This window comes from Microbacterium sp. SCPM-O-B-15248 (M128), from assembly GCF_058214835.1.
This window is the reverse complement of record NZ_JBYQLI010000002.1, coordinates 451199-508869: the sequence shown is the minus strand read 5'-3', so window position 1 is coordinate 508869 and position 57671 is coordinate 451199. Positions and strand designations below refer to the sequence as shown.

49 protein-coding genes and 1 tRNA gene (2 of these 50 running past the window's edge) are annotated in these 57671 nt (G+C 69.5%); 34 read left to right on the top strand and 16 right to left on the bottom strand.

Annotation, left to right across the window (positions count from 1 at the left end):
- The 4 genes from AC3E6M_RS05095 to AC3E6M_RS05080 form a co-directional block, all read left to right on the top strand.
- Positions 1-1761 carry the final stretch of a TniB family NTP-binding protein gene (locus AC3E6M_RS05095; RefSeq protein WP_490529230.1) on the top strand. 3306 nt of this gene lie to the left of the window's left edge, so 1761 of the gene's 5067 nt are visible here — the last part of the coding sequence; the start codon falls outside the window, past its left edge; its stop codon occupies positions 1759-1761.
- Between the two features lie 172 nt (positions 1762-1933).
- The gene (locus tag AC3E6M_RS05090; RefSeq protein ID WP_490529229.1) at positions 1934-2794 is read left to right on the top strand and encodes a hypothetical protein; all 861 of its coding nucleotides are present in this window, start codon (positions 1934-1936) and stop codon (positions 2792-2794) included.
- A gap of 85 nt (positions 2795-2879) precedes the next feature.
- On the top strand, positions 2880-4166 hold the full coding sequence (locus tag AC3E6M_RS05085; protein ID WP_490529228.1) for an AlbA family DNA-binding domain-containing protein: 1287 nt from the start codon (positions 2880-2882) through the stop codon (positions 4164-4166).
- Positions 4167-4271: 105 nt separating this feature from the next.
- Positions 4272-5093 carry a hypothetical protein gene (locus AC3E6M_RS05080; protein ID WP_490529227.1) on the top strand — a complete coding sequence of 274 codons (822 nt, stop codon included), beginning with the start codon at positions 4272-4274 and terminating at the stop codon, positions 5091-5093.
- A 557-nt stretch (positions 5094-5650) separates the two neighbouring features.
- On the opposite strand, the gene AC3E6M_RS05075 is transcribed toward AC3E6M_RS05080, so the two are convergent.
- Entirely contained in the window at positions 5651-9754 is a 4104-nt protein-coding gene (locus AC3E6M_RS05075) for an AAA domain-containing protein (protein WP_490529226.1), read from the bottom strand.
- Between the two features lie 174 nt (positions 9755-9928).
- Between AC3E6M_RS05075 and AC3E6M_RS05070 the strand changes: the two genes are divergently transcribed.
- The gene (locus AC3E6M_RS05070; RefSeq protein WP_490529225.1) at positions 9929-10054 is read left to right on the top strand and encodes a hypothetical protein; all 126 of its coding nucleotides are present in this window, start codon (positions 9929-9931) and stop codon (positions 10052-10054) included.
- Between the two features lie 340 nt (positions 10055-10394).
- Here AC3E6M_RS05070 and AC3E6M_RS05065 read toward each other — a convergent pair whose 3' ends face one another.
- Positions 10395-10970 (bottom strand): TetR/AcrR family transcriptional regulator, encoded by a 576-nt coding sequence (locus tag AC3E6M_RS05065; protein ID WP_490529265.1) that lies wholly within the window; start codon positions 10968-10970, stop codon positions 10395-10397.
- Positions 10971-11081: 111 nt separating this feature from the next.
- On the opposite strand from AC3E6M_RS05065, the gene AC3E6M_RS05060 reads away from it, so the two are divergent.
- The 3 genes from AC3E6M_RS05060 to AC3E6M_RS05050 all read left to right on the top strand — a co-directional run bounded on the left by AC3E6M_RS05060 (position 11082) and on the right by AC3E6M_RS05050 (position 17374).
- Positions 11082-13598: an MMPL family transporter gene (locus AC3E6M_RS05060; RefSeq protein WP_490529224.1), complete on the top strand. Its 2517-nt coding sequence runs from the start codon at positions 11082-11084 to the stop codon at positions 13596-13598.
- Between the two features lie 177 nt (positions 13599-13775).
- A complete protein-coding gene (locus AC3E6M_RS05055; protein WP_490529223.1) occupies positions 13776-16883 on the top strand; it encodes an alpha/beta hydrolase in 3108 nt (1035 codons plus the stop codon).
- Between the two features lie 77 nt (positions 16884-16960).
- Entirely contained in the window at positions 16961-17374 is a 414-nt protein-coding gene (locus AC3E6M_RS05050) for a hypothetical protein (RefSeq protein ID WP_490529222.1), read from the top strand.
- A 34-nt stretch (positions 17375-17408) separates the two neighbouring features.
- Here the strand turns inward: AC3E6M_RS05050 and AC3E6M_RS05045 are convergent, their stop codons facing one another.
- From AC3E6M_RS05045 to AC3E6M_RS05035, 3 genes are read right to left on the bottom strand one after another with little or no spacing between them, the layout of a single operon-like run.
- Positions 17409-18182 (bottom strand): ABC transporter ATP-binding protein, encoded by a 774-nt coding sequence (locus AC3E6M_RS05045; protein WP_138174302.1) that lies wholly within the window; start codon positions 18180-18182, stop codon positions 17409-17411.
- Positions 18179-19189: a FecCD family ABC transporter permease gene (locus AC3E6M_RS05040; protein ID WP_138174350.1), complete on the bottom strand. Its 1011-nt coding sequence runs from the start codon at positions 19187-19189 to the stop codon at positions 18179-18181. Before AC3E6M_RS05040 ends, AC3E6M_RS05045 begins: the two co-directional genes overlap by 4 nt.
- A gap of 38 nt (positions 19190-19227) precedes the next feature.
- Positions 19228-20274 (bottom strand): ABC transporter substrate-binding protein, encoded by a 1047-nt coding sequence (locus AC3E6M_RS05035; protein ID WP_490529221.1) that lies wholly within the window; start codon positions 20272-20274, stop codon positions 19228-19230.
- A 188-nt stretch (positions 20275-20462) separates the two neighbouring features.
- Between AC3E6M_RS05035 and AC3E6M_RS05030 the strand changes: the two genes are divergently transcribed.
- Genes AC3E6M_RS05030 through AC3E6M_RS05015 form a run of 4 tightly spaced genes read left to right on the top strand, consistent with a single transcriptional unit; the run spans position 20463 to position 24594 of the window.
- On the top strand, positions 20463-21248 hold the full coding sequence (locus tag AC3E6M_RS05030) for a DeoR/GlpR family DNA-binding transcription regulator (protein WP_171024250.1): 786 nt from the start codon (positions 20463-20465) through the stop codon (positions 21246-21248).
- Positions 21245-22210, top strand: a complete 966-nt coding sequence (locus tag AC3E6M_RS05025; RefSeq protein ID WP_490529219.1) for a 1-phosphofructokinase family hexose kinase — start codon at positions 21245-21247, stop codon at positions 22208-22210. The genes AC3E6M_RS05030 and AC3E6M_RS05025 overlap by 4 nt, the downstream gene beginning before the upstream one ends.
- Positions 22211-22230: 20 nt before the next feature.
- The gene (locus AC3E6M_RS05020) at positions 22231-24297 is read left to right on the top strand and encodes a PTS fructose transporter subunit IIABC (protein WP_490529218.1); all 2067 of its coding nucleotides are present in this window, start codon (positions 22231-22233) and stop codon (positions 24295-24297) included.
- Positions 24298-24324: 27 nt separating this feature from the next.
- On the top strand, positions 24325-24594 hold the full coding sequence (locus AC3E6M_RS05015; RefSeq protein ID WP_055954014.1) for an HPr family phosphocarrier protein: 270 nt from the start codon (positions 24325-24327) through the stop codon (positions 24592-24594).
- A 145-nt stretch (positions 24595-24739) separates the two neighbouring features.
- On the opposite strand, the gene AC3E6M_RS05010 is transcribed toward AC3E6M_RS05015, so the two are convergent.
- Positions 24740-25378, bottom strand: coding sequence for an MBL fold metallo-hydrolase (locus AC3E6M_RS05010; RefSeq protein WP_138174310.1), 639 nt, complete (start codon positions 25376-25378; stop codon positions 24740-24742).
- A gap of 206 nt (positions 25379-25584) precedes the next feature.
- Here AC3E6M_RS05010 and AC3E6M_RS05005 point away from each other — a divergent pair.
- Positions 25585-25660: transfer RNA gene (locus AC3E6M_RS05005), tRNA-Glu, on the top strand.
- Between the two features lie 118 nt (positions 25661-25778).
- Here AC3E6M_RS05005 and AC3E6M_RS05000 read toward each other — a convergent pair.
- Together AC3E6M_RS05000 and AC3E6M_RS04995 are read right to left on the bottom strand one after the other, a co-directional pair.
- Positions 25779-26834 carry a DUF4349 domain-containing protein gene (locus tag AC3E6M_RS05000; protein ID WP_138174312.1) on the bottom strand — a complete coding sequence of 352 codons (1056 nt, stop codon included), beginning with the start codon at positions 26832-26834 and terminating at the stop codon, positions 25779-25781.
- Positions 26831-27385 carry an RNA polymerase sigma factor gene (locus AC3E6M_RS04995; RefSeq protein ID WP_490529217.1) on the bottom strand — a complete coding sequence of 185 codons (555 nt, stop codon included), beginning with the start codon at positions 27383-27385 and terminating at the stop codon, positions 26831-26833. The genes AC3E6M_RS05000 and AC3E6M_RS04995 overlap by 4 nt, the downstream gene beginning before the upstream one ends.
- 154 nt (positions 27386-27539) lie before the next feature.
- Here AC3E6M_RS04995 and AC3E6M_RS04990 point away from each other — a divergent pair, with 154 nt between their 5' ends.
- The gene (locus tag AC3E6M_RS04990) at positions 27540-28604 is read left to right on the top strand and encodes a TerC family protein (protein ID WP_138174316.1); all 1065 of its coding nucleotides are present in this window, start codon (positions 27540-27542) and stop codon (positions 28602-28604) included.
- 30 nt (positions 28605-28634) lie between these two features.
- On the opposite strand, the gene AC3E6M_RS04985 is transcribed toward AC3E6M_RS04990, so the two are convergent.
- Positions 28635-29948, bottom strand: coding sequence for an LLM class flavin-dependent oxidoreductase (locus tag AC3E6M_RS04985; protein WP_138174318.1), 1314 nt, complete (start codon positions 29946-29948; stop codon positions 28635-28637).
- Entirely contained in the window at positions 29945-31270 is a 1326-nt protein-coding gene (locus AC3E6M_RS04980) for an O-acetylhomoserine aminocarboxypropyltransferase/cysteine synthase family protein (protein ID WP_490529216.1), read from the bottom strand. The genes AC3E6M_RS04985 and AC3E6M_RS04980 overlap by 4 nt, the downstream gene beginning before the upstream one ends.
- Before the next feature lie 233 nt (positions 31271-31503).
- Here AC3E6M_RS04980 and leuC point away from each other — a divergent pair, with 233 nt between their 5' ends.
- The 6 genes from leuC to AC3E6M_RS04950 all read left to right on the top strand — a co-directional run bounded on the left by leuC (position 31504) and on the right by AC3E6M_RS04950 (position 37875).
- Positions 31504-32985, top strand: a complete 1482-nt coding sequence (gene leuC, locus AC3E6M_RS04975) for a 3-isopropylmalate dehydratase large subunit (RefSeq protein WP_138174322.1) — start codon at positions 31504-31506, stop codon at positions 32983-32985.
- Position 32986: 1 nt separating this feature from the next.
- Entirely contained in the window at positions 32987-33583 is a 597-nt protein-coding gene (gene leuD, locus AC3E6M_RS04970; RefSeq protein WP_138174324.1) for a 3-isopropylmalate dehydratase small subunit, read from the top strand.
- Between the two features lie 63 nt (positions 33584-33646).
- A complete protein-coding gene (murA, locus tag AC3E6M_RS04965) occupies positions 33647-35020 on the top strand; it encodes a UDP-N-acetylglucosamine 1-carboxyvinyltransferase (RefSeq protein WP_230006109.1) in 1374 nt (457 codons plus the stop codon).
- Positions 35021-35023: 3 nt separating this feature from the next.
- Positions 35024-35764 carry a lysophospholipid acyltransferase family protein gene (locus tag AC3E6M_RS04960; RefSeq protein ID WP_138174328.1) on the top strand — a complete coding sequence of 247 codons (741 nt, stop codon included), beginning with the start codon at positions 35024-35026 and terminating at the stop codon, positions 35762-35764.
- A complete protein-coding gene (locus AC3E6M_RS04955) occupies positions 35754-36890 on the top strand; it encodes an NAD(P)H-dependent glycerol-3-phosphate dehydrogenase (protein ID WP_138174330.1) in 1137 nt (378 codons plus the stop codon). The genes AC3E6M_RS04960 and AC3E6M_RS04955 overlap by 11 nt, the downstream gene beginning before the upstream one ends.
- Entirely contained in the window at positions 36790-37875 is a 1086-nt protein-coding gene (locus AC3E6M_RS04950) for a D-alanine--D-alanine ligase family protein (protein ID WP_138174332.1), read from the top strand. Before AC3E6M_RS04955 ends, AC3E6M_RS04950 begins: the two co-directional genes overlap by 101 nt.
- A 15-nt stretch (positions 37876-37890) precedes the next feature.
- Here the strand turns inward: AC3E6M_RS04950 and AC3E6M_RS04945 are convergent, their stop codons facing one another.
- A complete protein-coding gene (locus AC3E6M_RS04945; protein ID WP_138174334.1) occupies positions 37891-38397 on the bottom strand; it encodes a DUF3515 family protein in 507 nt (168 codons plus the stop codon).
- Between the two features lie 25 nt (positions 38398-38422).
- Between AC3E6M_RS04945 and thiL the strand changes: the two genes are divergently transcribed.
- Positions 38423-39415, top strand: a complete 993-nt coding sequence (gene thiL, locus AC3E6M_RS04940; RefSeq protein WP_138174336.1) for a thiamine-phosphate kinase — start codon at positions 38423-38425, stop codon at positions 39413-39415.
- A 13-nt stretch (positions 39416-39428) separates the two neighbouring features.
- Here thiL and AC3E6M_RS04935 read toward each other — a convergent pair whose 3' ends face one another.
- On the bottom strand, positions 39429-39992 hold the full coding sequence (locus tag AC3E6M_RS04935; RefSeq protein WP_138174338.1) for an RsmD family RNA methyltransferase: 564 nt from the start codon (positions 39990-39992) through the stop codon (positions 39429-39431).
- Between the two features lie 49 nt (positions 39993-40041).
- Between AC3E6M_RS04935 and AC3E6M_RS04930 the strand changes: the two genes are divergently transcribed.
- The 6 genes from AC3E6M_RS04930 (at position 40042) to mutM (ending at position 45144) form a co-directional block, all read left to right on the top strand.
- The gene (locus AC3E6M_RS04930) at positions 40042-42204 is read left to right on the top strand and encodes an ATP-dependent DNA helicase RecG (RefSeq protein ID WP_490529215.1); all 2163 of its coding nucleotides are present in this window, start codon (positions 40042-40044) and stop codon (positions 42202-42204) included.
- Between the two features lie 16 nt (positions 42205-42220).
- Positions 42221-42718: a pantetheine-phosphate adenylyltransferase gene (gene coaD / locus AC3E6M_RS04925; protein WP_138174342.1), complete on the top strand. Its 498-nt coding sequence runs from the start codon at positions 42221-42223 to the stop codon at positions 42716-42718.
- A 145-nt stretch (positions 42719-42863) separates the two neighbouring features.
- The gene (locus tag AC3E6M_RS04920) at positions 42864-43358 is read left to right on the top strand and encodes a YceD family protein (RefSeq protein ID WP_138174354.1); all 495 of its coding nucleotides are present in this window, start codon (positions 42864-42866) and stop codon (positions 43356-43358) included.
- A 2-nt stretch (positions 43359-43360) separates the two neighbouring features.
- Positions 43361-43570: a 50S ribosomal protein L32 gene (gene rpmF / locus AC3E6M_RS04915; protein ID WP_490529214.1), complete on the top strand. Its 210-nt coding sequence runs from the start codon at positions 43361-43363 to the stop codon at positions 43568-43570.
- A 10-nt stretch (positions 43571-43580) separates the two neighbouring features.
- A complete protein-coding gene (rnc, locus tag AC3E6M_RS04910) occupies positions 43581-44261 on the top strand; it encodes a ribonuclease III (protein ID WP_138174344.1) in 681 nt (226 codons plus the stop codon).
- Positions 44254-45144, top strand: coding sequence for a bifunctional DNA-formamidopyrimidine glycosylase/DNA-(apurinic or apyrimidinic site) lyase (gene mutM, locus AC3E6M_RS04905; RefSeq protein ID WP_138174346.1), 891 nt, complete (start codon positions 44254-44256; stop codon positions 45142-45144). The genes rnc and mutM overlap by 8 nt, the downstream gene beginning before the upstream one ends.
- A 97-nt stretch (positions 45145-45241) precedes the next feature.
- On the opposite strand, the gene AC3E6M_RS04900 is transcribed toward mutM, so the two are convergent.
- A complete protein-coding gene (locus tag AC3E6M_RS04900; RefSeq protein WP_490529213.1) occupies positions 45242-46330 on the bottom strand; it encodes a GNAT family N-acetyltransferase in 1089 nt (362 codons plus the stop codon).
- A gap of 65 nt (positions 46331-46395) precedes the next feature.
- Positions 46396-46677: a hypothetical protein gene (locus AC3E6M_RS04895; RefSeq protein WP_490529212.1), complete on the bottom strand. Its 282-nt coding sequence runs from the start codon at positions 46675-46677 to the stop codon at positions 46396-46398.
- Between the two features lie 462 nt (positions 46678-47139).
- On the opposite strand from AC3E6M_RS04895, the gene smc reads away from it, so the two are divergent.
- The 7 genes from smc (at position 47140) to AC3E6M_RS04860 (ending at position 56210) form a co-directional block, all read left to right on the top strand.
- Positions 47140-50667 (top strand): chromosome segregation protein SMC, encoded by a 3528-nt coding sequence (gene smc, locus AC3E6M_RS04890; protein ID WP_490529211.1) that lies wholly within the window; start codon positions 47140-47142, stop codon positions 50665-50667.
- 4 nt (positions 50668-50671) lie between these two features.
- The gene (gene ftsY / locus AC3E6M_RS04885) at positions 50672-51544 is read left to right on the top strand and encodes a signal recognition particle-docking protein FtsY (RefSeq protein ID WP_138172420.1); all 873 of its coding nucleotides are present in this window, start codon (positions 50672-50674) and stop codon (positions 51542-51544) included.
- Between the two features lie 71 nt (positions 51545-51615).
- A complete protein-coding gene (locus AC3E6M_RS04880) occupies positions 51616-52116 on the top strand; it encodes a DUF2004 domain-containing protein (protein WP_138172419.1) in 501 nt (166 codons plus the stop codon).
- A gap of 150 nt (positions 52117-52266) precedes the next feature.
- Positions 52267-53310, top strand: a complete 1044-nt coding sequence (locus tag AC3E6M_RS04875) for an iron-siderophore ABC transporter substrate-binding protein (RefSeq protein ID WP_490529210.1) — start codon at positions 52267-52269, stop codon at positions 53308-53310.
- A complete protein-coding gene (locus tag AC3E6M_RS04870; protein WP_490529209.1) occupies positions 53270-54343 on the top strand; it encodes a FecCD family ABC transporter permease in 1074 nt (357 codons plus the stop codon). The genes AC3E6M_RS04875 and AC3E6M_RS04870 overlap by 41 nt, the downstream gene beginning before the upstream one ends.
- Before the next feature lie 5 nt (positions 54344-54348).
- The gene (locus AC3E6M_RS04865; RefSeq protein WP_490529263.1) at positions 54349-55371 is read left to right on the top strand and encodes a FecCD family ABC transporter permease; all 1023 of its coding nucleotides are present in this window, start codon (positions 54349-54351) and stop codon (positions 55369-55371) included.
- Positions 55368-56210 carry an ABC transporter ATP-binding protein gene (locus AC3E6M_RS04860; protein ID WP_490529208.1) on the top strand — a complete coding sequence of 281 codons (843 nt, stop codon included), beginning with the start codon at positions 55368-55370 and terminating at the stop codon, positions 56208-56210. Before AC3E6M_RS04865 ends, AC3E6M_RS04860 begins: the two co-directional genes overlap by 4 nt.
- Before the next feature lie 54 nt (positions 56211-56264).
- Here the strand turns inward: AC3E6M_RS04860 and lipA are convergent, their stop codons facing one another.
- Together lipA and lipB are read right to left on the bottom strand one after the other, a co-directional pair.
- Complete coding sequence (lipA, locus tag AC3E6M_RS04855; RefSeq protein WP_138172415.1) at positions 56265-57299, bottom strand: lipoyl synthase; 1035 nt, start codon at positions 57297-57299, stop codon at positions 56265-56267.
- Positions 57296-57671, bottom strand: the 3' portion of a protein-coding gene (gene lipB, locus AC3E6M_RS04850) for a lipoyl(octanoyl) transferase LipB (RefSeq protein ID WP_490529262.1). The gene runs 299 nt beyond the window's last position; the window shows 376 of its 675 coding nt (coding positions 300-675); its start codon lies beyond the right edge, outside the window; the stop codon is at positions 57296-57298. The genes lipA and lipB overlap by 4 nt, the downstream gene beginning before the upstream one ends.

Sequence of the window (57671 nt, the reverse complement as noted above, 5' to 3'; positions counted from 1 at the left end):
CCCCGCGCGGCCAAGCTCGACGCGATAGCGACACTCCTGCAGCAACGCGCTAGGGACCAGCTCGGGCTCGCGGCCGATCAAGAACCCGATCCCGACGCCCTCAAGTACCTTGCGTCTGTCGCTGGGTGGGCCTCGAGTCTGCGCCGAGACTCGTTCCGTTTGACACAAACTGAAGAGGGGGTGCTGATCGAGGGCACAATCCCAGAGGATACTGCTGCGATCCTGGAATCAGGGGAGGCGGAACAGGCGCTCGTCTCGCAGGCGTACCGCCTCGTGAACCGGTACGACTACGGTCGACACTCGTTGGCAGGGCCCCCGCCCACCGAGCAGAGCGAATTACGGACTGACGTCGAGATCGCGAAGCAACTTCTTGGAATGGGAAGCTTTGACTCTCGAACACCATTTCAGGCCTGCGCTGCGGTCGCGTGCTCGGTGATCGAACTCCACTTCATCAACCAGGACCCGACTGAATTCGAGGACCTCGTTTGGGCCACGAAATTGCTTCTCGAGATCGCGGCGCTCTACGACGGCCAGCCGGCAAATGACGCCTACGAATTTTCCTACTTTGTCCACGACCCAGATCTCGCCGCCAGCCGCTCCGTCGCACTCCTTCTGCTGCCCGCCGCAACCGAACTCGTCAGCGCGCTGAACCCCGAAGAAGACCCGTCATACGAGGACGTAACGGCCGCCAACCGCTGGGCAGCCACTCACGCATCGCTCGACGATCGAATGGCCTGGTCGCAGTCGCTCGACATCGTCTGGGCCGCCCCAGCAATCGAGCTGCCGGGTGAGGGGTCATCGCACGTGCTTCTCCTCGCTCTGATCGAAGACTCGATCAGAGGATGCCTGATAGGCGACTGGGATGACGAACTCCAACATCGCCAGCCCGCTTCCCTTGACGGCCCGCTGGTTGAAGCGTTGGCCGTCGCTGATCCTGCGGATATCGTCGCCGAGCGCCTGCTACCCGGAATTCGTGCGCTTCAGCTTCTTTCGACGCGCACTGGGGAGCTGGCTGAGCAGGCAGGAGCGCTGCAGCGCGCCCTCATCGATGCGTACACCGCCGTTCGGCAACAAGAGGAACACGCGCCCCGGCACAGCTCTACCGACATGCTCACTATCGCCCGCGCTCTGCTTGTCCTCCACGATCATGGGCAGCCCGAGCCCATCCTTCGTCAACTGGAGGCTGTGATCGACCGCAACGACCTTCTCGACGAGTTCATGGATGCCGTCAGCGCCGTGGGCGAGGAAAACTCTCGCCTCGGACGCGCCGCGATCTCAGTCTGGCCGACTCTGATGGACCACGCGATGAACCTCATGGACATCGGCCACCTTCCCGTCGGCGACGGGTTCTTGGCAGCACGCGGAATCGCTTCTCTAATCCCCAACCCGACCTACGCCAACAACTACCTCGTGAGGGAGCTCGACGCCGGCCCGGTCGGGTGGATCAACTTCGACGTTGTCGTCCCTCACATCTCGCGCTGGGTGACGTTCGCTGCCGGGCATCGCGAGAGCGTGGATCAACTTGTGACGCTACTGCGGCTGGGCCGCATCGAGCAGCAAGTCGAACTTGGGCTGCCGTGGATCGAGGCGCTGGTCAAAGCCGATCCTCCTGCGATCGCAGGACACTCCTACCTGCTGCCCGGATGGCTCAGCGACATTCGCTCAGCAGCAACGACGACACCGCCCAAGGCAGTGTGGCAGCGCGTCGTGGACCAGCTCCTGGTTGCCGGGGAGGAGCGCGTTGCCGCACTCGCTGACTAGCGAGATCTAGTGCACACGTAGGCGCTCTCATGGCAACGCACGGTGGTGGATGACGGGGAAGCGTTGATGGCAGTAGTGGGGCGCGCGTAACACGGCGCTTGTCGGACGACCAAGAAGGTTACAGCGCCGAGGGCGGGCGCCGGCTCGCGGCGAGGCAGGAACGGATCACGTCATGACATCAGTAGTCGCCTGGGAACGTCAGGTCGGACAGCTATCGGAAATGGTGGTGGCGAGCGACAGTCGCCTTAGCGGCGGTGAACGCTGGGACGCGTGCGCGAAGATATTCGATATCGGTCGCGACGATGCGGTCCTTGCCTTCGCGGGCGACACCTGGCGAGCGTTACCGCTGGTCTTTCAGGCGGTCGCCACCACGCGTTCGTATAACGGTTCAGTTCTTCGAACCCTCGATCTTCCCCAATTCGCAAGACATCTGGAGAGCGTCCTCAACGCAGTGCTCGAAAGAGCCGAAGGCCCGGCGTCCCGCGAGGCACCTGACTGTGAGTTTCTGCTCGCTGGCTGGTCTTGGAGGCTCAACGGCTTCCGCATCTATCGATATACGTTCGATTACGAGCATTGGCGCTTCACTGGCAACGGCACGCCGGGTCGACTTCCTCCGTCGCTTCGCGGGCCGGGGCGTGGAACTCGATTCGCCACGATCGGCGACGGGGGCAGGAGGCTGCAGGGAGCGTTAGCTCGGGGGTACAACGAAGGATCGATCTCCGGAGCGATTGACTATCATCCCCTCGAATACCTATACCGCCAAACTCAGGATCCATCTACAAGCGAGGAGTCGGTGGGCGGAGCGGTACAGGTCTCCAAGATCTACCGCTCAATCAGGGTCGAGCACTTTGCGGTACGCACCGCAGATGGCCTCTCCGTTTCGGGACGACCGGTCTTGCCCTACGAGCATCTTGATCTCCGGGCCATACAGCGGCGTGACGCTACCGGCGAGTGGTTCACAGAAGCCAGCGCTCCGCAGATCCCAGCGGCACGCGCAGCGTTCGAAGAACTAGAGGCCATATCTGAGAGCTAGGTGCTGAATCCAAGCGTCGAAGCCGCCGATTATCCTGGGATGAGGTAGCACCGAGAGAGGCGCATCGTCTCGCGGAAGGAGGCGCATGCTCGACGACGAACAGCTCGCAGCAATCATCACCGTTGGGTATGAGCAGCGTGGCGTCGAGTTCAAGAGCGCTGGGGACCGTACCGACCGGGCATTCCTCGCGAACGTCGCACGAGCGGTCCTCGCGCTTGCGAATCAGCGAGACGGCGGCCACCTCATCATCGGGCTAAGTGAGGCCGGCGTCGACGCTGCCGAGACAGGCCTCAGCGACGGGCAGCTGGATCAGTGGCTGGCCTTCGATGACGTGACGGATCAGATCAATGCGTATGCGGATCCGCCAGTACGAATCCAACTGGGTCGCGGCCAGCTGCCCAACGGCCGCCGTGTGGTGATCATCGAGGTGGCTGAGTTCTCCGAGATCCCAATCCTCAGTAAGAAGGATTACCCACAGCGAATTACCGCCCGCCAGCTCTACACGAGGTCCATGGCCAAGCCGGAGAGCTCCGCGTCGATGACGCAGAACGAGCTTCGGGAGGTGATCAGCCTCGCCACCGAGAAGCAGCTCGCCCGCTTCTTGGAGACTGCCCAACGCGCCGGAATCGAACTCGATCAGGCGGCCGCGGCCGCGGCTCCCGACTACTTTGCGGATCAGCTGGAACGTGCTCGGGAGAATAGCTTCCATCTGGACGCGGCCTTGCCGCAGCTGATCACGACAATCCGGCCCGAGACCTTCGATCCTCGGCGTGTCCCGTTCGCCGATCTGCTGCAGGCAATTCACAGTGCTACCGTCCGCTGGCGCGGCTGGCCATTCCCGTGGGTGCAGTACCCGACGACTGGGCGGGACTGGGTAGGCGAAGTGGTCACGGACATGCACCCGGAGTCATGGCAGTTCTTCGAAAGCGGTCAGTTTTTCGACATCCGCGCCATCGGCGAGTTCGGCCCCGACGCTGACGGTTTCCTTGACGATCGGCAGCCGATCGACGGCTACCTCCCGATCTGGCTCCCGCTACTCCACTTCACGGAGGCGATCGAATTCGCGGGACGAATCCAGCGGTTACAGTTCGCCAGCGAGCGAGTCACTGTCCACCTGGCGCTCCAGAACATCCGAAATTTCGTGCTGGTCGCGGCGCACAACCGTCGCTCCGGCCTTCACGGTACCTATGCCTATAACGACGATGTCTGGGACTACGAGATTCTTCTGACCCCGGAGGCTGGGTTGACGAGCCCGCGAGAACTCGCGGTGGACGCCGCCCTGGACCTCCTGCAGCGATTCAATTGGCGAGGCGTGACCCGCGAACTCTTGCAGGGCATTCAGGTCGAAGTGTTCGGGCCAGAGCAGCCATAGCCGACATGAAAATGCTCCGCCCGGGCCGAGGCGCACAGTCCAAGACCGGAACCACCGCCGACGTTACCAGCGCCACCATCGTCGCAGACCAGAGGGAATTAGATCGTGAACAAGGAGCGGTCGAACGAAAAAGACGCGAAGCGGATCATCGAGCACGTGTTGCGCGTCGATCTGGAGCACGCCGACTTCACCGGTGGTGTTGACTACAAGTCTGCGGATGGGGAAGTTGCGGTCGAAGTCACGCGCGTCACTGATGGCGGCAAGAAGTCAGCCCGTAGCGCACTGAGGGCCTCGCGGTCAGCAGCCATGCCAGACGTGGTGCTGGACAACTGCTGGCTCGTGTTTCTCCCCGACACCCAGGGCGGAATGCGGACAATTTTGCAAGACTTGCCCCCGCTCTTCGCACAGCTCGAGTACGCAAACGTCCTGGTCTTCGACAGCCAGACTGCCGCGGTCCACGTCATCGAGAATGGGCCGTTGGCTGACATCTATCGGTGCCTCCTGTCCGCGGGCGTCGAGCGAGCATCCGGAAGTCCCCACTCGAGCGATCCGCCTCACGTCCACCGTGTGATCCCGCTCCTCGGCAGCGGGGGGTCGTCTAGCGGAAGCGATCAAGCAGTCGAACAGCTCGACGCCGCTCTCGCAGAGAAGTCCGACAACATCACCAAGCTCGCGGCGTCCGGTGCCCGCCAGCGTCACCTCTTCGTATGGCTCGACGACGACACGCGGTTTGATATCTCGCGCCCACTCAGCCGGAGCGCCCCCGAGTGGGCAGATGAGGGATTTGGCGAGCCCACCCGCGCGCCAGATCTCAGCTCGGAGGTGACCCACCTCTGGGTAGTACACGAACGATCGCGTCTCGGATGGCTCTGGGACGGCGACCGCTGGCACGAGCTCCAGAATCTCCCGGAACGGAACGCTTCCTAGCCGAGTCCTCGACGGGCGTCCGGCCGGAGGCAGGGACCAAACCGGGACCACACCCATGCAAACCATGCAACGCAGGACGTGAAAACGGTCACCTTGCGGAGCAGAGATCCCGACAAATCAACGGAGCCGGCCGATCCAAGTACCTGGGGGTCAAGTGCGGCGTCGTCGCCAGTCCGTGACGGGCAGATGGCGGCGTTTCGCGTCGGTGACGTGAAGTGCGCTCTGGCAGCGTCCCGTTGTGGCAACACGGAGCAGGGAGTCACCGTCAGCCTCGCGACGCGACCTGTCGTGCGGTGAGCGCGTGGCGAAGAAAAGTTCCGGCGTGAAGGCTTACGTCGGCGTCACTGATCTCTATTGGTTTCAAGACCTCCTTACGACCGGCGCCGCGCACGACCGGCGCCGCGCACGACTGACCGCCGTGCCGCCGCGGGCCTTCGACAGATGCGCACGTCATACCAGTCTGCGATGCGTCGACTATCGACGGCGGACCTCTGCATCAAGCCGGCGACGTCGAGCCGGTTGTCTTTGGCCGTCTGGGGTCCGCTCGGGGCGCCCGCCTATGCGAGCTCCTGGGCGCGGCTCAAAGCGGACTGAATCCGCGCCCCTCGTCGCGTGTAGCCAAGCTCGGCCATGAGCAAGCGTTGCTCTTCCTCCTGGGACCGAAGCACGTCGTCAGAACGTACGTACCGTACAAGGTCGATCAGCGTTGACATCGAGTAGTCGGTGATCTGCTCTTGACGAACGAAGTTCGGACGAGGTCGCTTTCGCTCAGTGGTGCCCTCGCCCCAATCTTGCGTTGATGGGTCGGCGATAACCGGCTCGGCAGCGAGATGCTCTCCGCGTCTGAGGGCCTCCTCAAACGCGGAGACCGCTCGTCTAACCTCGCCGTCAGCGTCGTTGAACCAGTCGGTGCTCCAGATGCGGTGGAACGTCCAGCCGCGTCGTTCGAGGAGCTCTTGGCGAAGGCGATCGCGCTCACGGGCGATGTGCCCGGAGTGATAGGCGGCGCCGTCAGCCTCGATAGCCAGCACGTGGCGACCCGGGAAGTCCGGGTGACGAGCTGCGAAGTCCAGACGATATCCACCAACCCCGACCTGGGCGTCGAGCGACAGGCCGGCGTCTTCGAGGCGTCGCTTGATGTCGATCTCGAACGGGTTGAGCGCTATGGCCCGCGGGGTTCCGTCGGTGAGGTCGCGTCCACCAGACCCCATGAATCGTACGAAGTTGTACAGCAGGCGGTAGCCCGCGGAAGAGTGTCCATCTGGTGGTATGTCGTCCTTCGAGAAGCTGGTCACGAGTGTCATGCGCTTCTTGGCGCGCGAGATGGCCACGTTCAGGCGTCGCTCACCTCCCTCGCGAAGCAGCGGCCCCCAGAAGTAGCGGAGTTTGCCGTCGGCATTCTTCCCGTAGCCCACCGTTAGGAAGATGGCATCGCGTTCATCGCCCTGCACTCTTTCGATTGCCTTGACGAACCAGGGCTCGTCCGCGTGTGCGGTGAGCGCGCGTTCGAACTCCGGGTCTGCTTGTGCCGCGAGCTCAAGGGCTCGTTCGATTCGCGTCTCATGCTTGATGCCGAAGGCGATGATGCCGACGCTTTCCTCCGGGTGCGCCTTGACCTGCTCTTTCACGAGCTCCACGACGCGCTGCACCTCGAGCTCGGGACTATTGGTGCCACCAGCGATGCCAGGGCTGTAGGGCACGACTTCGTGGTGGATCGATTCCAGCGTGTCCGGTGCCGGGAATGTTGTGAGACTGCCGCTGTAGACGTGCTCGTTGGAGACAGCGATGAGTCTCTCGTCGTACGACCGGTAGTGCCACTGGAGGCTTTGGCTCTGACCCGCCAACAGTCGGTCAGCCGCGAACAGAATGCTCTCCGCGTCCCGGGTATACGACGACCGTGCTCGTGCGGGCTGCGCCGATTGTTGCTCACTGGATTCCGTCTCCAGCGCAACGGCTTCCTCCGGTTCTTCCTCCTCGTCTTCGAGAACCTTCGAGAAGAACTCGGTGGGTGGCAGCTGACGAGAGTCCCCGGCCACGATCATTTGGCGCCCACGGATAAGAGCTGGGATGGCATCGGCCGGCTTGACCTGGCTGGCCTCGTCGAAGATGACGACGTCGAAACACTGCGCCGCAGGCAGGATCCGTGACACCTGTAGCGGGCTCATTGCCCACACCGGCTTCGCCGCGAGCAGTGCCTCGGGGGCCTCTTCGAAGAGACGGCGTACGGGCCGGAAGTTTCTCTTGCGCGTCACTTCCATCTTCAGCGCGCTGTGCTGGTCGGGGTGGGCGTCGAACGCCTGTTTGAGGTACATCGCTGCCTGGCGACGCACCCGCGCCGCGTTGGCATCGAGATGGCTTGAGTCGAGCCGCTGGAACGCTTCCGCCGCGGCCGTGAGCTCGCTCCCACGAATGCCCGCGATCGCGGGGCTCGCGAGTTCCGCGGGCTCGAGTACCGACCGGATCACCACCCAGCGAAGAACATCGCTCGGGCTGGACTGCATTGTGTTCCCGGCTCCGAAGTGAGCCCGCAGCATGTCCACCACTGGGCCGACGCTCCGCGAACGAAGTTCCTGTTCCAGGCCATACGCACGCACCATTTGGGACGGTCGGACGTCGGCTAGGAGCTCATCGAGTGTGGCGGCAAGATCAGTGAAGGTCGCACCATCGAGTGAGGTGCCTTGCGTTGCTTGGATCAGCGCCGCGGTGCTTCCGCGCGCGGAAGCGAGCAGAGCGGCGGCTTGTTCGGCCGATTCATACGGGAGCGGGTGCTGTCCCGTTGCCCATGCTCCGCGCACGGCCTTCGCTTTAAGGAGAAGTTCCAAGCGCTGCTCCGCGGCAATGCCTGCGAGCAAATGGGTCGCGGCCTTCTTGCCTTCTCGGCGACGTCCCCAAGTCATGCCAGTCATCTCGCGGCGGTGCCGCTTCGACATCGCCGCGATCATGCCGTCCAGGTCGGTCTCGGAGAGAAGGTGCGGAGAGGCCTGGGACACGAGGAGCGCGTCGCGGTGGAGCTGGGTCAACGGATCGGCATCGAAAAGACCGCGCGGGGCGCTGTGCCCGCTCGCATTTGCCTGTTGAGTGAAGTGATGCTCGAGCGCCGGAAGAGTTGTCCAACGCAGGTCGAGAGCCAGCTGGCGTAGCCTCTCGGCCTCCGCACCGCTGGTCATAGCGCCAGGACGCCATCCTGTCATCGTCGTCCACGTCGGAGACAAGGCGCCGAGCCGGTGCAACTCGTCAAGAGCAGTCTCAAGGGTGCCGAGCGTTGTCTTATCCCACGCCTTGAAGATGTTGGGGTTGAGGCGAAGGGTCGGGCGGGCGTCGGGCGAGAAGCCAAGCGATCCCACGCGCAACTCGTGGATGCTGACCCCCCACGCATGGTCGGGACGGAACAGCGCATCGTTGTGCCCGACGAGACGTGCCCGCGACGCACCGAGCTGAGCGTGAAGCTGAACCGTGTCCGGAGCACCGATCTGCTGCTGTCGATCCAGGACGGTGCGCAGCTGCTCGGCAATGAATCGCCGCGAACCGTCGGCTGCGAACAGATCGAGCAAGAGGTGTGACAGGTCGGCACCGTCCAGCCGATCGAGCACAGCTGTGATGGCCGCACGTTTCTGCGCCACGAAGAGAACGTGCTTACCGCTTGCCACCAACGCCGCGATGACGTTCGCGATGGTCTGGCTCTTGCCAGTTCCCGGAGGCCCCTGCACCACCATGTTCCGACCAGCAAGCGCCGCATTGACCACGTAGGACTGGCTGGCGTCAGCGTCGAGTACCAAGAACTCCGAATCAACTGGGGTGTAGTCCGGATCAGACTCCTGCACACTGACGTCGGACGCGGCAGCACGAACGCGCGCCGCTGCCGCGGCGTCTCCGGCCAACGCCGCAGCCAAATCGGAGCCCTCCAACGCCGCCACGTTGGCGACGTCATTCACCATCGGCTGCTTCTGATACGAGAACGTTCCGATCACCAGATCTGGCTTCGTGAGGAATGCAGCCACGTCATGGCAGTCCCGGCCAAGCTCATCGAGCACATTCTCAAGCGTCGAGCGCGCGGCGGAGAGATCTGTGGCTGTCTCGAGGTCCTCAGCGGCATCGAGGATGGCCTGCTCGTCGATCCGGTCGCGGCCGAAGTTCAGGACATGGAGCAAGACCACGTTGACTTGGAAGTCGTCGCCAAGCTGCAACTGCCATTCGTCGGAGATCCCACGGCGCCGAGTGATCTCCACTGGTCGCAGCAAGACGGGAGCGTTTGGCGCGGGACCACGACGCACGCGTGCCGTCGAGCCATCGCCTGTCTCCGCAGCCTCTGCATCAGCAAGCGCGCGGTTGTTGTCCGGATCCCATGTAGCGAAGCCCAGCGCAAGGTATGTAACCGAGACGCCGTATTCCTCCGTCGCCTCGCGCTCCTTGCGGTGCAACGCTGCGGCGGCCTTCGTCGCTCGTTCGAGATCTACCCCGGCCGCGAATAGATCGCGGAGGGAGACGGAGCTCCCTCGTAGAAGCTTGGCCACAGCGGTCTCGGATGCTGTAGAGAGGTCCAGGGTCGTACTGGTGGCCTTGAAATGCAGCAGCCGGTTCGTACCGCTGACGTCGATCAGCGCGCTCTTCCATTCCTGAGACGCGCGAGAGAGATCTGCGGAACGAACCGCACCGTCGCTCACTCGGAGCCTCCAAAGGAACTGCGCATGCGTACGATTTTGCCAGGGGGAGTGGACGCCGCTTCGGACCTTATGTGCGCATGTCGACGTGTGTGCATCAGCGTGCGCACGAGCGGAAGGCGCCGACGATGTCGGACGTCGCTCGGCCTTGCCGAGACGGGGTGACGAGATCCCGGCGTGGACCGGCGTATCGACAAGCAGGCGAAAATCGCGCTGCTGCGCGAGTACGACCTCACCAGAGACTCGAGACCGCTCGCTGAGTTCGTGCCGGTCCGGCGCCTCGATGACGCCGAGAACGGGTGACCGGATTGGTGACCAGAAACCCTCAGATTGGCCGGCATCGGCCGGTGCTTGCCGGTAGTGTCGCGGTCATGAGAACCGCGGAAACATGCGGATTCTCGCCGGATCGGCGCCCTGGCGTCACCTGGTCCGAGCCCGTCAGTTGTTCTTGGTTCGAGTCCAGGTACCCCAGCAAGTAAGACCCTCGGTTCTCGAGGGTCTTTTTTGTTTGCGGTGCCCTGGTCGAGGAGGCCACCGCTCCGCGGGAGATCAGTGGGGTCGGCAGGCGCCACTGCGGCGGGGCGCAGGGGGATCCGATGCGCGGTCGGGTCACTCGCCTGGGGGACACCCGACCACAGTCCGGTCAGGACTGCGGGCCGAGAACGGCGTCGAGCAGCCGCTCGGCGTCGCCGGGCTCGATGGGGGCGCGGCTCAGCGCCCGCAGCAGCACTGCGCCGATGAGCGCCTCGGTGATCTGCTCGACGGGCGCGCCCTCGGGCAGGTTGGGTGTCGTTCCGATCGCCCGCTCGAGACGCCCCGAGATCGATTCCGATCCCGCCAGGCTGTCGCGTAGCCGTCGTCCGATTTCGGCATGCTCCGCGGCCGCCGCGATCAGCGATCGCAGGATCATCTCGCCCTGAGGAGACTCGAGGAGCGCGAAGACCTCGGCGAGCCAGTCGGTCAGGTCGCGGCGGATGTCGCCGGTATCGGGGAGCACGAGTCGGCCGTCCAGCAGCTTGCCTTCCAGCAGGCACTCGGCGATGACGGCGCCCTTCGAGGGCCACCAGCGGTAGATGGTCTGCTTGCCGACACCGGCCCGGCTGGCGATGCCCTCCATCGTCAGATGGTCGTAACCGCGTTCCGAGAGGAGAGCGGCCGCCGCGTCGAGGATCGCGTGGCGTGCGGCTTCACTGCGGACGGGGCCGCTGCGGGGAAGCATTCTGATCACTCCTGAGACTAGACGAGACGTTCCGTGTTAGCTTAACGGAGCCGATCGATGCGGAGGAGGCCCCATCGATGGGGCACGCCTCCGCGAATCCGAAGGAGAGTCGTGGCCGAACTGTTGCATCGCCTGGGGTCGTTTGCCGCTCGACGGGCGTGGACCGTGATCGTGAGTTGGGTCGCGATCCTCGGCATCGCTGTCGGCGGCTTCCTCGTGGGGTTTGCCGGTCTGAGTTCCAGCTTCGACATCCCCGGGACGGCCTCGGGCGACGTCATCGCCGAGCTCGAGGAACAGCTGCCCGACTTCAGTGGCGCCTCGGGCACCGTCGTCTTCCACACCGAGAACGGCGCCGCGTTCACCGAGGACCAGCGCAGCGACATCACCGAGCTCGCCGAATCTGCCCGCGACCTTCCCGATGTGTCCGGCGTGATCGATCCCTTCGCGACCGCCCAACAGCTGGCCGACCGCCGACAGCAGATCGAGGACGGACGGACGCAACTCGCGGATGCGCGGGCGCAGGCGGAGTCGGGAGCCGAACAGCTGGATGCCGGGCAGGCGCAGCTGGATGCCGGCCAGGCGCAGCTCGACGCGACGCGCTCCCAGCTCGAGGCGCAGGGACTGCCGGCCACGGCGCTCGACGCCCAGCAGAGCCAGCTCGATGCGCAGCAGGCGGTCATCGACGACCAGCGTCAACAGCTCGCGGAGGGCCTCGCCACGATCGAGGCGAACGAAGCCGAGCTCGAACAGGGGGCCGAACTGCTGTCGTTCGCGGACGGCATCCGCGTCGTCTCGGAGGATGGCGCTACCGCGATCGTCAACGTGCGGTTCTCCGAGCCGCGCCTGGAGCTCGCGCAAACGTCGAAGGACGCCGTGGTCGAGCACTTCGAGGCCGAGCCGATCGAGGGCGTCGAGGTCGCCTTCTCCACCGACATCTCGCAGGGCGTTCCCGAGATCCTCGGTGTCGGTGAGGCAGTCGGTGTGGCCGTGGCCGCCATCGTCCTCATCGTGGTGCTGGGCTCGATTCTCGCCGCCGCGTTCCCGATCGTGACCGCGCTGGTCGGTGTCGCGATCGGGGCCCTGGCGACGCTGTCGTTCTCGGGTGTCGTCCAGATGGCCTCCGTGACCCCGATCCTCGGCGTGATGCTCGGGCTCGCCGTCGGCATCGACTACTCGCTCTTCATCATCTATCGGCACCGGCGGCAGCTGCTCGACGGTGCCGATCTCCACGAGTCGATCGGACTGGCCAACGGCACCGCCGGCAACGCGGTCGTGTTCGCGGGCGCCACGGTCATCGTCGCGCTCCTGGCGCTCAACATCACGGGCGTTCCCTTCCTGGGAGTCATGGGAACGGCGGGCGCGGTCAGCGTCGCGGTCGCCGTGTTGATCGCCGTCTCGCTCACGCCCGCGCTGCTGGGGCTCGCGAAGCACCGCATTCTGAGCAAGCGCGCCATAGCGCGTGCCCGCGCCGCCGAACCGGATGCCGGGGCCCAGCGATCGCGCTCCGTCCGTCCGATGTCGACCCTGCGCGCCGTGCTCACCGTCGTCATCGCCACCGCCGCGCTGCTCGCTGTGGCGATCCCGTCGCTGTCGATGCGCCTCGGCCTGCCCGACGGCGGGTCGGAGGCCACCGACTCGTCCGGCTATCGGGCCTACACCCTGACGGCAGAGTCCTTCGGCGCCGGGGCGAACGGGCCGCTGCTCGTGACGGCGTCGCTGCCGGCCGGGCTCGACGACGATGCCGCACTCGATGCCCAGCTGAGCGTTGCGCGCGTGCTCGTCGCTCAGGAGGACGTCGTCGCGGTCGCGCCCGTGGCGCTCTCAGACGACAACCGGCTCACCGCGTTCCAGGTGATCCCCGCCGAGGGTCCGAGCAGCGCCTCGACAGAGGAACTCGTGCGCGACCTGCGTGATCTCCCGCCCGTCGACGGCGATATCGTCCTCGGCGTCGCCGGGCAGGCGGCCATCAACATCGATATCTCAGAGGGGCTCGCGGATGTGCTCCCGCTCTACCTCCTCGTCGTCGTCGGCCTGTCGTTCTTGATCATGGTCATGGTGTTCCGGTCGCTCCTGGTCCCGCTGATCGCGACCGCCGGATTCGTGCTCTCGCTCTTCGCCACGTACGGGGCGGTGACTGCCGTGTTCCAGTGGGGATGGTTCGGGGAACTCTTCGGCGTGCACAACCCGGGCCCGATCCTGAGCTTCCTGCCGGTCATCCTCGTCGGCATCCTGTTCGGCCTCGCGATGGACTACCAGCTCTTCCTCGCCTCCGGGATGCGTGAGGCCTGGGCGCACGGCGCGCCGGCTCGGCTCGCCGTCGTGCAGGGGTTCCGCGCCGGTCGCACGGTCGTGATCGCCGCGGCGCTCATCATGGTCGCGGTCTTCTCGGGCTTCATCACCTCCGAGTCGGTCATCATCAAGTCGATCGGCCTCGGACTCGCGCTCGGGGTGCTCTTCGATGCCTTCGTCGTGCGGATGCTGCTGATGCCCGCGCTCATGCACCTGCTCGGCGGCGCGGCGTGGTGGCTGCCGCGCTGGCTCGATCCCATCGTGCCGAACGTCGATGTCGAAGGCGCGGCGCTCGAGCGCCGGCATCCGGTCCATCACGTCGACGTCCAGGGGGAGTGAGCCCGCGAGGGCAGCGCGCGTAGCCGGAGTCGTGGTGAGGGCGACCCCAGAGCGTCGGTGACGGTCGGAAATACTCGCGCTCCCTCGCTCCGGTCTGCTTGAATGCGGGGATCACGTGACCTGGGGGATCGTCGTGTCCCCGGGGTCGATCGCCCGACCGACCCCGGAGTCGCACCGATGCACATTCTTCCTCGGCGCCGGCACATCGCCGTCGCCTCGCTCCTCGCGCTGCTCGTCACCGGGGCGGTAGCCGCCCCCGCCTCGGCCCAGAGCCCCGACGATGTCGTCGTCGCATCGGGGCCGGCGTGGACCGTCGAGCGCGCCGCCGGCGGGTACACCGTCACCCTTCGTCTGGAGGAGCCGCTCCCGATCGTGAGCGACGCGCCCACGATCATCGTCGACGGGGAACCGATCGGGATCGCGCGGACCGAGGACGGCGGCCGCACCCTCACGGTGACGACGTTCGACGACCGCGTCGCCACGGCCCAAGAGGTCGAGAAGGGCTGGGCGTCGGGATCGGGCCCGAAGGCGGGAGAGGACGGCGCAGATGACTCCGGCCAGCGGCGCGCCCCCGACCCCGAGAACGACATGCTCAAGCGGCAGCTCGACGCGCTCGCTCCCGCCGACCCCGTCATCGACCCCGCGGAGCCCGGTCCGTACACGGTGACCGAGGCGGAGTACGACTTCGGTGACGCGGCGATCGACCTCGCGGGCTACCGCGACGCCCGTGGCGAGATGGTGGGCAAGATCTACCTGAGTTCCGCATCCGGCCCCCGGCCGGTTGTCGTGCTCGAACACGGCCGGCATGCCACGTGCGGTGACGCCGTGTCGGGCGAGGCGACCGCGGACTGGCCCTGCCCGAGCGCCCAGATGCAGATCCGGTCCTACCTCGGATACGAGGGCACGGGCCGTGCCCTCGCCTCGCACGGGTACAACGTCGTCTCGATCTCGGCGAACGCCATCAACGCCACCGATTCGGAGTTCACCCTCGACCAGGGCGCGCAGGCGCGAGGCCGTCTGGTGCTGGACACCCTCGACATGCTCGACCGACTGGCCCGCGGAGAGGGGGTGTCGTACGAAGATCGGCCGGAGGGCCAGGATGCCGTGACCCGCACGTTCGACGATGCCCTGGAGCGCGCCACCTCACGCGCCGATCAGCCGGCCCCGCCTTCGGGCGTGACCGCGGCCGATCTCGACGGCCGGTTCGATCTGGACCGCGTGGGCCTCATGGGCCACTCGCGGGGCGGCGAAGGCGTCGTTTCCGCCGCCCAGCTGAACGCCGCGGCCGATGACCGCTACGGCATCCTGGCCGTGCTCCCGTTGGCCCCGACCGATTTCGCCCGCCGCACCCTCTCCGACGTGACGACCCTGGCCGTGCTGCCGTACTGCGACGGCGACGTGTCCGACCAGCAGGGGCAGAAGTACATCGACGACTCCCGCCGCGCGTTCGGCGACGACGTCCTGCGGTCGGCGATGTGGGTCATGGGTGCCAACCACAATTTCTTCAGCTCGGTATGGACGCCGGGGGAGTATCCGGTGGGCGGAGCCGATGACTGGAACCCCGAGGACACGACCTCGAGCTGCGCGACCGTCGACAGCACGCGCCTCAGCGCCGCGGAGCAGTACCAGGTGGGGGTGTCGTACATGACGGGCTTCTTCCGCCTCACGCTCGGGGGCGAGGAGCGGTTCCGTCCCCTGTTCGACGGGTCCGTCGCTCCGTCGACCACCCTCACGCCCTTCGCCGACGTGCGGGTGATGGCCACCCAGCCGCGCTCGGACACCGACCTGATCACGGACTTCGCGGGCAAGGGCGCCCGTGTGTCCGTCGAAGGCGCAGCTGTGGCGACGCCCTGCGAAGGTTCCATGCCGACGGCATCCGAACCCTCCTGCTCCTCCCACTGGGGTGGTGCGGTGCCGCACTGGAACCCCGCTTTCCTCGCGCCGTTCGTGCCGCTGTTCCCCGCGACCCGCCTGGAGTGGACCGAGGCGTCCGGCGCGAGCCTGCACGTATCCCTCGCCGCCGAGCAGCGCGACGTGCGCGACCGCGTGCAGCTGACGCTGAAGGCCGCGCCAGGCGATGACGTCGCGCTGGGGACGGAATTCTCCGTGAAGCTCGTCGACGGATCCGGTGCCGAATTCTCCGTCAGCGCCTCGTCGCTCAATCCGTACGCGGTCAATCGTCTGCCCGGCGGTGCCTTCGGACTCGACAAGGTCGTGCTGCAGCAGATCACCCTCCCGCTCGACCGGGTCGTGGACATCGATCTGTCCGACGTGCGAGAGGTGGTGCTGGAGCCGGGAATCGGCGCCGACGCGTCGGCATCCGGGTCCCTTCTGCTGTCAGACCTCGCTTTCGACTCCCCGTCGGCCGGCGACCCCGATCCCGTGGCGCGCCCGGCGGTCAGCGTCGCCGAGACCCGCGTGGAGGAGGGATCCGAGCCGCGTACCGCGGCCATTGCGGTGTGGCTGGACAGGGCCTGGGACGAGCCGGTGAGCGCGTTCGTCAGCACGAACCCGGGGTCGGGTGGCGAGGCGCCCCCGGCGGGTCTCGGGGGTGAGCGCTTCACCTTCGCACCGGGCCAGACGTGTCTCCCCGTCCCTGTGCTCATCGTCGGCAACACGGATCCCTCCGCAGCGGGGGTGTCGGTCGCGGGAACCGCGGCGACGACGGGCCGGGGAGCGGTGTCGGGGTCGGGGGACTTCGCTGACATCGTGGTGCGTGAGGACGACGGCGTTCAGGGTGACGACGCCGCCCCCGTGCCGGCCTTCGGCGTGCAGGGTGACGTGTGCGCCGAACTCGCCGCCGCCCGGACGCCCGGGACGCTGGAGGTCTCGGATGCCGAGCCCCGCCGTGGTGACACGCTTCGGCTGACCGCGACCGGCTTCCGCGTCGGGGAAGCGGTCCTCGCGCAGATCGCCGGGGCGGCACTGCCGTGGGTGATCGCGGACGCGGACGGTACCGCGGTCATCGAGACGACGATCGCCGCGGACGCCGCACTGGGCGCGACGTCGGTGCGCGCGGAGGGCGCCGGCTCGGCACGCGTGCAGCAGGCGAGCGTGCGCATCGGCGCGTCGGTGCCGACCCCGACCCCGACCCCGACCACTTCGCCGGCACCCAGCCCGTCCGTGACGACGACCCCGGTCGTCGCTGACAGTCGGGCCGGTGGAACGCTCGCGCGGTCCGGCGTGGACGGGGCGCTGTGGCTCGCGGTGGCTCTGGGAGCGGCGCTGACGGCCGCCGCCGGCGGCGCCGTGACCGTCGAGGCACGCCGCCGACGCGGGCGCTGAGGGGGCGGCGTACCGGACGCCCCGCTCGTCGAGCGATAGCATCCGATCGAAGACATGCGTCTCGAGAAGAGGTCCTGATGAAGCGTTCGTCCGTGCTCGCCGTCCTCGCCGCCGTGGTGCTCCTTTCGGCCGGGTGCGCCCCGGCCGGGACGCCGTCCACCATCGGCGGCGGCTCGGCGCCCAGCTCGGCCACCGCGGGGGGCCTGCAGGCCCTGCCGCCGACGATCCTGTCGCCGGGAGAACTCGACGGCACCGATGTGTCTGTCGTCGTCGGCACCGCTCTGGTGATCGCGGTCGAGGACGGAACCGAGGATCAGTGGCGGGGCACCACCGCTGATCCCGCGATCGCGGAGTTCTCGGCCGGCGGATCCGACGAAGGGGCGACGTTCCGGCCCGGTTTCGAGGCTCGCGCCATCGGCTCCACCGAAGCGACGCTCACCGCCCCCGACGGCGGCGAGATCCAGTTCACCATCTCGGTCGTCGCTCCCTGATCCACCGCGGCGGCCACCGCTCGCGCCGCACGCGTCAGGATGCCAACGGCCCCTCGAACACGATCGTCGCACGCTCCGCGGCCTCGTCGCGCAGGACGCGTGCGCGCACACCGTAGACCTCGGCGATCAAATCCGGGGTGAGGACCTCATCCGGGTGCCCGCCGGCCACGACGGCACCGCGTTTGAGGACGACGATGTGGTCGCAGTAGGTCGCGGCGAGATTGAGATCGTGCAGCGCGATGATGCTCGTGACCGGGAGCGCGGCGACCAGCGCGAGGATGTCGAGCTGGTGCCGGATGTCGAGGTGGTTCGTCGGTTCGTCCAGGAGCAGCTCGCGGGGTTCCTGCGCGAGCGCTCGAGCGATCTGCGCACGCTGACGCTCACCGCCGGAAAGCGTGTGCCAGAGCCGGTCCGCTTTGTCGGCGAGCCCGACGCGCGCGAGGGCGCCGTCGATGGCGGCCTCGTCCTCCGGGCTCGACCCACCCCAGATCGGGCGGTGGGGTGTGCGCCCGAGGCGCACCACGTCGCGCACGACGATGTCGGTGTCGGTCTCGGCGTGCTGCGTGACGACCGCGACCGCCCGGGCGACCTCGCGGCGTCCGCGTGTGCGCAGCGGTGCTCCGTCGAGAAGCACGTCGCCCGTATCGGGACGCGCCGCGCCCTGCAGCAGGCGCAGCAGCGAGGACTTGCCCGACCCGTTCGGCCCGAGCAGTCCCACCGTGCTGCCGGGGGCGGGCCGGAGCGAGACCCCGTCCACGACGAGCGCCCCGCCGCGGGTCCAGTGCACGTTGCGCGTCTCGAGGGTCATGCGCGCTTCCTCCGGCGGACGAGGAGCGCCACGAACACGGGCACCCCGATGATGGCGGTGCCGACGCCGACCGGCAGGGGAGTGGGGGCGAAGAGGGTGCGGGTGGCGGCATCCACCCACACCATGAACACGGCGCCCACGACGAGGGACACCGGCAGCACGCGGACGTGCCGCTGTCCGACCAGCAGTCGCACCGCGTGCGGTACGACGAGCCCGACGAAGCCCACCGCGCCGACCACGCTGACCAGCGTCGCGGTCATGAGCGCGGTGACGACCAGGAGGCCGATGCGGGTGCGGGCGACGGGGATGCCGAGCGAGGACGCCACGTCGTCGCCGAAGGCGAAGGCGTCCAACGCTCGGGCGGCGAGGAGGCACACCACCGCACCGGCCGCGACGACCGCGGCGCACAGCGCGACGTTGTCCCACCGCATGCCCTCGAGCGATCCGAGGAGCCAGAACATCACGCCCCGCGTCTCGTCGGAGTCCGCGACCGCGAACACCACCAGCGACGTCAGCGCCGAGAAGAACTGGGTGCTGGCGACGCCCGCGAGCACGACGCCGGAGGTTCCGCCCGAGGTGAACCGGGCCAACAGGAGCACGAGCCCGAAAGCGAGAAGCGCTCCGACGAACGCGCCGCCGGACAGGCCCAGGATGCCGCCGCCCACCCCGAGCACACCGATCACGACCGCGCCGGTGGAGGCGCCGGAGGACACGCCCAGTACGAACGGCTCCGCGAGCGGGTTGCGCAGGAGCGACTGCATGACGACGCCGCACAGCGAAAGGCCCGCGCCCGTGCACGCGGCGACGAGCGCCCGGGGAAGCCGCTCCTCCCAGACGATCGCGTCCTTGGCCGCGCGCACGGGGATGTCCGCGAGACCGAGGTGGTTCAGCACCACGTCGCGGACGTTGACGAGCGAGACATCGGCGGGACCGAGCGTGATCGCGACGCCGAGCGAGAGGACGAGGGCGACCGCCCCGCCGAGGGTGAGGAGAAGACCCAGCGGCATCCGCGCGCGTGCGCGCACCGGAGCCGCGACCGCGGCGCTCAGAGCGTGCTCCGGTTCTCGTCCCACCACGCGCGGATCTTCTCGAGTCCGTCGACGAAGCGGATCGAGGGGTTCATCTCAGCGCCGTGCAGCGCGAGGAAGCGCTTCTCGCGGACGGCCGTCATGGTCGAGGTCAAGGGATCGCCCTCGAGGAAGGCGATCTTGTCGTCGAGGCGGTCGCCGGGGAACCGGTCGCGCTGCAGGTCGCCGAGCACCAGGACGTCGGGGTCGGCGGCGACGACGCTTTCCCAGCCCACCGCGCGCCAGTCGTCGTTCTGATCCGAGAACACGCCGGTCATGTCGGCGCTCTTGGCCAGCAGCGCGGCGGAGCCGAGGCCGCCCGCCATGTAGGGCGTCTTGGTGTCGGCGAACCAGAAGGCCACCGATCGCCCGCCGAAGTCGACGCCGTCCGTCGCCGCCGCCGCGCGTTCCTGCAGCGAGGCGATGAGCTTCTCGCCGCGCGCCGACACGTCGAAGATCGCGGCGAGGTCGCGGATCTCGCCGTACAGGACGTCTTCGGTCAGGGCGATCGTGCGCGTGCCGCCGCCGTTGATGCTCACCGCGCCCTCGCAGTCGGTGGGGGAGAGGTAGCTCTGGACGCCGGTCTCGGCGAAGCGATCGCGTGTGGCGACGCCGCCCTGGGCGAAGTGGCGACCGAACGAGGCGGTGACGAAGTCGGGATCCACGCCGAGGACGACCTCGTACGAGGGGGCGTTGTCCGCCAGGCGGGGCACGCGCGCGTTGGCGTCGGAGAGGGAATCCAGGACGGGATCCGTCCAGGATGCCGTGCCCACCATGCGGTCGGCGAGACCGAGCGAGAGCAGGATCTCGGTGGAGTTCTGGTCGAGCGAGACGACGCGCTCGGGTGCGGCGTCGACCGTGATCTCGCGCGCGCAGTTCTCGAGCGTCAGCGGGTAGGTGGTCGTCCCGTCGCCGCCGGCGGCGGCGGTCGTCTCGGGAACCGGCTCGGACGCGCCGCAGCCGGTGAGGGCGACGACAGTCGCGAGAAGAGCAGCGGGCAGAGCAAAGGCGCGGGTGTGTGGCATCCGGAATCTCCGTGGGGGCGATGGGCCGGAGCGGCGCATCGATGTTGGTAAGGCTTACCTCACTGTTTCTGGTTCTCTGCCCGAAGGTCAAATCGAAACGCCGCGCGGGCGTGGCAGATGAGCAATGAACCACTGTTGCTTCATGTGGTTTCGTGTTGTAACGTGTGGGAATCTTCGAAGGGGATCCCGTGTACGCAATGGAGCGCCAGCAGCTCATCGAGCGCGAACTGCGCGAGATCGGACGCGTCAGCGTCGTCGACCTCGCTCGTCGCTTCGACGTCACCACCGAGACCGTTCGTCGCGACCTCGACCGCCTCGAGCGGACGGGCGCTCTGCGGCGCGTCCACGGCGGCGCCGTCGGTGTCGACCGCGCCAGCACGACCGAGGCCTCCCTGTCCGAGCGCCGTCTGCGCCAGGGTGAGGCGAAGCGCGCGATCGGTGTCGAGGCCGCCCGGCTGCTCACCCCCGGGTTCCGTGGCTCGATCTTCATCGACGCGGGCACGACCCCGGCCGCCGTCGCTGCCGAACTGCCCCAGGTCCTCAGTGGGGGCGCCGGTGGCGTCGAGATCGTCACGCACTCGCTCGAAGCAGCGCACCTGCTCGCCGGCGACGATCGCGTCTCGCTCACGGTGATCGGCGGGAAGGTCCGCGGAGTCACCGCCGCAGCCGTCGGCGCGCACACGGTGCGCTCGATCGGCGAGCTCCGGCCGGACATCGCCTTCATCGGAACCAACGGCCTGAGCGCCGGCTTCGGACTCAGCACCCCGGACCCCGAGGAAGCCGCAGTCAAGACCGCGATCATCCACGCGGCCCGGCGCGTGGTCGTCGTGGCCGATACCGCCAAATTCGGAGAGGAACTGCTCGTGCGCTTCGCCCGCCTCGATGAGATCGACGTGCTCGTCACCGACGGCACCCCTCCCGACGTCCTCGCGCAGGCCCTGGCCGACGCCGACGCCGAGGTGCGTGTCGCATGATCGTCACCCTCACCGCCAACCCGTCGGCCGACCGGGCCGTGCTCCTGCCCGGCCCGCTCGTCCCGGGTGAGGTCCAGCGCGCCGACTCCTCCCGCGAGGATGCCGGGGGCAAGGGTGTCAACGTTGCCCGCGTCGTCTCCGCCGCGGGTGCGCCTGCGCGCGCCGTCGTTCCCGTCAACGACCACGACCCGTACCGACTGCTGCTCGACGACACCGGCGTGGCGCTCGACATCGTGCCCGTCGCGGGCCGCGCCCGCGCGAACCTGACGATCACCGACCCGCTCGGCGAGACGACGAAGCTCAACCTCCCCGGCGCCCAGCTGTCGGCGGACGAGGCGGCCGCGCTCACCGCCGGCGTCGTCTCCGCGGCCGAGGGCGCGACGTGGCTCGTGCTGGCCGGTTCGCTCCCGCCCGGCGTGCCCGAGACGTTCTACGCCGACCTCATCTCCGCGGTGCGCGCGCGCTGGGGCTCCGTCGCCCCGCGGATCGCCGTGGATGCGTCGGGCCCGGCCCTGGCCGCCGTCGTCGCCACCGCGCGCCCCGACCTCATCAAGCCGAACCACGAAGAGCTCGCCGAACTGGTCGGCGAGGACGCGGCGGTCGACGACGACGTGATCGGCGCGGCGACGCGCCGGGCGGCCGCTCTCGTCCCCGAGCGGGTGGCATCCGCTCTCGTGACCCTCGGTGCCGATGGCGCGCTCCTCTTCGACGCCGATGGCGCGTGGCGGGGACGCGCCCCCAAGATCCAGGTCGCGAGCACGGTCGGCGCGGGCGACAGCTCGCTCGCCGGCTACCTGCTCGCCGACCTCGAAGGGGCGACCGCCCCCGTCCGTCTCGCCCGCAGCATCGCGTACGGCGCAGCTGCGGCGACCCTGCCGGGGACGCAGGCCCCGACACCGGCGGATCTGCCCTCGGGCCCGATCGCCGTGACCGCTTTCTCCACCTCCACCGCAACATCCTGACCACGAAAGGTCACAAGACAATGTCCGAGATCATCACACCGGAGCTCGTCAGCCTCGACGCGCCCCTGGGGGCCGACAAGCAGTCGGTCATCCGTGCTCTGGCCGAGCGCGTCGTCGCGCAGGGCCGCGCGACCAGTGCGCAGGAGCTCTTCGACGACGCCTGGGCCCGCGAACAGAAGGACGAGACCGGACTCCCCGGCGGCATCGGCATCCCGCACGCGCGCAGCGCCTCGGTCACCGAGCCGACGCTCGCCTTCGCCCGTCTGACGCCCGGCGTCGACTTCGGTGCTCCCGACGGGCCCGCCGACATCGTGTTCCTCATCGCGGCGCCCGCCGGAGCCGACGAGGCGCACCTGGCGGTGCTGTCGCAGCTCGCCCGCAGCCTCATGAAGCCCGAGTTCACCGCGGGACTCCGCTCCGCCGTGAGCCCTGCCGACGCGGTGCGCATCATCACGGATGCCGTGACCCCCGCGCCCGCTCCGGCAGAGGCCTCCGCGGCCGCGCCCGCCGCGGCGACGCGCGCCGAGGCCCGCACGGCCACCGCGACGAAGACGACGAAGATCGTCGCCGTCACCGCGTGCGCCACCGGCATCGCGCACACGTTCATGGCCGCCGATGCGCTCACCGCCGCGGGCCTCGAGGCCGACGGCGTCGAGCTCGTCGTCGAGCCGCAGGGGTCGAGCGGCTACAAGGCCCTGCCGCAGAGCGTCATCGACGACGCCGACGCCGTGATCTTCGCCGTCGACGTCGACGTCCGCGAGCCCCAGCGCTTCGCTGGCAAGCCCGTCGTGCGCGCCGGTGTGAAGCGCGGCATCGAGCAGCCGAAGCAGCTCATCGCCGAGGCCGTCGCGGCGTCGCAGAACCCGAACGCCGCGCGCGTGCAAGGCGGTGCCGCCGGTGCCTCGGCGTCAGACGCCCCCGTCGCTCAGCAGTCCGTGGGTCGCCGCATCCAGCGCTGGCTCCTCACCGGTGTCAGCTACATGATCCCGTTCGTCGCCGGTGGCGGTCTGCTCATCGCCCTGGGCTTCCTGCTCGGCGGTTACCAGGTCACGCAGAACGCGGCCAACGTCATCATCCAGAACTCGCTGTGGGACCTCCCGACCGAGGGCATCACCTCGCCGCTCGGACCGGTGGGTCAGTACCTCGGTTCGGTCGCCTTCATGATCGGTGCGACGTCGATGGGCTTCATCGTCGCCGTGCTCGCGGGCTTCATCGCGTACGCGATCGCCGACCGTCCCGGTATCGCCCCCGGCTTCGTCGCCGGTGCCGTCGCCGTGCTCATGAACGCCGGCTTCATCGGCGGCATCATCGGCGGTCTTCTCGCCGGTTTCATCGCGTGGTGGCTTGGCCGCTTCGACGCACCCCGCTGGTTGCGCGGTCTGATGCCCGTCGTCATCGTGCCGTTCCTCGGCTCGATCTTCGCCTCGGGCTTGATGATCCTCTTCCTCGGCCGCCCGATCGCCGCCCTCATGGCGGCGCTCACCGAGGGCCTCACCTCGCTCGCGGCGTCGAGCGCCGGTGCCATCGTGCTCGGTGTCATCCTCGGCCTCATGATGTGCTTCGACCTCGGCGGACCCGTCAACAAGGTCGCGTACGTCTTCGCGACGACGGGCCTGGCCGCGGCGACCCAGACCAACACCGCGCCGTACCTGATCATGGCCGCCGTCATGGCCGCGGGCATGGTGCCGCCGCTCGCGATGGCCCTGGCATCCACGGTCCTGGCCCGGGGCAAGTTCACGCCGGTCGAGCGCGAGAACGGTGCGGCCGCGTGGCTGCTCGGCGCCTCGTTCATCTCCGAGGGCGCGATCCCGTTCGCCGCGGCCGACCCGCTGCGCGTCATCCCCGCCTCGATGGTGGGCGGCGCGATCACGGGAGGCCTCAGCATGCTGTTCGCCGTGCAGTCGTACGCGCCGCACGGCGGGGTGTTCGTCTTCTTCGCGATCAACCCGTTCTGGGGTTTTGCCCTCGCAATCGCGGCGGGTACGGTCGTGACGGCGCTGCTCGTCGTCGCTCTCAAGCGCATCGGTCGCCGCACCCAGGACTCCGCCGTCACCGAGGCCGCTCCGGCCGCCTCCGTCGCCGCCTAAGCCCCCATCGGTTCGAAAGGAATCACCATGGCAGAACGTCAGGCCACCATCGCCAGCAGCTCCGGACTCCACGCCCGTCCCGCGAAGTTGTTCGTGCAGGCCGTGCAGGAGAAGAAGATCCCCGTCACCATCTCGGCCGACGGCGGCGCCGACCTCAACGCCGGCAGCATCCTCTCGCTCATGGGTCTCGGCGCCGGTCACGGCACCGTCGTGACGCTGAAGGCCGAGGGCGAGGGCGCCGAGCAGGCGCTCGACGAGCTCGTCGCCCTGCTGGAGACGGACCTCGACGCGCAGTAAGCCTCTCTGCACGAAACACCGGATGCCACGGCCCCAGGGGTCATGGCATCCGGTGTTTCCGTGTGCGGGCGGCACAACTCCTGCAGGAACCCGGCCGCGCGGGTGTCGTGGGCAGCAGACGCCGGTTCTGCCGGAGTTGTGCGGCTCAGACCTCGGTCGAGTCGCCGGGCTGCAGATCGACGAAGGTCCCGCCGTTCTGCTCGACGGCCCAGGTAAGGCGGGCGTTGCCCATCTGCTTTCCGGCGACGGAGAGGGTCATGTCGTGGGTGGCGAAGGCGCGCGCGGGCTTGACCGCGAGCACGAAGTCCATCGCCTCGGAGATCTTGAGCCACGGCGCGCCGACGGGAGCGGCGAGGAGCGCGACCTCGGTGTGCTTCGGAACGGCGTACGAATCGCCCGGGTAGTACAGCGCGTCGTTGACGAGCACGCCGACGTTGTCGACGACGGGGATCGACTCGTGGATGACCTCATGGCGGCCGCCGAAGAACTTCAGGTGGAACGGGGCGAGGTCCAGGGTGTCGCCGGGGTTCACCGCCGCGATCTCGAAGCCGGCGGCGGCCTTCTGCACGCCTTCCGGGCCGTAGATCGGCACGCCCGGGTGCGCCTTCTGCAGGCGGGTGAGGTGCTCGGGCGTCCAGTGGTCGGGGTGCTCGTGCGTGATGACGACGCCGACGAGGCCCGTGAGGTCCTCGAGCGGCGAAGTGAAGCTGCCGGGGTCGATGACGAGGGTGTGGCCCGCCTCGGCGACGACGAGGGCGGCGTGTTCGTGTTTGGTGACCTGCATGCCGTCGAGTCAACTCCGCGGCGGGGGAGGCTGCAACCGCTGGACGGGGAGCGATCCGGATGCCAGGGGATGAACGTCTTGCGTCCGCCCTTCCCTTCGGGCCGGTCCCGCGATACGGTGGGCCGGACACGCCCGGGCTGCGAGTCATTCGCGGCCCGATTTGTCGTGCGCCGCATCCGTAGTGCATACTTGAACGGTTGCGACGCGGCCCCATCGTATAGCGGCCTAGTACGCCGCCCTCTCACGGCGGTAACGCGGGTTCGAATCCCGCTGGGGTCACCAACATGAGAAAGAGCCTCGACCGAATGGTCGGGGCTCTTTCGTTGCGTCGGCACGCCCGCGCACGGGGCGCGAACGGAATCGGATGCCGTGAACGTGGCATCCGATCCCGTCGAGGCGATTACCCCTCGTTGCTCGCGCGTCGCCGGCGGATCAGCCGCCGCACGCCCCACACGATCACGAAAGCCACCGCGCCCACGGCGATCCACGGCAGCAGGAACCCGAGTCCGATCACGGTTCCGTTGAGTGTTGCGACGAGGCCGTTCCACCCGGCCACGAGCCCGTCGCCGAAGCCGGCGGGGTCGGCGGCCACCGTCTGCGAGCGCTCGGTCAGCTGAACGCTGAGCGACGACATCGCCACTTGCGATTCGATGGAGTTCAGCACCTGCCGGTCGGAGTCGAGCTGCGCCTGCCGCTCCGCGAGCGCGGATTCGGCGGCGATGAGGTCGGACACCGACCCGGCCTGCGCCATGAGCTCGGTGAGACGGGCGACGGATGCCTCGCCGGCGGCGACGCGAGCCCGGAGGTCGACCGTCTGCTCGGTGACGTCGGAGCGGTTCACGCTCGTCGCCGTCACATCGCCCACGGCGGAGAGGCCGTCCATCACCGAGGCGAGCGCATCGGCGGGGACCCGGACCGTGATCCACGCCGACGACGCGGTCGGCTGCGACATCCCGCCGTCGAGCGGGACGACGCCGATGCCCCCGCCCAGCTGCGACGACTCCACGTATCCACCGGCCGAGGTGGCGGCATCCGAGATCTTCGCGATCGCGGCGGTGACGTCGTCCACCGCGACCGTGCTCGATCCGGTGGCGACGATGTCGCGCGACGCCGATCCATCGACGCCGGATGCGGCCGACGCGTCGCCAGAGATCGCGGCACCGCTCATGTCGCGGAGGCCTTCCGCCGATTCGCCGGTGCTCAGACCGGGGACGGCCGCGCCTCCCGCTTCGCTCACGCCCACGACGGACGAGCCGCCGGTGCTCGTCGGCGACGTCAGGGCCGGGCCGACGACGGCGGCCACGACGACGACGGCCGCTGCGGCGCCGACGCCCGTCCACACGGCGCGGCGGCGGCGCCGACGTGCGGTCCGCTCGTCGGCGATCCGGGCGAAGACGGCGGTCTCGATGGCATCCACCCGGTCGTCGCGGAGCGGGGGGAGGGTGGGCGTGGTCATGGGGTCTCCGTCTCCATCGCGGTGGCGCGCACCCGGGAACGGATGCGGGAGAGGCGGTTGCGCACGGTGCCGTGGGACACCCCCAGGGACTCCGCCGCCGCTTGATAGCCGTAGCCTTTGGCGGCGCAGAGTCGGAAGATCTCCCGGTCGAGCTCGCCGAGACCTTCGACGGCGGCGAGGATCGCTCCGACCGTCTCGGCCTCGACGACCTGCTTCTCGACGTCGACGATCGCGGGGATGCTCTCGTCGAGCTCGGCGGTCGCTCCGTGTCGACGCCGCGACCGCAGCCGGTTCTGCGCCTGCAATCGGCACACCGTCGCGAGCCACGGCAGCAGGGACGCGCCCTCGAGTCGAAGCTGCGGGATCTTCCGCCAGGCGACGACGAACGTCTCCTGCACGACATCCTCCGCGTCGTTCTCGTCGTGGACGAGCCCGAAGGCGATCCAGTACACCGGCCGCGCGTAGGCGCGATAGAGCGCCCGGAACGCCACCTCCGACCCACCGGCGGCGCGCGCGACCAGCGCCCTGTCGTCGATCACGTCGTCGGTCATGGCATCCGTTCTTCCTGTCGGGCACCCGTGTGAGCACTCTCTCACTCAGAGGTGTCCGCGCGCGCCGGATCGTCTCACGCCGATCGTCGGCCGGGATGCCGGGCGCCCGGGCCGGCGGATAGACTTCAGCGTTTCCCCCGACGAAAGGCCCGCCATGGAGCTGCAGCTGGATCCGGTGTTCCAGACCGTCACCCTCGTGGTGCTGGTGTTGATCCTGGCCGCGGATCTGCTCATCATCCTCGCGCGACCCCACATCCCCTCGCCGAAGGAATCGACGCTCTGGGTGGTGTTCTACGTCGTGCTGGCGCTGGCCTTCGCGGGCGTCCTGGCGATCGCGGCCGGGGGAGAGGTCGCGGGTCAGTTCGTCGCGGGCTGGCTCACCGAATACAGCCTGTCGATCGACAACCTCTTCGTCTTCGTCCTGATCATGGGCCAGTTCGCGGTACCGCGCCGGTATCAGCAGGAAGTGCTGATGGTGGGCATCATCATCGCCCTGATCCTGCGCGGCGCGTTCATCCTCGTCGGGGCCACGATCATCGAGAACTTCAGCCCGATCTTCTATCTCTTCGGCGCGTTCCTTATCTACACGGCGATCCGGCAGGCGTTCCCCGGCGATGACCACGACGACGACACCCAGAAAGAGAACCTCGTCGTCCGGATGCTGCGCCGGGTGCTGCCGATCAGTGACACCTACGACGGCAAGAAGGTCCTCACGCGGGTGGGCGGCAAGCGCATCTTCACGCCGATGATCATCGTCTTCGCGGCGATCGGTGTCACCGACCTGTTGTTCGCCATCGACTCGATCCCGGCGATCTTCGGCATCACGCAGAGCCCGTTCATCGTGTTCACGGCAAACCTCTTCGCCCTCATGGGCCTGCGCCAGCTGTACTTCCTGCTCGGCGACCTGCTCGAGCGTCTGCGGTTCCTGCACTACGGCATCGCGTTCATCCTCGCGTTCATCGGCGTGAAGCTCGTGCTGCACGCGATGCACGTGAACGAGCTGCCGTTCCTCAACGGCGGCGAGCCGATCGAGTGGGCGCCCGAGATCTCGACGTGGGTCTCGCTCGCGGTGATCGTGCTGTCGATGGCGGTCGCCACGATCGCGAGCCTCGTCGTTTCGCGTCGCGAACCCGCCGCGGCCGGCCCGCGGGATGCGGCCGCGCGGGTCGCCGACGAGAAGGGCACGCCTCCGACGGTGGAGCAGCCGGACCGCGACTGAGGTTCTGTGCGCGGAGCGCGGCGTCGCCGGTCAGAACGCGTGCAGGTTGCCGCGCAGGCCGCCCTCGACGTATTCCTCGCGCAGGATGCCGCGGCGCCGCAGGATCGGCACGAGGTCGTCGAGCACTCGGTGCACGGTGACGGGGTGCAGATCGCCCCACAGCAGCACTCCGTCGTTGCCCCAGTCGCCGAGCTGCTCGATGCGGTCCGCGAACTCGTCGGCCGTGCCGACGAAACCGGACCCGTCGCTCAGTCGCCCCAGGCGGGCGTGCGCGGCGAGGATCGCGCGGAGCGGCGCGTCGGGCTCGTGCGCCCCGACCAGTCGTCGGATGCTGCCCTCGGACACGTGCTCGCCGAAGATCGCCCGGTCCAGCGGGGCGTCGAGGTCCAGCCCGGTGAGGTCGGTTTCGAGGTCGCTGGACTGCTTGCGGGCGATGGCCGACAGCGCGGCCTCGTCGGGGTGAGCGGATGCCGCGACGAGCCGGTCGGCTTCCTCCGCCGACGACACGAGCACCGGCTGGATGGCGAAGAGGATCTTGATGTCGTGGGGCGAACGTCCGGCGGCTTCGGCGGCGGCGTGGATGCGTCCGCGATAGGCGCGGATGCTCTGCTCGTCGAGGGGCGCGAGCGCCAACTGGACGTCGGAGTTCGCGCCGGCGAACGCCAGTCCGCGGCCGGAGCCACCGGGCGAGACGATCGCGGGCTCGCCGTCGGTGAACGGCACCGCGTTCAGCGGGCCGTCGAAGCCGAAGTACTCGCCGCGGTGCTGCGCCGCGGCGAGGCGCGTGCCGTCGGCGTACACGCCGGACTCCTCGTCCTCGACGAGCGCGCCCTCACCCCAGCTGCGCCAGAGCGTCCGCAGCCCGTCGAGCCATTCCTCGGCGCGGTCGTACGCGGCGTCGTGGCCGAGCTGCGGTGCCGTGGAGAAGTGTCGCGCGCTGCCGGTGTCGGTCACGACGTTGAGTCCGAGGCGGTGGCCGCTCAAGTGCTGGAGCGTGGCGAACTGCCGGGCGGCGGTGTACGGGAGGTACGCGGCCGGGTTGACCGTCGGCACGACGCCGAGGTGCCGGGTCGCCGCGAAGAGGTAGGGGGCCAGCAGAAGCGGATCGTGCTTGGGGCCACCGAAGGCGTGCCGGACGCGGAGATCGATCGTCTCGGCGCTGCCGAGCGACGGCGCGTCCTCGATGATGAGCAGGTCGAACCCGGCCTGCTCGAGCGTGCGCGCGGAGTCCTGGTACAGACCGGGTTCGGTCCAGCGGTGGTTCCACCGCAAGTACGGGTGCCCCCAGCCGTGCGGGCCGAATCCGCGAGCGAGGAACCACCCGAAGTGCTGCAGACGGCTCACAGGACCACGACCTCTCGCACGTCGCCGGCTCGGGTCGCCGAGACGATCCCGTCCAGGGCCTGCGCGAGGTCGGCGAGGATGTCGTCGATGTCCTCGATGCCGATCGAGAGGCGGATCGTCCCCGGGAAGACTCCGGCCCGCTCGCGTTCGGCCACGGTGCGGCCCGCGTGGCTGGTGCTCTGGGGGTGCAGGACGAGCGAGCGCACGTCGCCGAGGTGGGTCATGTGCGTGATCAGACGCACCGATTGCACGACGTGCCGCGCCGCCTCGAGCCCGCCGCGGAGGGTCACGGTGAACACCGAGCCGCTCCCGCGCGTGAGGTAGCGCCGCCCCAGCTCGTGATGCGGGTGGGAGGGGAGCCCGACGTAGTCGACGCGCTCGACCTCGAGACGCCCCTCGAGCCACCGGGCGACCGCGAGCGCGTTGGCGGACTGCCGCTCGACGCGCAGGCTCAGCGTCTCGACGCCCTGGCCGATGAGGAAGGCGTTCAGCGGCGACGGCGATGGGCCGAAGCGCGGGGCGACGCTCTCACGGAAGTACGCTCCGCGCGCCCGGGGCCCGTGCTTCTCGGCATAGCTCGCGCCGCCGAGGCGGTCGGCGCCGACGAGGTGGGGGAACACGTGCCCGGACGCCGCGGCGTCGAAGCGTCCGTCGTCGACGATGACGCCGCCGAGTACCGCGCCCTGCCCGGCGAGGAACTTGCTCGCCGAATGCACCACGACGGCCGCGCCGTGCTCGATCGGCCGCAGCAGGTACGGCGTCGTGAAGGTGCTGTCGACGACGAGCGGGATGCCGTGCTCCGCGCCGACCGCAGCGACGGCGGCGACGTCGAGGACGTGATTGCGGGCATTGGAGAGCGTCTCGGCGAACAGCGCCTTCGTGCGCGGGGTGATCGCGGCTCGCCACGCGTCGAGGTCGTCGGTGTCGACGAAGGTCGTCTCGATCCCCAGACGCGCGAGGTTGTCCAGGAGCAGTCCGCGCGTGCCTTCGTAGATGTGCTCCGAGACGACGAGGTGGTCGCCCGCTCCTGCGAGGCCGAGGAGCGCGACGGTGACGGCCGCCTGGCCGCTCGAGACGAGGATCGCCTGGTCTCCGCCTTCGAGCGAAGCGAGGCGTTCTTCGACGGCCTGCACGGTGGGGTTGCCCGTACGGGTGTACCCGAAGCCGCTGCCCGTGGAGAAGTGGGCTGCCGACTCGTCGAGATCCGAGAACGTGAAGCCCGCCGTGAGGTAGATGGGCGTGGCCCGGGGCGATGCGGGGGCGGCGGACGAGCCCACGTGCACCTGACGGGTCGAGAAACCGGTGTCTTCCTGTGCGCCCATGCGGGACTCTCCTTCCAACGGCGGTGGCGACAGGCTCGCACGGCGACCCGGCCGCCACCCAAACGTGCGGCGCCGTGTTACGCGGAGGGGCGTGCTCGGCCCGGTGGTATCGTGGCGACGTGCGGATCGCCGGCCTCCTCCTTAGCGGCCGCGACGAGACCTTGTTCTAGGCCTTTCTCGTCGCGGAGTTCGTCGCGGGCCTCACATCCCATCCGAGGAGAAACGCAAGTCTCATGAGCACGACATCGATCGACGGCATCCACATTCCCGATCGCCCGCGGACCCTGGCCGAGAAGGTCTGGGACGACCACCTGGTCGTCAAGGGCGAGGACGGTCAGCCCGATCTCATCTACATCGACCTCCACTTGGTCCACGAGGTGACGAGCCCGCAGGCGTTCGACGGCCTGCGCGCCGAGGGCCGCCCGGTCCGCCGCCTCGATCTCACGATCGCGACCGAGGACCACAACACCCCGACGCTCGACATCGACAAGCCGATCGCCGACCTCACCAGCCGGACGCAGATCGAGACGCTGCGCCGCAACGCCGCCGAGTTCGACGTCCGCATCCACTCGCTGGGCGACAAGGAGCAGGGGATCGTCCACGTCGTCGGCCCGCAGCTGGGGCTGACGATGCCCGGCATCACCGTCGTCTGCGGCGACAGCCACACCTCGACGCACGGCGCGTTCGGGGCCATGGCCTTCGGTATCGGCACGAGCGAGGTCGAGCACGTCCTGGCGACCCAGACGCTGCCCCTCAAGCCCTTCAAGACGATGGCGATCACCGTCGAGGGAGAGCTGAAGCCCGGCGTCACCGCGAAGGACATCATCCTCGCGATCATCGCCAAGATCGGCGCGAACGGCGGCCAGGGCTACGTCCTGGAGTTCCGCGGCAGCGCGATCCGCTCCCTCTCGATGGAGGGGCGCATGACGATGTGCAACATGTCGATCGAAGCCGGTGCTCGCGCCGGCATGATCGCCCCCGACGAGACGACCTTCGCCTACGTCAAGGACAAGCCGCACGCCCCGCAGGGTCAGGACTGGGAGGACGCCGTCGCCTACTGGCGCACGCTCCCCAGCGACGAGGGCGCCGTCTACGACGCCGAGGTGTTCCTGGATGCCGCCGAGCTCGAGCCCTTCGTCACGTGGGGCACGAACCCCGGTCAGGGCGTTTCGCTCTCGGACGTCGTGCCGACCCCCGCCGACATCATCGACGCGAACGAGCGTGCGGCCGCCGAGCGGGCGCTGGAGTACATGGACCTGCAGGCCGGGACCCCGATGAAGGACATCCCCGTGGATGCCGTCTTCATGGGCTCCTGCACGAACAGCCGCATCGAAGACCTGCGGGCGTTCGCGTCCGTCATCCAGGGCCGCACGAAGGCGGAGAACGTCCGTGTCATGGTCGTGCCCGGCTCGGCGCGCGTGCGCCTGGAAGCCGAGGCGGAGGGTCTGGACAAGGTGTTCACCGCGTTCGGGGCCGAGTGGCGCTTCGCGGGCTGCTCGATGTGCCTGGGCATGAACCCCGACCAGCTCGCACCGGGCGAGCGGTGCGCGTCGACGTCGAACCGCAACTTCGAGGGGCGCCAGGGCAAGGGCGGACGCACCCACCTGGTCTCGCCGCTCGTGGCAGCGGCGACCGCGGTGCGCGGGACCCTCTCGAGCCCCGCCGACCTCGATCCGCTGCCCGCGGAGACCGTTTCGACCGGGGCGGAGGCCTGACATGGAGAAGTTCCACACGCACACCGGGATCGTCGCGCCGCTGAAGCGGTCCGCCGTCGACACCGACCAGATCATCCCCGCCGTGTACCTCAAGCGCGTCACCAAGACCGGTTTCGAGGACGCGCTGTTCGCCAACTGGCGCCAGGATCCCGCGTTCGTGCTGAACCAGGACGCCTACCGCTCGGCATCCGTGCTCGTCGCCGGCCCCGACTTCGGCACCGGCTCCAGCCGCGAACACGCCGTGTGGGCCCTGCGCGACTACGGGTTCCGCGTCGTGCTGAGCCCGAAGTTCGCGGACATCTTCCGCGGCAACTCCGGCAAGCAGGGGCTCGTCACGGGCGTGATCTCGGAAGACGACGTCGAGCGGCTCTGGTCGGCGGCCGAGGCGCAGCCGGGCGTCGAGATGACGGTCGACCTCGAGGCCAAGACCGCCACGCTCGGCGACCTCCGAGTCTCGTTCGAGATCGACGATTACACTAGGTGGCGGCTTCTCGAAGGGCTCGACGACATCGGGCTCACTCTGCGTGACGAAGACAAGATCGCGCAGTTCGAGGCGCGCCGCGAGGCATGGCGGCCGCGGACCCTTCCGGTCCGCTAAGCCCGGCCGGTCCGATCGGGCCGTTCCGCCGCCCCTCGTCCACGAAGTGAGGTCCACCCCCCTATGAGCACACTCGTCACCGATTCCGGAGACCAGATCCCCGGACAGCCGGACTGGGAAGCGGCCGAGACCCTCGTGATCCGCGGCGGACGCCCGTTGCGCGGGACGGTCGAGGTCAAGGGGGCCAAGAACCTCGTCACGAAGGCGATGGTGGCGGCGCTCCTCGGCGACACCACCAGCACGCTGCGCGACGTCCCGATGATCAGCGACGTCAAGGTCGTGCGCTCGCTCCTCGAGGTGCACGGCGTCACCGTGACCGAAGGGGACGAAGAGGGAACGCTCCACCTCGACCCCTCGGGCGCGGTCGCCGCGCACTTCGAAGAGATCGACGCCCACGCCGGCGCGTCGCGCATCCCGATCCTCTTCTGCGGACCGCTCCTGCACCTCCTCGGTGAGGCGCTCATCCCCGACCTCGGCGGATGCCGCATCGGCGACCGTCCGATCAACTTCCACATGGATGCGCTCCGCGCGTTCGGTGCCGTCGTCGACAAGAGCTACGAGGGCATCCGCATCACCGCCCCGAACGGGCTGCACGGCGCCAACATCACGCTGCCGTACCCGAGCGTGGGCGCGACCGAGCAGGTCCTGCTCACCGCGGTGCGCGCGAAGGGCGTCACGGAGCTTCGCAACGCCGCGATCGAGCCCGAGATCATGGATCTCATCGCGGTGCTGCAGAAGATGGGCGCGATCATCTCGTACGAGCCCAACCGCGTCATCTTCATCGAGGGTGTCGACCGTCTCGACGGCTACGACCACCGCGCGATCTTCGACCGCAACGAGGCCGCTTCGTGGGCCTGTGCGGCCCTGGCCACCGACGGTGAGATCTTCGCCAAGGGCGCGCGCCAGCAGGACATGCTGACGTTCCTCAACGTCTTCCGCAAGGCCGGCGGCTGGTTCGACGTGCGCGAGGACGGCATCCTGTTCCGCCGTGGCGGCGACCTCAAGCCCGTCATGGTCGAGACCGACGTGCACCCCGGCTTCATGACCGACTGGCAGCAGCCGCTCATCGTCGCCCTGACGCAGGCCCACGGCGTCTCGACCGTGCACGAGACGGTGTACGAGAACCGCCTCGGCTTCACCCAGGCGCTCAACAAGATGGGGGCCGACATCGTCGTGCACCCGAAGGGCCTGGACAGCGCCGACCGGCGCGTGCCGCGACGCGACCTCGAGCAGGCCGCCGTGATCACCGGCCCGACGCCCCTGCACGGCGCCGACGTCGAGGTGCCCGACCTGCGCGGAGGCTACAGCTACGTCATCGCGGCTCTGGCTGCCGAGGGCGAGTCGACGGTGCGCAACATCGGCATCATCCGCCGTGGATACGAGAAGTTCCTCGAGAAGCTGACCGCTCTCGACGCTGACTTCGACGTCGTGGGCTGACCCGTGGCGGTCTCTCCGGAGAAGAGCCGGCCGAGCGCCTTCTGGCCTCTCGCCGCGATCGTGGTGCCGCTGGTGGGCCTGTTCGCGCGGATCGAGATGCGCGGCGTCGAGAACCTTCCGCGCGACGGCGCGTACGTGCTCGCCCCCAACCACAATTCGGAGTTCGACCCGCTCGTGGTCGCGGTGGCCGTGTGGCGCGCCGGACGCGCGCCGCGCTTCCTCGCAAAAGAGAGTCTGTTCCGCGTGCCGGTGCTCGGGGCCGCGCTCCGCGCGACGGGCATGGTCCCGGTGCCCCGGGCCTCGACGAGCGCCAACCAGTCGATCACGGCCGCTCAAGAGATCGCCCGCGACGGCCGCGGCGTGATCGTCTACCCCGAGGGGACGCTCACCCGCGACCCGGAGCTGTGGCCCATGCGCGGCAAGACCGGTGCGGTCCGCCTCGCCCTCGGCGGCGACCTGCCGTTGATCCCGATGGCGCAGTGGGGCGTGCAGGAGATCCTTCCGCGCTACGGCAAGCTGCGCTTCCCGCGCCGCTCGCGCGTGATCGTCGAGTTCGGCCCGGCGATCGATCTGTCCGAGCATCTGGCCACTCCCTCGCAGCCGGCGACCCTGACGCGCGCCACCGATACGCTCATGGCGCGCATCGCCGAGATGCTGTCGGGACTGCGCGGTCTTCCCGCACCGGCTGAGCGCTGGAACCCGTCGCAGCACGGGCAGAACGAAACGGGGCGCCTTGAGTCGTAAGAGCGAGGCCCCCGGGCCCAAGGTCGCCGTCATCGGTGCGGGCAGCTGGGGCACGACCTTCGGCAAGATCCTCGCCGACGGCGGGGCGTCCGTCGTGATGTGGGCCCGTCGGCCCGAGTTGGCCGCCGAGATCACCGAGTCCAAGCGCAACAGCCGGTACCTGTCCGGGATCAACCTCCCGCGCACGATGACCGCGACCACGAGCCTCGCGGAAGCCCTCGACGGCGCGGAGCAGGTGTACCTGTCGATCCCGAGCCAGGCGCTGCGCGAGAACCTCGCTGCCGTGAAGCCGCTCGTCTCGCACACCGACGCGCCGATCGTGTCGTTGATGAAGGGCGTCGAGAAGTCGTCCGGGCTGCGGATGAGCCAGGTCATCGAACAGGTGCTCCTGTGCGACCCGAGCCGCGTCGCGGTGGCATCCGGCCCGAACCTCGCGCTCGAGATCGCGCGCGAGCAGCCGACGGCCGCCGTCATCAGCTCCTTGAGCCCCGAGACGGCCGAGGCCGTGGCCCGGCGCGCGCGCAACCGCTACTTCCGGTCCTTCGTGAACACCGACGTCATCGGTACCGAATTCGGCGGTGTGCTGAAGAACCTGATCGCGGTCGCGATCGGCATCGTCGACGGCGTCGGGTACGGCGAGAACACCAAGGCCTCGATCATCACGCGCGGACTGGTCGAGATGACGGACTTCGCGGTGGCACAGGGCGCCCAGCCCGAGACGCTGCAGGGGCTCGCGGGCCTCGGCGACCTCATCGCCACGTGCCAGTCGCCGCTCAGCCGCAACAACACCGCCGGGCGCCTGCTCGGCCAGGGCTACGGCTATCAGGACGTGGTCAAGCAGATGCAGCAGACCGCCGAGGGCTTGGCATCCGTCGCCCCGGTTCTGCAGCTCGCGCGCGAGGTCGGCGTCGACATGCCGATCGTGCGCCAGGTGAAGATGGTGCTCGACGGCACCATGGATCCGCGCGACATCGCGCCCCATCTCACGACCGACGACGACCAGCCGCAGGGCGAGAGGACGCAGAATGACCAGACCGGCGGTGGTGGTGCTCTTCGGCGGGCGCTCCAGCGAGCATTCGATCAGTTCCGCCACGGCGGGAGGGGTGCTGCGGGCGATCGATCGTGAGCGCTTCCGCGTGATCCCGGTCGGGATCACGCGTGACGGTGCGTTCGTCCTCGAAGACGACGACCCCGACAAGTTCGCGCTCATCCCCGACGCCCTCCCCGAGGTCGTCGACAACGGCAGCCGCGTGCGTCTGCCGGAGTCGGTGCTCTCACGCGAGTGGACCGTGACGGATGCCGCGGGCGAGCGCTCCCTCGGCGAGGTCGACGTCGTCCTGCCGATCCTGCATGGCCGCTTCGGCGAGGACGGCACGGTCCAGGGACTCCTCGAGCTCCTCGGCATCCCGTACGCCGGCGGCGGCGTGCTCATGTCGGCGATCGGCATGAACAAGCACGTGACCAAGCGCGTGCTGCGTTCGGCCGGCGTGCCGGTGGTGCCGTGGGTCGCCGTGACGCGCGCGGATCTCACGCGCGATCGCGACCTGTGGGAGCGGCGCATCCGCGCGCTCGACCTGCCGGTGTTCGTCAAGCCGAACGAAGCGGGCTCGAGCGTCGGCGTGACGAAGGTCTCTCGCTGGGAAGATCTGGATGCCGCCCTCGAGACGGCGTTCGCCGAGGACCGTCTGGTCCTGGTCGAGCAGGCCATCGTGGGCCGCGAGCTGGAGTGCGGCGTGCTGCCCGGCCGCGACGGCGGACCGGTGCGCGTGAGCGTGGCCGGCGAGATCGTCGTCACGGGTCGGGAGTTCTACGACTTCGAGGCGAAGTACCTCGACGCCCCCGGTGTCGACCTCGTGTGCCCCGCCGACCTGCGCGACGGTGAGCTCGCCGAGATGCAGCGGATCGCGGCGCAGGCGTTCGAGGCGCTCGGCGGCGAGGGACTCGCGCGGGTCGACTTCTTCTACACGGGGACGGAGTTCTACGTCAACGAGGTCAACACGATGCCGGGGTTCACCCCGATCTCGATGTTCCCCACGTGCTGGATCGCCTCGGGGCTGTCCTACCCCGATCTGATCAGCGACCTCCTCGACGCCGCCCTCGGTCGAGACTGACGCGCCCCGAGAGGCTTACGGTGCGGGCGTCGGCGTCGGCGTCTGCAGGTCGGATGCCGAACTGCACACCGATCCGGTCGCGGGCAGGTAGTCGCGGATGAGTGGCGCGAGGGCCTGAGCGATGTCGGCGCTGCTCGCCTCGGCGTAATCGAGGTAGATCTGCACGGCGGGCTCCCGCCCGAACGTCGTGAGCGTGTACCGGTTCTGGTCGGCCTGCGACTCGTCGACGAGCCAATCCACGCCGTCGAACGGGCGGCAGGGGAGCGTCGAGGGTCCGGGTGCCTCGAGCCCGCACGTGAGGAGGATGCTCGCCGGATCGCCCCAGGCCCCGGTCGCCTGCGCGTCGGTCCAGCGGCGCTCCTGGCCCGAGATGCTCTGGGGCAGGCGCGAGATGATCTCGGCGCACGCGGGGTCGTTCGCGCCCTTGGCCGGCTGCATCGCGACCGTCGTGCTGCACGCGGCGAGTCCCGGCAGCAGAGCGAGAACGGCGATCAGCGCGAGGGAGCGAAAGGAGCGGGGCACCCCTCCAGGCTAATAGCGTGGGGAGGTGACCGACGCCGAGACCACCGTGGGAGAACTGTCCGAGGGGCAGGTGCTCCGCGGCATCCTGGACCGCCTTCCCGCTTCGACCGCGCTCATCGGGCCGGGCGACGACGCCGCGGTGCTCGCGATGCCCGACGGGCGGGTCGTCGCCACGACCGACACGCTCGTGCACGGTCCGGACTTCCGACTGGCCTGGTCGTCGGCGTTCGACCTGGGGTACAAGTCGGCGGCGGTGAATCTCGCCGACGTCGCGGCGATGGGTGCGCGACCGGTCGCGCTGCTCGTCGCGCTGGCGATGCCCGATGACACGCCGGTGACGTTCGTCCGGGGTCTGGCGGACGGGCTGGCAGCGGCGTGCACCGACCTCGCGCCGGGCTGCGCGGTCGAGGGCGGGGACCTCACGGTCTCGGACACCCTGACCATCGCGGTCACGGCCCTCGGGAGCCTCGACTCTCGCGCTCCGGTGCGCCGGTCGGGTGCCCGGCCCGGCGACGCCGTGCACGTGATCGGCGAGCTGGGGGTGGCCGCACGGGGGCTCGACGTCCTGTTCTCGCGTTTCACGGATGCCGCGGGCGCCCCGGTGCCCATCACCGAGGCGGCACGCGCCGCCCTCGATGCCACCGAGGCGCACGCCCTCGATCGCCAGTTGCGTCCGCGTCCGCCGATCGCCGATGCGCTGCGGGCCGCGGACGCCGGGGCGACGGCGATGATGGACGTCTCGGACGGACTCGCCCTGGATGCCACGCGCCTCGCCGACGCGTCGGGAGTGACGATCGCGTTCGCCTCTGCGGTGCTCGGCGATGATCCTGCGCGAGCCCTGGGCGGGGGAGAGGACCACGGCTTCCTCGTGACGTTCCCCGCGGAGGCGTCCGGTCCGGGGCTCCGGGTCGGAACGGTGCGGGAGCGCGGCGAGGCCCCGGTGCTCGTGGACGAGCGCCCCTGGACGGGCCGCGCGGGGTGGGATCCGTACCGCGACTGGGACGCCGGGCGCGGCTGATCTCCCGCCCGCATCAGGCGGGCGGGCGCCCCCACCACAGGGTCGTGTCGCCGTACGTGCGATCGCGCTCGGGCTCCAGCCCCGCGGTCGTCCACGCGGGGGCGGGGGAGCGCTTCGCGCGCTCCACGATCACGGCGGCCTCCGCGCTCAACCGGGGAGCGAGAGCCGCGAGGACACGGGTGATCTCGTCATCGGTCACGTCGTAGGGCGGGTCGATGAAGACGAGGTCCCACTCCGCGGCCGAGCTCTCGAGGTAGGTCGACGCGTTGGCGCGGTGCACACGGGCGGGGGCGGTCACTCCCGCGCTGCGCAGACGGTCGGCGTTCTTGCGGATGAGAGCGGCGGCGGGGGCGGAGAGCTCGACCAGATCGGCGGACGCCGCGCCGCGGCTGAGGCTCTCGAGGCCGAGGGCGCCCGAGCCTGCGTACAGGTCGAGCACGCGGGCCCTCGCGACGAGGTCCGCGGAGTCGAGCGCGCCGAAGAGCGACTCGCGCACGCGGTCGCTGGTGGGACGTGTTCCCTTCGCAGGGACGTCGAGGACCGTGCCGCCGGCGCGGCCGGAGATGATGCGGGTCACTGTCTCACCCTACAAACACGCTGTCCGAGGGGGTGCCTAGACTCGGAGCATGCCCGGACTCTCTCTGTCGTCGCGACTCGACGGGGCCGTGGGCGGCAAGACCGCCGCGGCGTTCGAGCGGGCGTTCGGCATGAAGACCGTGGGTGAGCTGCTCGAGCACTACCCGCGTCGTTATGCCCGACGCGGAGAGCTGACGCCGATCGCGCTTCTCCCGCTCGGTGAGCCCGTGACGATCGTGGCCGAGGTCGTCAGCGCCACCGAGCGTCGCATGCAGAACCGTCGCGGGTCGCTGCTCGAGGTGATCATCAGCGACGGTGACGGCCGTCTCTCGCTGACGTTCTTCAACCAGTCCTGGCGGCTGAAAGACCTGACGCCCGGGCGCCGGGGCATCTTCTCGGGCAAGGTGGGCGAGTACCGGCGGCAGACGCAACTGACGCACCCCGACTACGAGCTGTTCGACGAACTCGCCGAAGCGCGCGCCGAGGCCGAGGTCAACGCCAAGCGCCCCATCCCGATCTACCCCGCCACCAGCAGCGTGCCCAGCACCCTGGTGCAGAAGACCATCTCGCTCGTGCTCGACGCGCTCGGCGACGTCGACGATCCGCTGCCCGAATCGGTGCGCACCGCGCGCGGGCTGCTGGGCGCTCGGGCGGCGCTCGAACACATCCACCGCCCGTACCACGACGACGAGATCCCTCCCGCCGTCGAGACCCTGCGCATGCAAGAGGCGTTCGTGCTGCAGACCGCGCTGCTGCAGCAGCGGCAGTTCGTCCGGGCGCTGTCGGCGGCGAAACGCCCCTCTGCCCCCGGCGGCCTGCTCGAACGCTTCGACGCGATCCTGCCGTTCGCCCTCACCCCCGATCAAGAGAGCGTCGGGGCACGGATCGCCGACGACCTCGTCGGGGACTGGCCCATGAACCGTCTGGTGCAGGGCGAGGTGGGCTCGGGCAAGACCCTCGTCGCCCTGCGGGCGATGCTGCAGGTGGCCGAGTCGGGCGGTCAATCGGCTCTCATCGCCCCGACCGAGGTGCTCGCCGCGCAGCACCTGCGTTCGATCGCGCGGATGCTGGGTCCCGAGCTCGCGCCCGAGCTCATGCCGACGATGCTCACGGGCCAGCTGCCCGCGGCCGAGCGGCGCCGGGCCGCACTGCGCGTCGCGTCGGGTCAATCGCGGATCGTCGTGGGCACGCACGCGTTGCTGAGCGCCACGACCACGTTCGCCGACCTGGGTTTCGTCGTCGTCGACGAGCAGCACCGGTTCGGCGTCGACCAGCGCGAGGCCCTCCGCGCCAAGGGCGACTCTCCGCACACTCTCGTCCTCACGGCCACGCCCATCCCGCGCACCGTCGCCATGACGGTGTTCGGCGATCTCGACGTGTCAACGATCCGCACGATGCCCGCTGGTCGCGCCGGCATCCAGACGTTCGTCGCACCGCTGGCAGAGAAGCCGGGCTGGTTCGCGCGGGTGTGGGATCGGGTCGCCGAAGAGGTCGCGCAGTCGCGCCAGGCGTTCGTGGTGTGCGCGGCGATCGACGCCGAGAAGCTCACCTCCGACGAGGTGGGCGACGAGCCGGCCGAGGGGGCCGCCGACACCCGCACGCGCTGGGGCGTGGTGCAGGTGGCCGCGCTGCTCGAGACGCTTCCGTCGTTCACCGACATCCGCGTCGAGATCCTGCACGGCAAGATGCACGCCGACGAGAAAGATGCGGCGATGCAGGCGTTCGCGCGCGGCGACATCGACGTGCTCGTCGCGACCACCGTGATCGAGGTCGGCGTCGACGTGCCCAACGCGTCGACGATGGTGATCCTCGAGGCCGATCGCTTCGGCGTCTCGCAACTGCACCAGTTGCGCGGTCGCGTCGGTCGCGGTGGGCTCCCCGGTCTGTGCCTGCTCGTGACCGAGGCCGCCCCCGGCTCGTCGTCGCGCTCGCGCGTCGAAGCGGTCGCGCGCACGCTCGACGGCTTCGAACTCGCCGAGGTCGACCTCGAGCTGCGGGGGGAGGGCGATGTGCTCGGGGATGCGCAGTCCGGCGTCCGGTCCTCGCTACGTCTGCTGCGCGTCGTCACGGATGCCGAGCTCATCACCGATGCCCGCGCCGCCGCCGAGAAGATCCTCGCCGACGATCCCGCGCTGTTGCGGCACCCGGGGCTCGCCGCCGCACTGGAGCGTCGGGTGGGTGTCGAGGAGCGCGCGGCCCTGGCCAAGTCGTGATCGCTAGGGTGGAGTCATGACCCCGCGGATCGCTGTGGTGCCCGGATCGTTCGACCCCCCGACGTTGGGGCATCTCGACGTCATCCGTCGGGCCGCCGAACTGTTCGATCAATTGCACGTGCTCGTGGTGCACAACCCCGGCAAAGAGGCGATGCTGCCGATCGCGCAGCGTCAGGCACTGCTGGAGCAGTCCATCGCCGACGCGCAGATCGAGGGTGACGTCATCGTCGCGTCGTGGAGCATGGGGCTCCTGGTCGACTACGCCACCGACGTGGGCGCGCGCGTGCTCGTCAAAGGCATCCGGTCCCAGGTCGACGTCGCGTACGAGACGCCCATGGCGATCGTCAACCGCGACCTCGCCCACGTCGAGACGGTGTTCTTGCTGCCCGATCCGTCGCACGCGCTGGTGTCCAGCTCGCTCGTGCGCCAGGTGGCGTCGCTCGGGGGCGACGTCTCGCCGTACGTGCCCCGCGCGGTCGCCCGCTTCCTCGACACCGGCGCCCGCGGGCTCTGACACCCGCGCCCGCTCGACCACCCGCGTCCGTTCGGCCGCACGGCCCGCGCCCAGGGGCACGCGGGTAGCATGGTCGACCGTGAGAACTCACCGTCCCGGCCCCTTCCAGCTCCCCGTGCGCGACATCGAGCGCCACCCCGGTGAGATGCGCGAGCACGAGCTCGACATCCCGACGCCCGAGAAGTGGGGCGAGGGTCTGCTGTCGATCGCCGCGGCCGAAGTGCTCGAGATCGACGTGCGTCTGGAGTCCGTCCACGAGGGCATCCTGGTCTCGGGAACGGTCGACACCACGGCCACCGGCGTGTGCGGTCGGTGCCTCATCGACATCACCGAGCCTGTCGAAGTCGAGTTCCAGGAACTTTTCGCGTATCCTGGGGAGGAAGCGAACGACTTCGAAGTTCAAGACGACCACGTGGATCTTGAAAATCTGGTCCGGGATGCCATCGTCCTCTCGCTTCCGTTCCAGCCGGTGTGTCAGCCGGATTGCCTCGGGCTCGACCCGGTCACGGGTGAGAAGCTGACGGAGAGCGCCGGCGACACGGAGCAGACGCCCGCCGATCCTCGGTGGGCAGCGCTCCAGCAGTACACCCCAGACGACGGCGATGCGCTCCGCGCCGCCCCCAAGACAGAGAAGAGCTAGTCATGGCAGGTAACCCCCCGAAGCGGAAGGTCTCCCGCTCGAACACCCGCTCGCGTCGTGCGCAGTGGAAGGCCGAAGCCCCCGCGCTGGTCAAGACCATCGAGAACGGCAAGGTCGTCTACAGCCGCCCCCACCAGGCGAAGGTCGTCACCGACTCGCAGGGCACCGAGCTCTTCCTCGAGTACAAGGGCCGCAAGGTCGCCGACGCCTGATCAACGTCCGGTGACGCAAAGAGCTGCGCTCATCGAGAAGCTCGGGGTCGACATCGACCCCGAGCTTCTTTCTCTTGCGCTGACCCATCGCTCGTTCGCGTACGAGAACGGCGCCATCCCGCACAACGAGCGCCTCGAGTTCCTCGGCGATTCCGTGCTCGGGCAGGCCGTGACCGTGCGTCTGTACACGGGGCATCCCGACCTGGACGAGGGCAGCCTCGCGAAGCGCCGCGCCAGTGTCGTGTCGACCGTCGCGCTGGCCGAAGTCGCCCGCGGCATCGGTCTGGGCGACCACGTCCGCCTCGGTCGGGGAGAGATCCTCACCGGCGGCCGTGACAAGGACTCGATCCTCGCCGACACGATGGAGGCCGTGATCGGGGCGACCTACCTGTCCGCCGGCGCCGAGGCTGCCACGTCCCTGGTGCTGCGACTCGTCGAGCCGCTGTTGGCCGATCCCGACCGCTACGGCGCGGCGATGGATCCGAAGACGAGCCTGCAAGAGATCGCCGCCCGGCTGAGCCTGCACGCTCCGGTCTACGCCGTCGAGGCGACCGGCCCCGATCACGACCGCCGTTTCACCGCGACCGTCACGACAGGAGACGTCGTCACGCACGGGACGGGTTCCAGCAAGAAGCAGGCAGAGATGGCCGCGGCGCTCACCGCGTGGCGCGAGCTCAACGCCCGTGCCTGAGCTTCCCGAGGTCGAGGTCGTCCGCGCCGGTCTCGAACCCGCGGTCACCGGCGCTCTCGTCGCCTCGGTGGACGTGCTCGACGAACGCGCGCTCACGCGCCATGCCGGCACCGCCGCGCACTTCGAGGCCGAGCTCACCGGCCGCCGCATCGACGCCGCCGTCCGTCGCGGCAAGTTCCTGTGGATGCCGCTGGGTTCCGACGACGCGATCGTGACGCATCTCGGCATGAGCGGGCAGATGCTGCTGCGCCTTCCCGGCGCTCCCGCCGAACGCCATGAGCGCGTCCGGATCGAGCTGGAGCATCCCGAGCACGGGCCGCTGTCGGTGGTGTTCGCCGATCAACGCACGTTCGGTTCGCTCGCGCTCGACGAGCTCGTAGACACCCCGGATGCCGCTGCGGGCGGCCGCGGTTCGGTGCTCCCGCGCGTTCCGACGCAGGTCGCCCATATCGCCCGTGACCCGCTCGACCCCGCGTTCGACGACGCACGATTCCGCGCGCGCCTCGGGCGCACGTCGTCGGGGATCAAACGCGTGCTCCTCGATCAGACCGTGGCGAGCGGCATCGGCAACATCTACGCCGACGAGTCGCTGTGGGCTGCGCGCATCCACCCCGAGACCGCGGCATCCGATCTCCCGACCCGCTCGGTGAACCGACTGCTCGCCGAGGTGCGGGCGGTGCTCGAGAAGGCTCTGGCCGAGGGCGGGACGAGCTTCGACGCGCAGTACGTCAACGTGAACGGGCAGGCCGGCTACTTCGCTCATTCGCTGAACGCCTACGGCCGCACGGGGCAGCCGTGTGCGCGCTGCGGCCGCCCGATCGTGCGCGTGAGCTTCATGAACCGCTCGTCCCACTTCTGCCCCCGCTGCCAGCGCGTGCGCTGACCGCCGTCGTGCCCGGCGCCGGCGGCGAGACCGCATCCGGTCGACGAACCCCCTGCAGACTGCGCGGGAATTGTCAGGCGGATGCAGTCTCGGCGGTTCAGGCCTCGGCCAGCACCTTCTGCCATGCGCCCTCGTACGAGATCGGGATGAACCCGATCGCCTCGTTGATCGACAGCATCGGCCGATTCTCCTCGGCGTTCCACGTCATCACGCGCGGCGACTCGGGCACAGCCTCTCTCCACGAAAGCAGACCCGCGCACTTCACGAGCATGCCGAGGCGATGCCCGCGGTGGGCGGCGACGACCAAGGTGTCCTCCTGGCCCGTCACGGCGGTGCGGTCCTTGCCGATGACGAGTTCGTTGAACGCCGCGAGCTCGCCGGTGTCGACGTGCTGGGCGACCGTCACGAGCAGGTGTCGGTCGGCCTCGGTGTACTGACGTTCCCAGTCGGCGACGCGAGCGGCATCCCATTTCTCCTCATCGTGATCAAGACCCGCGGACGGGGCGTCGGTGATCATGCGCGCCTTCATCGCGGCGAAGGCGTCGACGAACTCGGTCGGGGTCGGCAGGCTCCACTGGATGACGCGATAACCGATCGCGGCGGCCTCGGCGTCGGCGAGAAGCTCGCGCAGATGCGGTTCCGACCCCGCGAGGTCGAGGCGGCTCTGGCGCACGATCTGCTCGAGCGTGTACCCCGCCGCGAGGTAGAACTGCGCCGCACGGTCGAGCGGGATTCGCCCGAAGCCGGTCGGCGCGTCCATCGACGGACCGTCGGCGGCGGGGTGCTCGGCCCACGACTGCAGGATGGTGCGGCCGTGCTCGCGAGCCGTCCGCTCGATGAGGTCGTGGCCCGCGCGGCCGATCCCGCGGCCCCACGCGCTGCGGAGCAGCTCGATGAGCCAGAAGCCGGTGCGCGCGCCGTCCTCCTGCGGAAGGTCGAGGCCGACGCGGCCCACGACCTCGCCGTCGAGGATGGCGAGCCACACCAGGCGCACCTGCGCGGCGGTCGGACGGTAGACGGGCAGCAGCTCGTCGGCGGGCATCGCGTGGTCGTCGTGGCCGGAGATCTCGGCGTACACGAGGTTGCGCACGCGCGCCATCTCGCGGAAGTCGTCCGCGTCGGCGGCGTCGATGGATGCCGGGATGTGGAGGGGACGCAGCTCGAGGCCGGCCGGAAGGGTGGTCATGTCGGGCCTTTCGTGAAGGAGAAAAGGGCGGGGAAGGGTGGGGCCGGGAGTCCGACCCCACCCGGTCACAGCGGGGGACGCAGGCGCAGTGCCGCTCGCTGCCATTCGGCCTCGCGCCGGACCCGGTCGCGGGCGTTGCGGCGGGCGAGGTCGGCGACGTCGGCAGCGCGTGCCGCGCGGCGCGTCGCCTCGTCGGCGCGCGCCGCGGCGCGGACGAGCAGCCAGAGGCCGAGGCGGAGGGAGAGACGGTCGACGGGACCCAGGCCCCGCTGGGCCGAGGTCTCGACGACGGGGAGGGTGAGCGCGGATGCCGCGTGCTGCGGCGCGCGCGTGAGCGAGGTGTTCATGCGGAGGCTCCGGTGAGGAAGAACGAGCAGTGAGGCCACGTGCGGCGGGGCCGGCAACGGGCGGACAGGTCTCAGAGGACCCGGGCGCGCGGCATCCGATGATCGGACGGCGTCGCGGGAGCGGAGACGATCGAGCGTCTCAACGCGGCGAGGTCACGCCTGGCGAGCAGGCATGCCGACGGCGGCGGTCACTCCGCGCAGGGATGCGGACAGCACGGGAGCGGCGGTGAAGCCGGTGGCGATGAAGCCGGTGGTGTTGCGAATCATGGGGGTGACCTCCTTTCGACGTCGGTTGCGACCCCCGACGCTAGCGAACGGGTTCAGCGAATGTCAAGCGAAGATCCAGAAACGGTGGGCTCCCGGGCGCGTCGGGCAAAGGCTGGACCGGCCAGCCACCGCGGGATTCCGCGGGTCTTCGGGTAGCGTGAGGCGGAAGTTCACCGGTCGGGAAGGCGCATCGGCATGCACCTCAAGAGCGTCACGCTCAAGGGCTTCAAGTCCTTCGCGCAGTCGACGACGTTCGCGCTGGAACCCGGGGTGACGTGCATCGTGGGGCCCAACGGCTCGGGCAAGTCCAATGTCGTCGACGCGCTCGCGTGGGTGATGGGGGAGCAGGGGGCCAAGACCCTTCGCGGCGGCAAGATGGAGGACGTCATCTTCGCGGGTACGTCGACCCGCGGTCCCCTCGGGCGAGCCGAGGTGCAGTTGACGATCGACAACGCCGACGGCGCGCTCCCGATCGACTACAGCGAGGTCACGATCAGTCGCACGCTGTTCCGCACCGGGGCGAGCGAGTACGCGATCAACGGGCAGACGTGCCGTCTGCTCGACGTGCAGGAGTTGCTCAGCGACTCGGGTCTCGGCCGAGAGATGCACGTGATCATCGGGCAGGGGCGCCTCGACACGGTACTGCAGGCCTCGGCCGAAGAACGGCGCGGGTTCATCGAGGAGGCCGCGGGCATCCTCAAGCACCGCCGCCGCAAAGAGAAGACCGTTCGCAAGCTCGAGACCATGGAGACCAACCTCACGCGGCTGAGCGATCTCGCCGGCGAACTGCGCCGGCAACTCAAGCCGCTCGGGAAGCAGGCCGAGATCGCGCGCGAGGCAGCGACGATCGCGGCCGTGGTGCGCGACGCGAAGGCGCGGCTGTTCGCCGATGAACTCGTGCGGTTGCGCCGCGAGCTCGCCGACGCGGCCGCGGCCGAGAGTGAGCGGCATACCGAGCGCCTCATGCTGCAGGACCAGGCGGACGGCGTGCGTCAGCGCGTCGAACGCCTCGAGGAGGAACAGCGGTCCGAGGCCGTGGATCGGGCTCGCCGCGTCGCGTTCTCGCTCGAACAGGTGCAGGAGCGCCTGCGCGGGCTGTACACGCTGGCGGGGCAGCGCCTCACGCTCCTCGCCGACGACGACCTCGACGCGTCGTCGCAGGCTCCCACCGTGAGCCAGTCGACCATCGACGACGTCCGGTCCGAGGTCGACGACATCGCCGGCGGATTGGGCGACGCGCAGGATGCCGCGGCGGACGCGGCGCGCGGTGTCGCCCGGGCGCGCGCCGAACTCGACGCGCTCGACGCCGACATCGCCGCGCAGAGCGCTCTCGTCTCCGCGCACGACATGAAGCTCACCGCGCTCCGCGGCTCGGCGGAGGCAGCGGCCTCCGGGCTGGCCGCCGTGCGCGGTGCGGTCGAGCGGCAGCAGCGAGCCCTGGATGCCGCACTCGAGCGCCGCGCCGAGGCGGAGGAAGCGCGCGCCGCGCTCGACCCCGACGTCACGCCCGAGGAATCGACGGCCGAACACGCTGCCGCGTACGAGCGCGCACAGCGCGAGACCAATGACACCGAGACGGAGGTCGCGGCGTTGCGCGAGCGCCTCCACGCCGCCGAACGCGAACGCGACGCCCTGACGGCGCAGACCACGGCGCTCGGCCGGGCGCTGGACGTCCGCAACGCGGCGGCGGATCTCGCGGCCACCGGGGGAGCCGGCATCCGCGGGCTCGTCGGCGATGCCGTCAAGGTCACCGCCGGGTACGAGGCGGCGATCGCTGCGGCGCTCGGCTCACTCGCCGAGGGGCTGCTCGTCGATGACGCTGCGGCGGCGTTCTCGGCGGCGCGGGCGGCGCGCGAGGGCGACCTCGGAGTGGTCGAGATCGCGATCGCGGATGCCCCGGATGCCGACTCCGGCGTCTCGCTGGACGGCGGGGTGCGGGCGGTCGACGTCGTCTCGGCGCCGGCGGGAGTGCGCGGCATCCTGTCGGGCGTGATCATCGTCGACGATCTCGCGGCGGCCGAGCGTGTCCGCGCCACCCTGGCCGACAGTCCGGCGGGGACGGTCGTGGTCACGCGCGACGGTGCGGTGCTGACCTCCCGCACGCTGCGCGCCGGGTCGGGTTCGGGCCGATCGCGCCTGGAGCTCGCGGCCGAACGGGACGCGGCGGCCGAGCGGTTGGACGAGATCGTCGTGGTCGCCGATTCCCTGCGGGAGGCGCTGGCGGACGCCCAGCAATCCTTGACGGAGGCGCGTGCGCGCACGAAGGAGACGCTCGCGACGCTGCGCGCTCACGATGCCGCCCTCGCCGCGCACGCCGAGAAGCTCAACCGCGTCACCGTCCGCCACGAGGCCGTGGTCGCCGAGTGCGAGCGCCTGGAGACGGGTCTGGCGCAAGCGCAAGCCGCGGTGTCCGACGCCGAGGAGACCGCGCGGATCGCCGACGAGGCGCTCGCGCGCGCCCTCGAGATGCCGCGTCCGCTCCTCGACGCGTCGGCGCGCGAAGGGATGCTCGCCGAACTCGAGTCCGCGCGCGAGAACGAGATGCGCGCGCGACTCGACATCGAGGCGCTGCGCGAACGGGTCCGAGCGGGAGAGGCGCGGATCGTGCAGCTCGAGCAGCAACGCGAACGCGAGCGGGCGGCCGCGGACGCCGCGGCTCGACGCGCCGTGATCCGGCGAGCCCAACGCGAGATCGCCGCGGAGGTGTCCGCAGCGTTGCCCGCGCTCCTCGACTCCGTCGACCGGTCGGTCAGCCGGGCTCGCGTGGAATTGGCCGCCGCCGAATCGGCCCGGTCCGCCGTGACCGCGGATCTCGCACGGGCCCGCAGCGAGGAGACGGCGGTGCGGGAGCGCCTGGCACGTCTGACCGAGAACGTGCACGGTCTGGAACTGCAGATGCACGAGAAACGGCTCCACGTCACGAGCCTGCTCGAGCGCGTGAACTCCGAGCTCGCGCTCGACGAGGACATTCTCGTTTCGGAATATGGCCCCGATCAGCCGGTTCCGGCCAGTGAGGGCGACGCGGCGGTACCTTTCGAGCGGGCGGCGGAGAAGCGTCGGCTTCAGGATGCCGAGCGCAAGCTCGCTCAGCTCGGACGCGTGAACCCGCTCGCCCTCGAGGAGTTCGCCGCGCTGGAGCAGCGGCACGCCTTCTTGACCGAGCAGCTCGCCGACCTCCAACAGACACGCGCCGACCTGCAGACGATCATCGCCGACCTCGACGAACGCATGCAGACGATCTTCGTCGCGGCGTTCGAGGACACCCGTGTCGCGTTCGGCGAGATCTTCCCGATCCTCTTTCCGGGCGGCACCGGCAGTATCGCGCTGACCGATCCCGACAATCCCCTGACGACGGGGATCGAGGTCGCCGTGCGCCCCGTCGGCAAGAAGATCGAGCGCCTGTCGCTGCTGTCCGGCGGCGAACGTTCGCTCGCGGCGGTGGCGTTCCTGACCGCGATCTTCACGGCGCGGCCGAGCCCCTTCTACATCCTCGACGAGGTCGAAGCGGCGCTGGATGACGCCAACCTCGGCCGGCTCCTCGGGGTGTTCGAGAAGCTGCGCGAGAGCAGCCAGCTCATCGTGATCACCCACCAGAAGCGCACCATGGAGATCGCCGACGCGCTGTACGGCGTCTCCATGCGGCAGGACGGCGTCTCCGCCGTCGTCGGGCAGCGCGTGGGGGACCGCGCCCGCGCGTCGTCGGAACCCGCCCCCGTAAGCTGAAGCAATGGCTGAGAACTCCTGGTCGCTGGGCCGCGCGCTGCGCGGGCTGTTCGTCAAACCCACGATCGACGAGACCACGTGGGACGACCTCGAGACGGCTCTGTTGACGGCCGATTTCGGTCCCGATGTCACCGAGCGACTGATCGACGAGTTGCGCGAGAAGGTCGAGCGCTACCGGACCACCGACCCCAAGGATCTCCAGCGCATGCTGCGCGAGACCCTCGAAGAGCACTTCGCGAAGTTCGACACGACGCTGCGTCTGACCGAGCGGCCCGCGGTGGTCCTCGTCGTCGGCGTCAACGGCGTGGGGAAGACCACGACGATCGGCAAGTTCGCGAAGTTCCTCCAGCGCTACGGCCGAACGGTCGTCGTCGGGGCCGCCGATACGTTCCGCGCCGCCGCCGTCGACCAGCTCGCCACGTGGGCCGATCGCGGGGGAGCCACGATCGTGCGTCCGCAGCAGGAGGGCCAGGATCCGGCATCCGTCGCCTTCCAGACGGTCGCCCACGCCAAAGAGACGGGCACCGAGATCGTGCTCATCGACACGGCCGGGCGCCTCCACACCAAGGGCGGGCTCATGGACGAGCTCGGCAAGATCAAGCGCGTCGTCGAGAAGCAGGCGCCGATCAGCGAGGTCCTCCTGGTTCTGGATGCCACGACCGGGCAGAACGGTCTGATGCAGGCCCAGGCCTTCCTCGACAGCGCCGGCGTCACGGGCCTGGTGCTCACGAAGCTCGACGGTTCCGCGAAGGGCGGTTTCGTCCTGGCAGTCCAGGAACTCACCGGCATCCCTGTGAAACTGCTCGGGCAGGGCGAAGGCATCAACGACCTCACGGGCTTCACGCCACACGTTTTCGCGGCGTCGCTCGTCGACTGATCCCTTTATCGCACTCGGCCGCGCGGGCGGGTCGCCTTCCGCGAGACCCTTCGGGCTGGTTTCATGGGGGAATGGCGATCGAGCACGACTTCTTCGGCCTTCTCGAGTCAGGCCCCGACGGCTCGATCTTCTGGTCTGAGAACGTGGAGTTCGGTGACCAGAGCGTGACCGTCGATCTCACGGCCCCCGATCAAGACGACGTGTCGATCGACGCGCTCGATGTCGCCGCGTCGATGATCGCCTCTCTCGAGGCCATCGACTTCGCCGCGCGCAACGCCATGGTCGACGAACTGGACGACCGCACGAGCGAGGTGACCGAGTACATCCTGCAGCAGCAGGCGACGCTCGGTGAAGAGCTCGACGACCTGCTGAGCGACCCCTCCGGCGACACGCACATCGACGTCATCAAGTCGTTGCAGCTCATGAGCATGACGATCCTCGCCGACGAGCACGGCGGCACCGATCCGTTCGCCGTCCTCGAGTACGCGCTGGATCCGGATGCCACCGACGACGTGCTGCTGGTCAACCTCGCGTCGGACGGGAAGGTGCAGTCCGTCTCCAGCGCGGACTGATCCGGGAGACGTTTCTGCGCTTCGCGCCGTTCGTCGACGTCGTCGAAGCCCTCGTCATCCCCGGGCTGGACACGCGAGGGGTCGGCATCCAGGTAAGGTAAGCCTTGCCTACCTCGGAATCATCGAGGTCCTGTCGCGTGAAGGAGTCCCATGTTCGTGCGCTCGCGCCGCCCCGCTCGTGTCCTCGGAGCCGCCGCCCTCATCGTCACCGGCGTGATCGCCATGGCCGGATGCGCGGGTACGGCGCCGTCGGCGGCCGAGTCCGCCATCCCGTCCACCGACGGTTTCCCGGTGACCATCGACTCCGCTCTCGGACAGACCGTCATCGACGCCAAGCCCGAACGGGTCGCTACGTGGGGCTGGTCGGCACAGGACGCCGTACTCGCGCTCGGTGTCGTGCCGGTGGCTATGCCGGCGTTCCCTTATGGCGGAGTCGATGGCGTGCTCCCTTGGGACAAGGACGCCATCGACGAGCTCGGCGGGCAGACCCCCCAGCTGCTTTCGGGCGGCGACACCAGCACGCCGAACGTGGAGGAGTTCGTGCAGGCCAAGCCCGACGTCATCCTCGCGCCCTACTCCGGAATGACGCAGGAGCAGTTCGACGAGCTCAGCAAGATCGCGCCCGTGGTGGCGTACCCCGACAAGCCCTGGGCCACCTCCTGGCAGGATCAGACGAAGATCGTCGGGCAAGCCCTCGGCCTGTCCGACGACGCCGAGGCGCTCGTCTCCCGGACGAACGACGAGATCACGACGCTGGCCGGGAAGTACCCTGCACTGCAGGGCAAGACCTTCGTCTACGGCGCGAACAACGAGCCCGAGACCTTCAACGTCTTTCGCGAGAACGATCCGCGCGTGCAGCTGCTCACGCAACTCGGCATGACGGTCGCGCCCAGCGTCGAGGCGAACGTGCCGGCGTCGGACGCCTCGCGCTACTTCTACAAGGTGAGCTTCGAGAATCTCGGTGCGCTGAGCTCCGACGTGCTCGTGGCCTACTTCGGGACTCAGGATGCCGCCGACACCTTCGTCGCCGACCCGCTCGTCGCGGCGATGCCCCAGGTGAAGGACGGACGGTTCGCTCCCATCGTCGGCGAGTCGTTCGTGATGGCCTCGAGCGCGCCCACCGCGCTGTCGATCCCGTGGATGCTCGACCGGTATGTCCCGCAACTCGCCGCCGTCGCCGAGCGTGTCGGCTGACGTCGTTCCCGCTGCCCGCCACGCCCGCGTCGAGCTCGCCCACCGCCGTCTCGTCGGGGCCGGGATCGTCATCGGCGTGCTCGTCGTCGTCACGCTGCTCGGTGTCGCAGTGGGCTCGGCCGACATCCGGCCCGAGACCGTCTGGACGGCGCTGGCACACTACGACCCCGGCAACCCCGAGCACATCGCGGTCGTCGAGAAGCGCGTCCCCCGCACCGTGGCGGGCCTCCTGGTCGGGGCGGCCCTGGGCATCGCGGGAGCGGTTGCCCAGGGCGTGACGCGCAATCCGCTGGCCGATCCCGGCATCCTGGGCGTGAATCAGGGAGCAGCTCTCGCGGTGGTGGTCGGCATCACCGTGTTCGGGGCGGTCGGTTCGGTCCAGTACATGTGGTTCGCGTGGGTCGGCGGAGCCCTTGCCGCCGTCGTCGTCTGGGCGGTGTCCTCCGGTGGTCGGGAGGGGGCGACACCGGCCAAGCTCTCACTCGCCGGCGCCGCGCTGAGCGCTGCGTTGGCGGGTCTGGTCTCGGCGGTCCTCCTCATCCGGCAGGACGCTCTCGATGCGCTGCGGTTCTGGCAGGTGGGCGCGCTCGCGGGCCGCGGTCCCGACGTGCTGCTCCCGGTGCTACCGGTGCTGGTCGTCGCACTGCTGGCGGGGCTCGCCTCAGGCCGAGTACTGAACCTGTTCGCTCTCGGCGACGACACCGCCGCGGGTCTGGGGATGCGCGTCGGACGTGCGCGGCTGGTGGCGGCCCTGATCGTCGTGGCCCTGGCAGGCGGCGCGACCGCCGTGGCGGGTCCCATCGCGTTCGTGGGGCTCGTCGTGCCGCACATCGTGCGGCTGCTCGCGGGGGTCGACTATCGCTGGATCCTGGCGTTCTCCGCGCCTGTGGGCGCGGCCTTCCTCGTTGCCGCAGACGTTGTGGCGCGCGTCGTCGCTCGGCCGGGTGAGGTGCAGGTCGGTGTCGTGGTGGCCGTGGTGGGCGCCCCGGTCTTCATCGCCATCGTGCGCCGGATGAGGGTGGTGGGCCTGTGACCGCCATGACGGCGCGCCTGCGGCGCGCGGAGAGGCGTCGCATCACTCTCGTGGTCGCCGGAGGCCTGGTCCTGGTCGCGGCGCTGTCCGCGGTGGCACTGTCCCTCGGCGCTGCGGCTTTGACCCCTGCCGAGGTGTGGAGCGCCCTCACCGGCACGGGCAGCCGGATCGCGACCTACGTGGTGTGGGACGTGAGGATGCCGCGTGCCACCGCAGCGGTGGTGGTGGGTGCCGCGCTCGGGCTCGCCGGTGCGGTCTTCCAGGTCGTGCTGCGCAATCCGCTGGCCAGCCCCGATGTCCTCGGTGTGACCGCCTCGGCGGGCGCCGTCGGGGTGTTCGCCGTGTTGACCCTTACCGTGAGTGGTCTGACACTGACCGGGTTCGTCGTGATCGGTGGCGTCGCGTCGGCGGCCCTCATCGGTGCCCTCGCGTGGCGACGTGGCATCCACGCCATGCGGCTGGTGCTCGTGGGCGTGGGCGTGTCCGCGCTCGCATCGGCCGTGACCGGCTACCTGCTCACCGTGTCGGACCTGCGCGACGTCAGTGTGGCGTTCACGTGGCTCGTCGGCAATCTCGGCGGCGCGGCATGGCCGGTCGTCGGCTCGACGGGGATCGTCGGGTTGCTCGGGGTGCTGGCGCTGGCGGCGCAGCGGCGGGGGTTGCGGGCACTCGAGCTCGACGACGCAACCGCGACCGCTCTGGGTTTTCGTGTCGAACGCGTGCGGATCGGCGTGCTCGCCACCGCGGTGGTCCTCGCCGCCGTCGCCGTCTCGGCTGCCGGTCCGATCGGTTTCGTCGCGCTCGTCGCACCGCAGTTGGCGCGCCGGATCGGAGGCGTGGGGCCGCTGTCGCTCTGGGCCGCGGCGGCTGTGGGCGCGGCGCTGGTCAGTGCGGCCGACCTCCTGGGGCAGTACGCCGTGCCCGGTGTCGACCTCCCCGTCGGAGTCGTGACCGGAATCGTCGGCGCCCCCTACCTCGTGTGGCTGTTGGCGCGCGGGACCCGTACTCGTCCCGGAGGACTGACATGAACGACAGACCCGTCGACCTGCGCGCGGAGGGTGTCTCACTCGCCTACGACGCGCGGCCCGTCGTCGAAGACCTCACTCTCGCGATCCCGCCGGGACGCATCTCCGTCATCGTCGGGGCGAATGCGTGCGGCAAGTCGACTCTGCTGCGGGCACTGGCGCGACTGATCGCCCCGTCCGCGGGCACGGTGCTGCTCGACGGCGCCGACATCAGATCCCGGCCCACCGCCGAGGTCGCCCGACGACTCGGTCTGCTGCCGCAGTCGCCCGTCGCACCCGAGGGCGTCACGGTGGCCGATCTGGTCGCTCGTGGCCGATATCCGCACCAGAGCTGGTTGCGTCGGCGCGTCGACGGTGACGATGAGATCATCGACGCGGCGATGTCGACGACGGGAGTGCTCGACCTCGCTGCTCGTTCGGTCGATTCCCTGTCGGGTGGTCAGAGGCAACGCGTGTGGATCGCGATGGCGCTCGCGCAGCAGACCGATGTCCTGTTGCTGGACGAGCCCACCACGTATCTCGACGTGAGCCACCAGATCGAGGTTCTCGATCTGCTGGCCGACCTCAATCGCGAGCGGGGCGTCACGATCGTCATGGTGTTGCACGAGCTCTCGCTCGCCTGCCGCTATGCCGACCACCTCATCGCGATGTGCAACGGCCGGATCGTGCGCGAGGGCACACCGGAGCGGATCGTCGACGTCGATCTCGTGCGAGAGGTGTTCGGCATCGAGTCCGTCATCGTGACCGACCCCGTCTCGGGGATGCCGCTGGTCTCACCGATCAGCCGGCATCGGCGGACGCCGGCCCCGGGCGAGGGAACCCGAGCGTGCGAACGGGAATGATGCGCGGAGCGGCGCGGTCGCCCGTGCGCCCCCGCGGCGTCGGCCCGTCCGGCGTCACACCGCCTGGGCGAAGCCGGCGTCGGCTCCGGCGATGTCCTTCGCGAGGTGGGAGAGGTGCGGGGGGATCTCGCGTCCTTTCGAGACCATCGACTGCGCCCACAGGCGACCCGCGCGGTAGGACGAGCGCACGAGGGGCCCGGCGAGCACGCCGAGGAACCCGATGCGCTCGGCCTCCTCTTTGAACTCCACGAACTCGGCGGGCTTGACCCACCGCTGCACCGGCAGGTGGCGCGGTGTGGGACGCAGGTACTGCGTGATCGTGATGATGTCGGTGCCGGCGTCGTGCAGGTCCTGGAGCGCCTGCACGACCTCTTCGGGCTCTTCGCCCATGCCGAGGATGAGGTTGGACTTCGTGATGAGTCCGGCCTCGCGCGCGGCGGTCAGCACGCCGAGGGAGCGCTCGTACCGGAAGGCGGGGCGGATGCGCTTGAAAATGCGGGGCACCGTTTCGACGTTGTGCGCGAAGACCTCGGGCCGCGATGAGAAGACCTCGTCGAGCAGCGCCGGGTTGCCCGAGAAGTCGGTCGCGAGGATTTCGACGCCTGTTCCCGGGTTCTCGGCGTGGATGCGCCGCACGGTCTCCGCGTGCAGCCAGGCGCCCTCGTCGGGCAGGTCGTCGCGCGCGACGCCCGTGACGGTGGCGTAGCGCAGCTGCATGCGCGAGACGCTCTCGGCGACACGGCGAGGCTCGTCGGTGTCGTAGTCCGCGGGCTTGCCGGTGTCGATCTGGCAGAAGTCGCAGCGCCGTGTGCACTGCGAGCCGCCGATGAGGAACGTCGCCTCGCGGTCCTCCCAGCACTCGAAGATGTTCGGACAGCCCGCCTCCTGACAGACCGTGTGCAGGTCCTCGGTCTTCACGAGGTTCTGCAGCGCGGTGTATTCGGGCCCGAGGCGCGCCTTGGTCTTGATCCACTCGGGCTTGCGTTCGATCGGGGTCTCGGCGTTCCGCACCTCGAGACGCAGGAGCTTCCTCCCGTTCGGGGCGGTGGATGCCGCACCCTGTGCGGTGCCGGTCCCGCAGGCGCTCATGCCGCCACCGCCGCGTACTCGGCCCGGAAGACGTCCTCGACGGAGCCGACGATGTCGGCGGGGGAGACCTCGGCCCCGACGACTTCGCTGACCGTGGTGACGCCGGCATCCGTGATCCCGCACGGGATGATGCCGCGGAAGCCCGTGAGCGTGTTGTCGCAGTTGACGGCGAAGCCGTGCATGGTGACGCCTCTCTCTACGCGGACGCCGATCGCCGCGATCTTGTCGGTGCCGAGGGGGCGGCGCACCCACACGCCGCTGCGTCCCTCGACGCGGAAGCCGTCGACGCCGTGGCGGGCGAGGACGGTGATGAGCAGCCCTTCGAGCCGGCGCACGTGCGCGACGACGTCGAGGGGTTCGGGGAGTCGGACG

Coding starts and splice junctions, on each gene's coding strand:
- AC3E6M_RS05090 (WP_490529229.1), top strand. CDS start 1,934: ATGACATCAGTAGTCGCCTGGGAACGTCAGGTCGGACAGCTATCGGAA.
- AC3E6M_RS05085 (WP_490529228.1), top strand. CDS start 2,880: ATGCTCGACGACGAACAGCTCGCAGCAATCATCACCGTTGGGTATGAG.
- AC3E6M_RS05065 (WP_490529265.1), bottom strand. CDS start 10,970: ATGCTTCCCCGCAGCGGCCCCGTCCGCAGTGAAGCCGCACGCCACGCG.
- AC3E6M_RS05055 (WP_490529223.1), top strand. CDS start 13,776: ATGCACATTCTTCCTCGGCGCCGGCACATCGCCGTCGCCTCGCTCCTC.
- AC3E6M_RS05050 (WP_490529222.1), top strand. CDS start 16,961: ATGAAGCGTTCGTCCGTGCTCGCCGTCCTCGCCGCCGTGGTGCTCCTT.
- AC3E6M_RS05045 (WP_138174302.1), bottom strand. CDS start 18,182: ATGACCCTCGAGACGCGCAACGTGCACTGGACCCGCGGCGGGGCGCTC.
- AC3E6M_RS05040 (WP_138174350.1), bottom strand. CDS start 19,189: ATGCCGCTGGGTCTTCTCCTCACCCTCGGCGGGGCGGTCGCCCTCGTC.
- AC3E6M_RS05035 (WP_490529221.1), bottom strand. CDS start 20,274: ATGCCACACACCCGCGCCTTTGCTCTGCCCGCTGCTCTTCTCGCGACT.
- AC3E6M_RS05025 (WP_490529219.1), top strand. CDS start 21,245: ATGATCGTCACCCTCACCGCCAACCCGTCGGCCGACCGGGCCGTGCTC.
- AC3E6M_RS05020 (WP_490529218.1), top strand. CDS start 22,231: ATGTCCGAGATCATCACACCGGAGCTCGTCAGCCTCGACGCGCCCCTG.
- AC3E6M_RS05015 (WP_055954014.1), top strand. CDS start 24,325: ATGGCAGAACGTCAGGCCACCATCGCCAGCAGCTCCGGACTCCACGCC.
- AC3E6M_RS05010 (WP_138174310.1), bottom strand. CDS start 25,378: ATGCAGGTCACCAAACACGAACACGCCGCCCTCGTCGTCGCCGAGGCG.
- AC3E6M_RS05000 (WP_138174312.1), bottom strand. CDS start 26,834: ATGACCACGCCCACCCTCCCCCCGCTCCGCGACGACCGGGTGGATGCC.
- AC3E6M_RS04995 (WP_490529217.1), bottom strand. CDS start 27,385: ATGACCGACGACGTGATCGACGACAGGGCGCTGGTCGCGCGCGCCGCC.
- AC3E6M_RS04990 (WP_138174316.1), top strand. CDS start 27,540: ATGGAGCTGCAGCTGGATCCGGTGTTCCAGACCGTCACCCTCGTGGTG.
- AC3E6M_RS04980 (WP_490529216.1), bottom strand. CDS start 31,270: ATGGGCGCACAGGAAGACACCGGTTTCTCGACCCGTCAGGTGCACGTG.
- leuC (WP_138174322.1), top strand. CDS start 31,504: ATGAGCACGACATCGATCGACGGCATCCACATTCCCGATCGCCCGCGG.
- leuD (WP_138174324.1), top strand. CDS start 32,987: ATGGAGAAGTTCCACACGCACACCGGGATCGTCGCGCCGCTGAAGCGG.
- murA (WP_230006109.1), top strand. CDS start 33,647: ATGAGCACACTCGTCACCGATTCCGGAGACCAGATCCCCGGACAGCCG.
- AC3E6M_RS04950 (WP_138174332.1), top strand. CDS start 36,790: ATGACCAGACCGGCGGTGGTGGTGCTCTTCGGCGGGCGCTCCAGCGAG.
- AC3E6M_RS04930 (WP_490529215.1), top strand. CDS start 40,042: ATGCCCGGACTCTCTCTGTCGTCGCGACTCGACGGGGCCGTGGGCGGC.
- coaD (WP_138174342.1), top strand. CDS start 42,221: ATGACCCCGCGGATCGCTGTGGTGCCCGGATCGTTCGACCCCCCGACG.
- AC3E6M_RS04920 (WP_138174354.1), top strand. CDS start 42,864: ATGCGCGAGCACGAGCTCGACATCCCGACGCCCGAGAAGTGGGGCGAG.
- rpmF (WP_490529214.1), top strand. CDS start 43,361: ATGGCAGGTAACCCCCCGAAGCGGAAGGTCTCCCGCTCGAACACCCGC.
- AC3E6M_RS04900 (WP_490529213.1), bottom strand. CDS start 46,330: ATGACCACCCTTCCGGCCGGCCTCGAGCTGCGTCCCCTCCACATCCCG.
- AC3E6M_RS04895 (WP_490529212.1), bottom strand. CDS start 46,677: ATGAACACCTCGCTCACGCGCGCGCCGCAGCACGCGGCATCCGCGCTC.
- smc (WP_490529211.1), top strand. CDS start 47,140: ATGCACCTCAAGAGCGTCACGCTCAAGGGCTTCAAGTCCTTCGCGCAG.
- ftsY (WP_138172420.1), top strand. CDS start 50,672: ATGGCTGAGAACTCCTGGTCGCTGGGCCGCGCGCTGCGCGGGCTGTTC.
- AC3E6M_RS04880 (WP_138172419.1), top strand. CDS start 51,616: ATGGCGATCGAGCACGACTTCTTCGGCCTTCTCGAGTCAGGCCCCGAC.
- AC3E6M_RS04875 (WP_490529210.1), top strand. CDS start 52,267: ATGTTCGTGCGCTCGCGCCGCCCCGCTCGTGTCCTCGGAGCCGCCGCC.
- AC3E6M_RS04870 (WP_490529209.1), top strand. CDS start 53,270: ATGTCCCGCAACTCGCCGCCGTCGCCGAGCGTGTCGGCTGACGTCGTT.
- AC3E6M_RS04865 (WP_490529263.1), top strand. CDS start 54,349: ATGACGGCGCGCCTGCGGCGCGCGGAGAGGCGTCGCATCACTCTCGTG.
- AC3E6M_RS04860 (WP_490529208.1), top strand. CDS start 55,368: ATGAACGACAGACCCGTCGACCTGCGCGCGGAGGGTGTCTCACTCGCC.
- lipA (WP_138172415.1), bottom strand. CDS start 57,299: ATGAGCGCCTGCGGGACCGGCACCGCACAGGGTGCGGCATCCACCGCC.